General features: G+C 69.2%; 44 protein-coding genes. 25 read left to right on the top strand and 19 right to left on the bottom strand.

The features are described 5' to 3' along the window. From VN779_RS00220 to VN779_RS00210, 3 genes are all read left to right on the top strand, one after another. The coding region (locus tag VN779_RS00220) for a Pls/PosA family non-ribosomal peptide synthetase (protein WP_325718915.1) at window positions 1–2,549 on the top strand (2,549 nt) is incomplete at its 5' end. A 51-nt stretch (window positions 2,550–2,600) separates the two neighbouring features. Further along, window positions 2,601–3,914: a M1 family metallopeptidase gene (locus tag VN779_RS00215; RefSeq protein WP_325718913.1), complete on the top strand. Its 1,314-nt coding sequence runs from the start codon at window positions 2,601–2,603 to the stop codon at window positions 3,912–3,914. A gap of 413 nt (window positions 3,915–4,327) precedes the next feature. Continuing rightward, window positions 4,328–6,148 (top strand): AMP-binding protein, encoded by a 1,821-nt coding sequence (locus VN779_RS00210; protein WP_325718911.1) that lies wholly within the window; start codon window positions 4,328–4,330, stop codon window positions 6,146–6,148. Window positions 6,149–6,227: 79 nt separating this feature from the next. On the opposite strand, the gene VN779_RS00205 is transcribed toward VN779_RS00210, so the two are convergent. From VN779_RS00205 to VN779_RS00180, 6 genes are all read right to left on the bottom strand, one after another. Beyond that, the gene (locus VN779_RS00205; protein WP_325718909.1) at window positions 6,228–7,754 is read right to left on the bottom strand and encodes a serine/threonine-protein kinase; all 1,527 of its coding nucleotides are present in this window, start codon (window positions 7,752–7,754) and stop codon (window positions 6,228–6,230) included. Continuing rightward, on the bottom strand, window positions 7,751–8,527 hold the full coding sequence (locus VN779_RS00200; RefSeq protein WP_414639536.1) for an FHA domain-containing protein: 777 nt from the start codon (window positions 8,525–8,527) through the stop codon (window positions 7,751–7,753). Before VN779_RS00200 ends, VN779_RS00205 begins: the two co-directional genes overlap by 4 nt. Before the next feature lie 178 nt (window positions 8,528–8,705). Next, window positions 8,706–10,952 (bottom strand): hypothetical protein, encoded by a 2,247-nt coding sequence (locus VN779_RS00195; protein WP_325718907.1) that lies wholly within the window; start codon window positions 10,950–10,952, stop codon window positions 8,706–8,708. Between the two features lie 303 nt (window positions 10,953–11,255). Further along, complete coding sequence (locus VN779_RS00190) at window positions 11,256–14,021, bottom strand: alkaline phosphatase family protein (protein WP_349260564.1); 2,766 nt, start codon at window positions 14,019–14,021, stop codon at window positions 11,256–11,258. A 12-nt stretch (window positions 14,022–14,033) separates the two neighbouring features. Next, on the bottom strand, window positions 14,034–15,398 hold the full coding sequence (locus tag VN779_RS00185; RefSeq protein ID WP_325718903.1) for an ABC transporter permease: 1,365 nt from the start codon (window positions 15,396–15,398) through the stop codon (window positions 14,034–14,036). Beyond that, the gene (locus VN779_RS00180; protein WP_325718902.1) at window positions 15,398–16,351 is read right to left on the bottom strand and encodes an ABC transporter ATP-binding protein; all 954 of its coding nucleotides are present in this window, start codon (window positions 16,349–16,351) and stop codon (window positions 15,398–15,400) included. The genes VN779_RS00185 and VN779_RS00180 overlap by 1 nt, the downstream gene beginning before the upstream one ends. Before the next feature lie 352 nt (window positions 16,352–16,703). Here VN779_RS00180 and VN779_RS00175 point away from each other — a divergent pair, with 352 nt between their 5' ends. The 6 genes from VN779_RS00175 to VN779_RS00150 all read left to right on the top strand — a co-directional run bounded on the left by VN779_RS00175 (window position 16,704) and on the right by VN779_RS00150 (window position 21,447). Next, window positions 16,704–17,858, top strand: a complete 1,155-nt coding sequence (locus VN779_RS00175) for an inorganic phosphate transporter (RefSeq protein ID WP_325718901.1) — start codon at window positions 16,704–16,706, stop codon at window positions 17,856–17,858. 52 nt (window positions 17,859–17,910) lie between these two features. Continuing rightward, window positions 17,911–18,165 (top strand): hypothetical protein, encoded by a 255-nt coding sequence (locus VN779_RS00170; RefSeq protein WP_325718899.1) that lies wholly within the window; start codon window positions 17,911–17,913, stop codon window positions 18,163–18,165. A gap of 83 nt (window positions 18,166–18,248) precedes the next feature. Continuing rightward, on the top strand, window positions 18,249–18,566 hold the full coding sequence (locus tag VN779_RS00165; RefSeq protein ID WP_325718898.1) for a DUF3349 domain-containing protein: 318 nt from the start codon (window positions 18,249–18,251) through the stop codon (window positions 18,564–18,566). A gap of 33 nt (window positions 18,567–18,599) precedes the next feature. Beyond that, on the top strand, window positions 18,600–19,598 hold the full coding sequence (locus VN779_RS00160) for an MBL fold metallo-hydrolase (RefSeq protein ID WP_325718897.1): 999 nt from the start codon (window positions 18,600–18,602) through the stop codon (window positions 19,596–19,598). Between the two features lie 113 nt (window positions 19,599–19,711). Next, on the top strand, window positions 19,712–20,329 hold the full coding sequence (gene pnuC, locus VN779_RS00155) for a nicotinamide riboside transporter PnuC (RefSeq protein ID WP_325718895.1): 618 nt from the start codon (window positions 19,712–19,714) through the stop codon (window positions 20,327–20,329). Further along, complete coding sequence (locus VN779_RS00150) at window positions 20,326–21,447, top strand: AAA family ATPase (protein WP_325718894.1); 1,122 nt, start codon at window positions 20,326–20,328, stop codon at window positions 21,445–21,447. Before pnuC ends, VN779_RS00150 begins: the two co-directional genes overlap by 4 nt. 20 nt (window positions 21,448–21,467) lie before the next feature. On the opposite strand, the gene VN779_RS00145 is transcribed toward VN779_RS00150, so the two are convergent. Further along, window positions 21,468–22,619 (bottom strand): MFS transporter, encoded by a 1,152-nt coding sequence (locus VN779_RS00145; protein WP_325718892.1) that lies wholly within the window; start codon window positions 22,617–22,619, stop codon window positions 21,468–21,470. A gap of 297 nt (window positions 22,620–22,916) precedes the next feature. Between VN779_RS00145 and VN779_RS00140 the strand changes: the two genes are divergently transcribed. The 6 genes from VN779_RS00140 to VN779_RS00115 all read left to right on the top strand — a co-directional run bounded on the left by VN779_RS00140 (window position 22,917) and on the right by VN779_RS00115 (window position 30,655). After that, window positions 22,917–23,516, top strand: coding sequence for a TetR/AcrR family transcriptional regulator (locus VN779_RS00140; protein ID WP_325718891.1), 600 nt, complete (start codon window positions 22,917–22,919; stop codon window positions 23,514–23,516). Window positions 23,517–23,544: 28 nt separating this feature from the next. After that, window positions 23,545–24,546 (top strand): hypothetical protein, encoded by a 1,002-nt coding sequence (locus VN779_RS00135; protein ID WP_325718889.1) that lies wholly within the window; start codon window positions 23,545–23,547, stop codon window positions 24,544–24,546. Between the two features lie 52 nt (window positions 24,547–24,598). Further along, on the top strand, window positions 24,599–24,919 hold the full coding sequence (locus VN779_RS00130; RefSeq protein ID WP_325718887.1) for an MTH1187 family thiamine-binding protein: 321 nt from the start codon (window positions 24,599–24,601) through the stop codon (window positions 24,917–24,919). An 86-nt stretch (window positions 24,920–25,005) separates the two neighbouring features. Next, complete coding sequence (locus tag VN779_RS00125; RefSeq protein ID WP_325718885.1) at window positions 25,006–28,401, top strand: DEAD/DEAH box helicase; 3,396 nt, start codon at window positions 25,006–25,008, stop codon at window positions 28,399–28,401. Window positions 28,402–28,421: 20 nt separating this feature from the next. Continuing rightward, window positions 28,422–29,237, top strand: a complete 816-nt coding sequence (locus VN779_RS00120; RefSeq protein ID WP_325718883.1) for an SWIM zinc finger family protein — start codon at window positions 28,422–28,424, stop codon at window positions 29,235–29,237. 176 nt (window positions 29,238–29,413) lie between these two features. After that, window positions 29,414–30,655 (top strand): cytochrome P450, encoded by a 1,242-nt coding sequence (locus VN779_RS00115; RefSeq protein ID WP_325718881.1) that lies wholly within the window; start codon window positions 29,414–29,416, stop codon window positions 30,653–30,655. 178 nt (window positions 30,656–30,833) lie between these two features. Here VN779_RS00115 and VN779_RS00110 read toward each other — a convergent pair whose 3' ends face one another. Then, on the bottom strand, window positions 30,834–31,646 hold the full coding sequence (locus VN779_RS00110; RefSeq protein WP_325718880.1) for a methyltransferase domain-containing protein: 813 nt from the start codon (window positions 31,644–31,646) through the stop codon (window positions 30,834–30,836). A 175-nt stretch (window positions 31,647–31,821) separates the two neighbouring features. Between VN779_RS00110 and VN779_RS00105 the strand changes: the two genes are divergently transcribed. Continuing rightward, entirely contained in the window at window positions 31,822–32,271 is a 450-nt protein-coding gene (locus tag VN779_RS00105) for a nitroreductase family deazaflavin-dependent oxidoreductase (RefSeq protein WP_325718879.1), read from the top strand. Between the two features lie 177 nt (window positions 32,272–32,448). On the opposite strand, the gene VN779_RS00100 is transcribed toward VN779_RS00105, so the two are convergent. From VN779_RS00100 to VN779_RS00085, 4 genes are all read right to left on the bottom strand, one after another. Next, window positions 32,449–33,642 carry an RtcB family protein gene (locus VN779_RS00100; protein WP_325718878.1) on the bottom strand — a complete coding sequence of 398 codons (1,194 nt, stop codon included), beginning with the start codon at window positions 33,640–33,642 and terminating at the stop codon, window positions 32,449–32,451. A gap of 405 nt (window positions 33,643–34,047) precedes the next feature. After that, window positions 34,048–34,800, bottom strand: coding sequence for a class I SAM-dependent methyltransferase (locus VN779_RS00095; RefSeq protein ID WP_325718876.1), 753 nt, complete (start codon window positions 34,798–34,800; stop codon window positions 34,048–34,050). A 38-nt stretch (window positions 34,801–34,838) separates the two neighbouring features. Beyond that, window positions 34,839–35,618 (bottom strand): GNAT family N-acetyltransferase, encoded by a 780-nt coding sequence (locus VN779_RS00090; protein ID WP_325718875.1) that lies wholly within the window; start codon window positions 35,616–35,618, stop codon window positions 34,839–34,841. A 261-nt stretch (window positions 35,619–35,879) separates the two neighbouring features. Continuing rightward, window positions 35,880–36,446, bottom strand: coding sequence for a MarR family transcriptional regulator (locus VN779_RS00085; protein WP_325718873.1), 567 nt, complete (start codon window positions 36,444–36,446; stop codon window positions 35,880–35,882). 148 nt (window positions 36,447–36,594) lie between these two features. On the opposite strand from VN779_RS00085, the gene VN779_RS00080 reads away from it, so the two are divergent. Beyond that, window positions 36,595–37,251, top strand: coding sequence for an FMN-dependent NADH-azoreductase (locus tag VN779_RS00080; protein WP_325718871.1), 657 nt, complete (start codon window positions 36,595–36,597; stop codon window positions 37,249–37,251). Here VN779_RS00080 and VN779_RS00075 read toward each other — a convergent pair. Then, on the bottom strand, window positions 37,171–38,259 hold the full coding sequence (locus VN779_RS00075) for an EamA family transporter (protein WP_325718869.1): 1,089 nt from the start codon (window positions 38,257–38,259) through the stop codon (window positions 37,171–37,173). The genes VN779_RS00080 and VN779_RS00075 overlap by 81 nt on opposite strands. A 252-nt stretch (window positions 38,260–38,511) precedes the next feature. On the opposite strand from VN779_RS00075, the gene VN779_RS00070 reads away from it, so the two are divergent. From VN779_RS00070 to VN779_RS00060, 3 genes are all read left to right on the top strand, one after another. Beyond that, window positions 38,512–39,459 (top strand): LysR family transcriptional regulator, encoded by a 948-nt coding sequence (locus VN779_RS00070; RefSeq protein ID WP_325718867.1) that lies wholly within the window; start codon window positions 38,512–38,514, stop codon window positions 39,457–39,459. A gap of 410 nt (window positions 39,460–39,869) precedes the next feature. Beyond that, the gene (locus VN779_RS00065; protein WP_325718866.1) at window positions 39,870–40,307 is read left to right on the top strand and encodes a DUF1684 domain-containing protein; all 438 of its coding nucleotides are present in this window, start codon (window positions 39,870–39,872) and stop codon (window positions 40,305–40,307) included. A gap of 99 nt (window positions 40,308–40,406) precedes the next feature. Next, entirely contained in the window at window positions 40,407–41,063 is a 657-nt protein-coding gene (locus tag VN779_RS00060) for a DUF1707 SHOCT-like domain-containing protein (RefSeq protein WP_325718864.1), read from the top strand. 25 nt (window positions 41,064–41,088) lie between these two features. Here the strand turns inward: VN779_RS00060 and VN779_RS00055 are convergent, their stop codons facing one another. The 3 genes from VN779_RS00055 to VN779_RS00045 are packed head-to-tail and all read right to left on the bottom strand — an operon-like array spanning window position 41,089 to window position 45,885. After that, window positions 41,089–44,019: an FAD-binding and (Fe-S)-binding domain-containing protein gene (locus VN779_RS00055; protein WP_325718863.1), complete on the bottom strand. Its 2,931-nt coding sequence runs from the start codon at window positions 44,017–44,019 to the stop codon at window positions 41,089–41,091. Then, complete coding sequence (locus VN779_RS00050; protein WP_325718862.1) at window positions 44,016–44,663, bottom strand: response regulator transcription factor; 648 nt, start codon at window positions 44,661–44,663, stop codon at window positions 44,016–44,018. Before VN779_RS00050 ends, VN779_RS00055 begins: the two co-directional genes overlap by 4 nt. Before the next feature lie 46 nt (window positions 44,664–44,709). Further along, window positions 44,710–45,885, bottom strand: coding sequence for a GAF domain-containing sensor histidine kinase (locus VN779_RS00045; protein ID WP_325718861.1), 1,176 nt, complete (start codon window positions 45,883–45,885; stop codon window positions 44,710–44,712). 179 nt (window positions 45,886–46,064) lie between these two features. Here VN779_RS00045 and VN779_RS00040 point away from each other — a divergent pair, with 179 nt between their 5' ends. Continuing rightward, complete coding sequence (locus VN779_RS00040) at window positions 46,065–46,868, top strand: SDR family oxidoreductase (RefSeq protein ID WP_325718860.1); 804 nt, start codon at window positions 46,065–46,067, stop codon at window positions 46,866–46,868. Further along, window positions 46,868–48,142, top strand: coding sequence for an S-adenosylmethionine:tRNA ribosyltransferase-isomerase (locus VN779_RS00035; protein WP_325718859.1), 1,275 nt, complete (start codon window positions 46,868–46,870; stop codon window positions 48,140–48,142). The genes VN779_RS00040 and VN779_RS00035 overlap by 1 nt, the downstream gene beginning before the upstream one ends. Before the next feature lie 65 nt (window positions 48,143–48,207). On the opposite strand, the gene VN779_RS00030 is transcribed toward VN779_RS00035, so the two are convergent. Continuing rightward, the gene (locus VN779_RS00030; protein ID WP_325718857.1) at window positions 48,208–48,795 is read right to left on the bottom strand and encodes a hypothetical protein; all 588 of its coding nucleotides are present in this window, start codon (window positions 48,793–48,795) and stop codon (window positions 48,208–48,210) included. 170 nt (window positions 48,796–48,965) lie between these two features. On the opposite strand from VN779_RS00030, the gene VN779_RS00025 reads away from it, so the two are divergent. Beyond that, the gene (locus VN779_RS00025) at window positions 48,966–50,609 is read left to right on the top strand and encodes a DUF885 domain-containing protein (RefSeq protein WP_325718855.1); all 1,644 of its coding nucleotides are present in this window, start codon (window positions 48,966–48,968) and stop codon (window positions 50,607–50,609) included. Between the two features lie 285 nt (window positions 50,610–50,894). Next, on the top strand, window positions 50,895–51,596 hold the full coding sequence (locus VN779_RS00020; protein ID WP_349260563.1) for a gamma-glutamyl-gamma-aminobutyrate hydrolase family protein: 702 nt from the start codon (window positions 50,895–50,897) through the stop codon (window positions 51,594–51,596). Between the two features lie 39 nt (window positions 51,597–51,635). Here VN779_RS00020 and VN779_RS00015 read toward each other — a convergent pair whose 3' ends face one another. Then, window positions 51,636–51,989, bottom strand: coding sequence for a VOC family protein (locus tag VN779_RS00015; protein ID WP_349260565.1), 354 nt, complete (start codon window positions 51,987–51,989; stop codon window positions 51,636–51,638). Window positions 51,990–52,012: 23 nt separating this feature from the next. Next, window positions 52,013–53,107 carry a hypothetical protein gene (locus VN779_RS00010; RefSeq protein WP_325718847.1) on the bottom strand — a complete coding sequence of 365 codons (1,095 nt, stop codon included), beginning with the start codon at window positions 53,105–53,107 and terminating at the stop codon, window positions 52,013–52,015. 289 nt (window positions 53,108–53,396) lie between these two features. On the opposite strand from VN779_RS00010, the gene VN779_RS00005 reads away from it, so the two are divergent. After that, window positions 53,397–54,182 (top strand): cellulose binding domain-containing protein, encoded by a 786-nt coding sequence (locus tag VN779_RS00005; RefSeq protein WP_325718845.1) that lies wholly within the window; start codon window positions 53,397–53,399, stop codon window positions 54,180–54,182. Window positions 54,183–54,338: the final 156 nt, after the last annotated feature.

The raw sequence follows: 54,338 nt of genomic DNA, 5'->3' as shown, positions 1-54,338 counted from the left end.
CATTCGATCGGGCGGACGCGGTGAACAGGCTGCGCGCGGTGCTGCCCGCCGCGCTGGTGCCGCTGCTCGCGGTCGTACCCGCGCTGCCTGTGCGCACCTCGGGCAAGGTGGACCGGGCGGCGCTGCCCTGGCCGCTGCCGGGCGTCGAAGCGGACGGACCCGGGGGCCCGGCTGCGGACTTCACCGGGACCGAATCCTGGCTGGCGCAGCTATGGGGCGAGATCCTGGGAGCGCCGCCCGCCTCGCCCTCCGACGGCTTCTTCGCGCTCGGCGGCGGCAGCCTGGCCGCCGCGCAACTGGTCGCCCGAATCAGAACCCGTTATCCCGGTGTTTCGGTCGCGGACCTGTATCAGTACTCGACGCTCGGCGCTCTCGCCGTCCTGCTGGACCGGTCGGCTGCCGCGTCTGCGCAGGACGGCCCGCGCGTCGTCGAACCCACGCCGCGCCGCGCCGGGCTTGTGCAGAGCGCGGTACTTGCGCCCATGTACGCGCTGATCGGGGCGCGGTGGTGTGTCGCGCTCGCGGCGTTCAGCAATGTCCTGAGTTGGTACGGGCCGCACGCGTGGGCACCGGCCGTTTCCTGGTGGTGGGTGCTGCTCGGCTGGGTGCTGCTGATCAGCCCCGCTGGGCGCCTTGCGATCGCCGCGACCGGATCACGGATCTTGCTGCGCGGGGTCGGTCCCGGCACGTATCCGCGCGGCGGCGCCGTGCATCTGAGGCTCTGGACCGCGCAGCGCCTGGCCGATTCCAGCGGCGCGACCAGCCTGTCAGGGATCTGGCTGACCTGGTACGCCCGCGCTCTGGGCTGCCAGCTCGGCCCGGACGTCGACCTGCACTCCCTGCCGCCGGTCAGCGGAATGCTCAAGCTGGGCCGCGGGTGTGCGATCGGCACCGAAGTGGACCTGTCAGGGCACTGGCTCGACGGCGATCGGCTGCATCTGGGGCCGATCCGGGTCGGAGCGGGCGCAGTAGTCGGGACCCGCAGTGTCCTGATGCCGGGTGCCCGCGTCGGCAAGCGCGCCGAGATAGCGCCCGGCTCGGTCGTCTCCGCTGCCGCGACGGCCGGCACGGTGAAGACCGGTCAGCATTGGGCCGGAGTGCCCGCCGCGAAGACCGGCCGCGCGACGCGCTATCCCGGTGACCGCCCGGCGCGCAAGCCGCACTGGGCGCTGGCCTACTCGGGGACCGCCTTCGTGCTCAGCCTGCTGCCGCTGCTGGCCGCGCTTCCGGGCGTCCTGCTGATCGGCCTGGCCGTGCGCGGCGCCGCGAACCTGCCTGCGGCGCTCGGCTCCGCGCTTGCCGTTTCCCCGGCCGCCGCGCTCGCCGGTCTGCTGGCTTACGCCTTGCTGGTGCTGATCGCAGTACGGGCACTGAGTCTCGGGCTGCGCGCCGGGCGGCATCCGCTCTACGGCCGCGTCGCCTGGCAGGCCTGGACCACCGAACGGTTGATGGACGGCGCGCGCACCGTGCTCTTCCCGCTCTATGCCAGTTCCCTGACACCGCTTTGGCTACGCGCGCTGGGCATGAAGGTCGGGCGCGGCGTCGAGGCTTCGACGGTACTCGCGCTGCCGAGCATGACCACCGTGGGCGACGGCGCGTTCCTCGCCGACGACACCATGATCGCCTCCTACGAGCTCGGCGGCGGCTGGCTGCGCATCGACGAGGCCCGCATCGGCCCGCGCGCCTTCCTGGGCAACTCGGGCATGACCGCCGCCGGACGCAGGGTGCCGCGCGACGCACTGGTCGGCGTGCTGTCCGCCGCGCCGAAGAAGTCCAAGGCCGGGGATTCCTACCTCGGCATGCCGCCGATGAAGCTGCCGCGCGCCGTGGAAGCCGGCGACCAGAGCCGCACCTTCGAGCCTTCCCGCCGCCTGCTGATCGCGCGGGCGGCCGTGGAGCTGTGCCGGGTCGTGCCGGTGCTGTGCTCCGTCGCGCTCGCCCTGCTCGCGCTCGCCGTCTTCGCCGCAGCCGCGCAGGCGTGGGGCTGGTGGGCGGCCGGGCTGCTCGGCGCCGCGGTGCTGCCCGCGGCCGGAGTGGTCGCCTGCGCGCTCGCGATCGCCGCCAAGTGGCTGCTCGTCGGCCGGTTCACGACGGCGGAGCATCCGCTGTGGAGCGCGTTCATCTGGCGCAACGAACTGGCGGACACTTTCGTCGAGTCGCTCGCCGTGCCGTGGCTGGTGGGGGCCGTCGATGGCACCCCGCTGATGAACCTGTGGCTGCGCGGCCTCGGCGCGCGCATCGGGCGCGGTGTGTGGTGTGAGAGCCACTGGCTGCCGGAGGCAGATCTGGTGAGTCTGGGCGAGGGCGCGAGCGTCAACCGCGGCTGTGTGGTTCAGACGCATCTGTTCCATGATCGGATCATGCGCTTGGACGAGGTGCGGATCGAGGCCGGCGCCACCTTGGGCCCGCACGGCATCGCGCTGCCCGGCGCCACCCTCGGCGCGGGCGTCACGATCGGTCCCGCCTCACTCGTCATGCGCGGCGAGGCGGTCCCGGCGAACACCCGGTGGCTGGGCAACCCCATCGAGGCCTGGCCCGGAGCGGACTGATCCGTGTCGCACCATCAGGCCCCTGCTGGGCGAAGTGAAGGCGGAGCCGAAATGCGTGCCGGCACCGCGGATCCGTATTTCCCGGACCACGGTGACACGCGCTATCGGGTGCTGAGTTACGAGCTGGATTTGCGTTACCGTCCCGCCGGGAACAGGCTGTCCGCCACCGCCAGCCTGACCGCGGTGGCTACGGACGCTGACGTTCCACTGCGCGAGTTCGCTCTCGACCTCGCGGCGTTCCGCCTCGACCGGGTCACAGTCGACGGTGCCCCTGCCAAGTACACGCATCGCGGCGGGAAGCTTCGGGTGCGCCCCGCCGTGCCGCCGCAGCCTGGGGCCCGCTTCGCCGCGGTCATCCGTTACAGCGGCACTCCGCGTCCGGTGAACAGCGAGTGGGGCACCCTGGGCTGGGAGGAACTGAGCGATGGCGCGCTGGTCGCCTCCCAGCCGATCGGCGCGCCGTCCTGGTTTCCGTGCAACGACCGGCCCGCGGATAAGGCCTCTTACCGGATCGCCGTCACCGTTCCGCACGGCTACACGGTCGCAGCCAACGGCACGCTCGTCGCCTACGATGTCGCGGCCGGCACCACGAAGTGGGTGTACGAACAGCCTGCGCCGACCGCGAGCTATCTGGCCGCCGTGCAGATCGGTCGCTACAGCCGGACCCGGCTGACCGAGCACCCGGTGTCGCAGGACGCCGCGTACCCGGCCCGGCTGCGCGCCCGTTTCACGCACGACTTCGCCCGCCAACCGCAGATGATGCAGTTGTTCGAGGAGCTCTTCGGCCCGTACCCCTTCGCCGAATACACGGTCGTCGTGGTGGATGAGGACCTTGACATCCCGGTCGAAGCGCAGGGTTTGTCGACCTTCGGTGCCAATCACGTGGACGGCCGGCGCGGCAGCGAGCGACTGGTCGCGCACGAGCTGGCACATCAGTGGTTCGGCAACAGCCTCACGGTGGCCGACTGGCGGCACATCTGGCTCAACGAGGGCTTCGCCAAATACGCCGAATGGCTGTGGTCCGAACGCTGCGGCGACGGCGTGGCGAGCGCCGCGGACTTGGCCGCCGAATCCCACGCGCATCTAAGCAGGCTGCCACAGACCCTCCGGCTCGGCGATCCGGGCATGCGCAAGATGTTCGACGATCGGTTGTACCGGCGCGGCGGACTCGTCCTGCACGCACTGCGGCGCACACTCGGCGACGGGCCGTTCTTCGTCATGCTCAAACAATGGGCGATCGAGCACCGGCACGGCGTCGTCAGCACGTCCCGATTCATCGAGCACGCCAACCGTTACAGCGTCTACCGACTCGACGACCTGTTCACGCAATGGCTCGACGAGACGGCGCTCCCGCCACTGCCGTAGCGCGCTGGGGATGAGTACACGCACTCAGGCCCCGAGTGTCGTGCGTGCGCTGAAGGTGCCCTGCGCCCGCACACGTTCACCGGATCGGGGGAATGCGATCTCCGACACCACCGGAATCGCCACGGCCGTAAAACCGCCAGCCGAAGCCGGTGGGGCGGCGGTTATGCGCCAGCGGGCCGGACGCGTTTCCTGTCGCAGGCCTCGTAAAAATCGGTCAAACGTTCTCGCCGGATCGAGCATGTGCGCGAAGAAACCGGGCGCGCGCCGCCTGCGAGCTGTGCATTCATTTTTCTGCCTCTTGACGAAATCAAGCCGTGCTGCGCTGGACATAACGGCCCGCCGAGGCGAGGCTATAGCGCGGCTCTGCCGCAACATTGTTCCCACAGTCATTGTCAGGTCACAGGTGGTATTCAGTGTCGGATGTTGCTTTCGCGCGCCCGTGGCATCATTTCTACGCGCGCGGAGTTCCGCACACCGTCGACATACCGGACGTGCCGCTAACCCAACTGCTCGATGACGCGGCGGCCCGGTACGGCCGCCGCACCGCGCTGGTCTACTTCGGCCGGAAGATCACCTACGCACGACTGCTCAAGCTCGTCGACCTGTTCGCCGACGGTCTTGCCGGGCTCGGCGTGCGACGCGGCGACCGGGTCGCGCTGATCCTGCCGAACTGTCCGCAGTTCACCATCGCCTGGTTCGCCGTGCTGCGTCTCGGCGCGGTCGCCGTGCCGTTCAACCCGCTCTACACCGCCGACGAGATGCGCCACCAGCTGCACAACAGCGGGGCGACCGTCGCGATCGCGTTCGACCAGTCGTACGACCGCGTCGAGCGGATCCGTGCGGACACCCAGCTCAACCACGTCGTGCTCACCTCGCTGAGCGAGTATCTGCCGCGCAAGCTGCGCCTCGCGCTGCGACTGCCGCTGCGCCGCGCCCGCGAGGCAAAGGCGCGGCTGACCGCCGAGGTACCGCAAGACGCTGCGGTCCTCGACTGGAACGACATCTTCGAGCAGGCTCTCGGGCCCAGGCCGCAGACCAAGGTCAATCCAGAGCGGGCTATCGCCGCGCTGCTGTACACCGGGGGCACGACCGGCCGGCCGAAGGGCGCGATGCTCACCCATCGCAATCTGGTCGCCAACGCGCATCAGGTGATCGCCTGGGACCCGAACCTGGTCCCCGGCAAGGACGTGGCGATCGGCGTGCTGCCCGGCTTCCACGCCTACGGCCTGATCTTCGCGCTCACCGCGGTGCTCATCGGCGCGACCACGGTGCAGCTGCCGACCTTCGACCTCGAACTGCTGTTCCGGGCGACCAAGAAGCTGCACCCGACGATCTTCCCGGGCGTCCCGCCGATCTACTCGCAGATGCTCGCGGCGGACCGCAATGCGCTGCGGCCCTTCAAGAGCCTGAGGTCATGCATCTCGGGTGCGATGCGGCTGCCCTCTGAGACGGTGGACGCGTTCAAGGCCGCCACCGGCTGCCAACTGGTCGAGGGGTACGGCCTGACCGAGGCCGCGCCGGTGGTCTGCTGCAACCCGATCGGGGTGAACGCCCGCCCCGGCACCGTCGGCATTCCGCTGCCCAACACCGAAGTCATGATCATCGATGAGCATGACGGCGTCCGGGAGTTGCCGCCCGGCGAGGCCGGCGAGCTGATCGTGCGCGGACCGCAGATCTTCGCAGGGTACTGGCACGAGACCGCGGACACCGCGGTCATGCTGCGCAACGGCTGGCTGCGCACTGGGGACATCGCGGTGATGAGCCCGGACGGTTTCCTCACCATCATCGACCGCAAGCGGGATGTGATCATCGCCAGCGGATTCTCGGTGTTCCCGTCCGAGATTGAGGATGTGCTCATGGCGCTGCCGGCGGTCAGGGAGGCCGCGGTGGTCGGTGTGCCGGACTCGTACCGCGGCGAGACGGTCCTCGCCTGTGTGGTCCTCGAGGACGGCGCGCACGTCACCGAGCACGAGATCATCGAGCACTGTCAGGAGCACCTGGCCGCGTACAAGGTGCCGAAGGTCGTCGAGTTCCGCACCCAGCTGCCCTACAACATCATCGGCAAGGTGCTGCGACGCCTGGTGCGCGACGAGTACACCTCGCGAGCGGCCCTGGCAGACCCGCAGGCGAGCGCTGATCCGGGGTCTGATCCGGCGGCGCAGCCTGTGTCCGAGGCTGAATCTGAGTCTGAGTCTGGATCCGTGGCCGGGCCTGAGCCGGGGTCCGATGCTTAGCGCGTGCTGAGCGCCCGGCCGGCGCGGCGCGTCGTAACCGGCCGGCACAGGCTGTGCGGTGGACCGCCACCGGGCTGGATCAGTGCTGGAATTCGTCTGCGTATCTGGTTGCCGAGGCGGCGAAATCCGCGGCGATGCTCGGCACGCCCTTCGCCCGGATGACCGACATGTCGCTTGTGTAATAGCCCGCGGCCAGGAGAGCCGCACGATCGCCGGGCACCTTTTCGTCAGTGAACCGCTTGTCGAGCCAGCACAGGAAGCTGGCGACAGGGGGAACCGCGTCCTTCGGCTTCATGTAGTCGGCCTGCGGCGCCTTCGCCCAGGCGTGAAAGACGTCCGGCGTCCAGCCCGCGATGCCGAACGAGGCCGTCTGCGGATCGGAGAAGTTCGGATCGAAATTGCTCTCGGCCTTGAGGATTCCGGCGATCAGCGCGGGCGACACCTCCGGCGCGGCGCAGAGGTTCGCCGCGCTGTTGATGATGCCGCGATACTCCGCAGGCACCGCCGCGTGGGCACTCAGGCTCCCGGCGGCGGGCGGCGCGCTGGGGGAAACGTCGCTGGACAGCCACCAACCACCACCCGCTGCGGCGACAGCCGTGAGACTGGCAACGGAAATCAGTACACGAACACGGCGGCGCGACGTCCGGCTACCCGCGCCATTGCCGGTGGCCGCATCGGATCCGGGCCCTGAGTAAGCGCCACCGCGCTGGATCGCCTCGGCACCGTCAAGAACGTCGGTGATCGCGATCTGGTTGCGAACCGCCGGATCCGAGGTCAGGCAGTTCAGAATCAGCGACCGCCAGGCGGCCGGGATCCGGTCATCGAGCCTGAGCTGCGCAGTACCGCGCGCGTATGCCTGCACGGCAAAGGCGCGTGCCTGCGCACTCGTACCAGGGAACGGATACAGTCCGCCGGTAAGGACCTGATGCGCGAGCACCCCGAACGCCCACACGTCGGCGCTCGGACGTTGCGGAATGCCGCGCTCGCCGACGCGCTCGGACCACCACTCCGGCGGCAGATAGTCGGAGGAGCCGATGCGCGGAACATACGCATGCGTTCCCTCGACCCGCGCGGTGAGACCGAAGTCCGCCAGGCGTACCGAGCCGTCCGCCATGAGCAGCACGTTGCCGGGCTTCAGATCGCCGTGGATCCACCCGCGCGAATGCATCTCGACCAGAGCCCGGCAGACCTCGACGAGGATCCGCTCCGCCTCCGGCAACGCGGCGCCCGCCTCCGCGTCCACCAGCAGTTCCCTGAGACTGGTCTTGGCGCGGTCCATGACCAGCACGACCGCGCCGTCGAGCCGCGGGTCGCCGGGATCGCGCAGGGTGAGTACGGCGCGGGTATGGATCAGGTTGGCGTGATCGGCCAGCTTGCTGAATTCGGTCTCGCGTTCCACGATCTCGCCCAGCAACGAGCGCTGCGCCGGCGCGAGCTGCGCCGGGGGCAGGAACTTCAGCGCCACCGGATCATCGTGCGGGGCCACCGGTTCACCGCAGTAGACGCTGCCCCAACCGCCGTCGCCGAGCCGCTCACCGACCTGCCAGCGGTCGACCTGGTAACCGGCCGGCACGGTCACCGGCCGCGAGTGCGTCTCGTACGTCACAGCGCACTGCCCGCGGTGCGCCGCGATGGCAGCATGGACAGCTGCTCCTCGCGGACCAGATTGAAGCGCAGCGCCATGGCGACCACGGCCTCCCGTTTCCAGTCGAGGCGGGCCAGTTCCTCGGTGCCGGTGCGCTCCCGCACTCGCAACTTGCTGACGGCCAGATAGTCGATGTGGTAGTTCACGGCGGACGGCGTCAGCTCGGCGCACTCCGGAAGCGGCCGCAGCCGCGCGGCCACCTCGCTCACGTTCGGAATGGCCACGCTGGACGGGTCGCGCAGCCGGGGTTCGCACAGCGCCAGCAGCACCAGGAAATACTTCGCCGTCGGGTCGAGGGCGAACGGCATGACCGTGTACTCGCCCGCGCCGTGAGCCGATCCCGGAGCCAAGTACGTGTGCTGCGGCGCGAAGATCCGCAGCTGTACGAACCCGGATGTCAGCGGCAGCAGGATGCGGGACAGCTCGAACGGGATCGGCGCGCCGAGCCGACCGGGCGCGACCTTTACGTACTCGCCGGCGCCTTCGAGGTTCTCCACGACGTACGTGGTCGAGCGGCTCAGGTTCGAAAGCCGCCAGTGATCGTCGACCGCGGTGATCTCACCCGCGAAGCGCGAGACGCCCTCGCCGAGGATCCGGATGTCCGTCGCGCAGTCCGCCGAGCCGCGCCCGAAGGTGACCACTTCGCCGGGTCCGAGCGAGAGCAGCCGGGGCGCCTCGGGACGGTCGCGCAGGTTAGCTCCCAGGTCAGGAAGCTGCACAACCAACGTATCCACTGTGCCCCCGTGCATAGCTGATCGCGAGTTGGCGTACCGACCCCGTGTCGGTATGTGTCGTTTCGAAAGTCTAACGCAGGCATCCGGGCTTTGCCGAGAGGGCTAGCACGAGGGTGACAGTCCACTAACAAGGCAGGCTGGCCGGCCGGCATCCGGCGGCCGGCCAGCGGGCCCTTGATCAGTTCCGGTAGATGAATTGGTCAGGGTTACCGGATGAGGGCTGCATCGAACCGTCCTCGATGATGACGGCTACCGACTCCTGTTCAGGGCTCTGCAATGCAGATAGCCGTACCGCGCCGATCGCCTCATGCGGGAAGGCGAGGCAGAACACGTCGATGCGGCCGGCCGCGTCGGTCGTCATCGCCGGGACGGATACCGCATCGCGGGCGCACGGGGCGAGCACCGTACCGCTCGGGCTCTGCCAGGTCAGCGTGACGGCGGTTCTGGGCAGGAACCCGGTTCCAGTGACATGGGTGAGCATGCCCTGCGGGATGACCGCCGGATTGGCGATGATCCGGGCGCAGCCGACGACGAGGACCGATGCCGAGGCGCTGATCGGGAGGAAAGCCTGCGGCAGCTTCACGGCCGTGGTCGGCGGCCGCGCCGTCGCAGTGGACTGATGCTGACCGCAGGCGGGCGTGATGCCGCGGATCTGGCCGTGGATCGCGCCCGCCGCGTCGCTGGTCACGGTGGTGCGGTTCTGTCCGTCGAAGCCGAGATCGACGGTCCGGTTCGGCGGGAATCCGACGCCGCTCAGGTTCAGCGCCGCGGCGCCGCCGCCCGACACGACGGGGTTCGGCGTGACCGTTATCGACGGGCAGTACACGGCGATCGAGGCGGTGGCGAGTACCGGGCCGCCCTTGTCGATCGTCACCGAATCCTGACCGCAGACGGCGGCGCCGGCCGGCACCTGCAGATCTGTCGCGGGGAAGGTTCCGGCCCGGCTGACCTGCACCGTGCCAGCTATCACGCCCCGCAGCCGGATGGTGGCCGGGCCGGCCGGCAGCAGCGCGCCGTCGACGAAGAACCGGGTGAACTGGCGCAGCGTCGTCTCGATTGGGATGGCGTGGATCCGCGGCGGCGTGGGGGAGGAGACGCAGCCCAGGACGGTGACGTCGGCCGAGGCGGGGATCGGCGGGTCGCTCGGCACGGTAGCCCGCGCGCCGAGCGTGTGCGCCGCATTGGCGCGGCCGACGAACCCGGGCTCCACCGGCTCCGGCTGGGCAGTGGCCACGACCTGGTGATCGCCGCAAGCCAAGGCGAGTTGGGAGACCGTCTTATGCACCGATCCGGCGGCGTCGCTGGTGACGGTGCCGAATGCCTGCCCGTCGATGGTGAAGTCGATCGCCCGGTTGCCGGGGAATCCGACCCCTGCGATGGCCAGATCCGCCGGAGCGCCGCCGGAGAACACCGGGTTCGGCGTGACGGTGACCGAAGGACAGAACACGGCGATGACGGATTGGGCGACCGCCGGGGTGACGTCGTCGATCGTGACAGGATCCTGACCACAGGCCGCGGCCCCGGCCGGCACCGTGAAGACCGTCGGGGGGAACGTCCCATCGGTACCCACGGTGACCGTACCCGCCGTCACGCCACGCAGTTTGATCGTCGCCGGTCCCGCGGCCAGATCGAAGCCCTCGACCGAGAACTGGGTGAATTGCTCGATGCCTGTCTCGAAGGGATCGGCGAAGATCAGCGGCGGCGGCGCTGATGACGCGCAGCCGAGCACGGTGATCGTGCGCGTCACGGTGGGCAGCGGGTACGTCGTCGCCGCGGCCGCGAGGCGGCGCCGGATTTCTATCACCGGTCCAGCGGGCGGCTGGATCGTCACAGCGAGCTGATGCGCGCCGCAAGCGAGCGTGCTGCCGGTGACGGTCACCGGGGTCATCCGGCCGTTTTCGTCGCTGGCGGAGGCGGGCAGGGCCCGCCCGTCGATGGCCAGGGTGATGGTCCGGTCCGTGGCCATGCCGGTTGCGGTGATCTCGAGGTCTGTCGCCGTCCCGGCCGAGAAGACCGGGTTGGGGGTGATGGTCAGAGTCGGGCAGAGCACCGTGATCGTGGCCTGCGTGGTCACGCCGTCTATCGTCACGGCGTCCGAGCCGCATGCCGCCGCGCCGGTGGGCACCGGAAGGTCCGTGGGACCGAAGCTGCCTGTGGTGTCGCCCGGGTTCGCCGCGGACACGTGCACCGTTCCCGCGACGACGCCACGCAGCCGCACGGTCGCCTGTCCCAGCGGCAGGCTCGAACCGCTGACGGTGAACTGTGTGAACTGACTCAGCGTGGTTTCCCCGGGATCAGCGGTGATGAAGGGGCCGAAGATGGGGTCGGCGGGCGGGAGACTCGCCTGTGACGGCCCGGTCGGCAGCAGCGCCAGCGCGAGCAGCGGGACCGTCGCGATCAGCCGGCGCGTAGCGCGGCGCGGCACGACGTGTCGCCGATGAGGACTACGTGGCTGCACTGCGTCTCACCCATCCCGTGTGCCTGCCGGAGACTTGTCGCGCGCCGGCGCTGGCGGTGCCTTCCCCTACAGCTGAAACAGTAGGCTGATGGATGCTGCGCAGATACGCCCCGAAAGGAAGGCGCAGGGGCGGACTTGGCTGCCCGAAAGGGCAGCCTCAACAGGCAGTGTCCCGCGCGACGCGTCCCCCGGGACAGGCACGAGGTTTGCTCACGCAAAACGCTCGGCTGGATGACCCAGCCGAGCGTCTCGGTGCAGCGGAACCGATTATCAGTTGTCTGAGTCCGCGGACGGGAGGAAGGCGCCGGGGACCTGGTTCGGGGTGTAGATCTTGCTGTCGCCCGGGTACGGCTTGGTCCAGTTGGTGGTCTGGTAGTAGACGTACCGGTTCATCTGCTGCGGGTTGGCGTAGTCCGGAATGGCGCTCGGGCCGACCAGACGCTGGTGTGACGCCCACGCCTTCCACTGCGCCGCCACGGACTGCTCGCCGAGCGGGACGGTCGTGGCCGCCGCGTTGGCCCTGGCGACGGCGGCGCTGTTCTGGCCGGCCGGCACGTTGGCGCCGCAGGACGGCTGCTGCGAGAGGCCGAGCGTCAGCGAGGTCTGATTCGGTACCGCGGTGAACGGCGCGTAGTTCGGCTTCGGGGTGAACGCGTCGGTCATCGGGGTGGCCGCGGAGTCGAGCTGGTTCATCGGGTGGATCCCGAGGATCTGCTCGATGGTGCGGATCATCGTGATCTGCGAGTAGTAGTGGTCGTCCACGACGCCGTGGTTGGCCCAGGGGCTGATGATCTGGACCGGGGCGCGGTGGCCGTCCACGTGGTCGAGGCCGGCTTGCGAGTCGTCCTCGACGACGAAGATCGCCGAGTCCTTCCAGTACTTGCTGTGCGAGATCGTGTCCACGATCTGGCCGACCGCCAGGTCGTTGTCGGCCACCTCGGCGGCCGGGCTGGGCGGTCCGCCGGTGTGGTCGTCGGAGAGCCAGAACATGTTCAGGTTGGCCGGACCGCTCTTCGCGAAGTCCTGCTTCCAGACCTGGGCCTTGTAGATGTCCGGCACCGACAGGTCGAAGAGCGGGAAGCCCTGAACCGACACGGCGTTCAGCGACGGGATCGCCGAACCGACCTGGATCGGGTAAGCGCTCGGGGCGCCCGTCGCGGCCATGGTCTGCGTGTCGCAGTAGTAGTTCTGCCAGGTCGCGCCGGCCGGCTTGTTCTCGATCGACTGGAACTCGCCGAAGTCCTTGACGCTCTTGCCCGCGGCCTGCGCGCCGCTCCAGATGAAGCCCGACTCCTGGTGGCCCAGGACGTCGTTCTCCGTGTCGTAGCTGCGCAGGTACTCGCCCGCGGAGGACTCGGTGTACTGCGGGTCGTCCGACTGCATCAGCCAGTTGTGGCCCTCGGCGGAGTTCGTGCCGACGTCGTAGAAGTTGTCGTACAGGCCGAACTGCTGCGCCAGGGCGTGCTGGTTCGGCGTGACGGCCTCGCCGAACTGGGTCAGCGTCGAGTCGCCGTTGCCCTTCGCCACGTCGCCGAAGAGCTGGTCGTAGGTGCGGTTCTCCTTGACGATCAGGAAGACGTGCTTGATCGTCGACGGGTCGCCGATCCGCACCGGGACCGGCACCGCCTTCTTGTCGCCGCCGCCCTTGGCGTACTGCACCGAGCCGGGCGTCCAGCCGTTGTACTGGAAGACCTTGCCCGTGTAGCTGCGGATCGTCTGGTCGCTCGGCAGCGTGAAGCGAGTCAGGCTGCCGGTGGTGTCGTGGGTGTTGTGGCCGGCCGCGACGGTCGGGCGCAGGGCGTCGACACCGCGGGTGTTCGCGACCACGATCTGGTTGCCGACCGTGGCCACCTCGGCCGGGAAGTAGTCGGTCGGCAGCAGGCCCACATAGCTGGCCGGCTCGTGCGCCGAGGTGAAGCGGTATACCGCGACCGCGTTGGCCCGGCCGAGGGTCACCAGCAGGCGGCCGTCAGAGGTCAGCGAGATCGCGTCGGGCTCGTAGCCGACCGTGGCCTGCGGCCAGGGCTGGGTCGAGATCGTCTGCACCACCTTGTTCTTGGCGGTGTCGATCACTGAGACGCTGTTGCTGTTGGTATTGGCCACGAACACCGTCTTGCCGGCCGCGTAGACCGCGGTCGGGTGCAGGCCGACGCTGATGCTGCCGACGGCCGCCGACGGGTTCGCCGTGTCGATGACGCTGACGGTGCCGGTGGTGGAGGAACCGGTCTGCGGGTTCGCCGGCACGTCGGTGCCGTACGAGTTGATGGTGGTGTCGCCGGCGACTGCGGTGCGGCCGCCCTCGTTGCTCACGTAGAGCTTGCCGCCGACCAGCACGATGCCGCGCGGCGCGATGCCGGTGTTCCAGCTCTGCTTTACGGTGCCGGTGGCCGCGTCGAGGGCCACGACGCGGTTCTGGCCGTTGACCGCCGCGTAGACGGTCGAGCTGTCCGCCGAGAACACGACCTTGGCCGACAGCGCGTGCTCGGCGCCGTTGGCCGCGATCGAGACGTCGACCGGGTTGGCCAGCGTGCCGTCGGCGTTCACGGTGAACTTGGTGTAGCCGTCGGTGCGGCCGAGCCACAGCGACTTGCCGTCGGGCGAGTAGGTCGGCGAGGTCTGGCCGACGTCGTTCCCGCTGATCTTCAGGTTCGCCGTCGTCGAGCTGCCGACGACCTGCTGGACCTGGTAGCTGCGCAGGTCGACGATGACCATCGCGGCCCCGCCGTCGGCGACCGCGGCCGCCACGTGGGTGCCGTCCGGGCTGACCGTCGCGCCCATGATCTTGCCCTGGTTGATCACCAGGCGGGTGCCGATCGGCTTGATGTACTGGTCGCTCGCTATGACCTCGCCCTTGCCGGTCAGCTGACCGACATGCTGACTGCCGAGCTGCTGGGTCGAGGCGGAGCCGATACTGGCACCGGTGAAGACGAGCGCGATCGAAGCCACACCGGCCTTGGTGAAGCTTCGTCGGCCACGCTGGCCGTCGGGCGAAGGCTGAGACTTCCCGACAGGCCGTCTACGGCGCGTTACCTGCATTGAGTCATTCCTTTAGTGAGAAGGAAGCAGATCGACGTTGCCGTCGAACTGCCACAGCGGGTTCGGCGCAGTCCCATCAGGGGTCTGAACCAGGAAGTAGCCGTTCACTTCCTTCGGGCCATCGCCGTCGGCGATGTACCGCCCGTTCGCGGTGACGTCGAGCTGGTAGATGGCCTGACCAGTGATCGCGACGCCGGGGATGTGCCAGGTGACGGTGCAGCGCCAGTCGTTGCCCGGCCCTTCTTGCGCGGTGAGCCCTTCGCTCTTGGCGCACGAGGCCGTGGTCCGCAACTGCGCCTCGGTGACCGCGGGACGGTGCAGCTGCTGCTCTTGCAGCCGGTAGAGATGGCCGAACGCCGTGGCGAGCGACCGCTGCACCTTGTCCTGATCGATCCCGGAACCGGTGGCACCGCTCGAGACGGCAATGATGGCGATCGACGCGGCCAGCACGCCGGCCAGCGGCAGGGCTCCGAGTGTCAGGGCCTTGCGTCCGGCGCCGTCGTTGGTGAGATTCGTGAAGTCCCGCCGCAGGAACAGCAGGTAAGCAAGCGCGGTCGCGACGATCGCCCACGCCAGGCTCACCGCGACGCCGATCAGCAGAGGGCTGAGTTGCTGCGGCTCGGCGAACAGCCCGTTCCAGGCGATGAAGGCGTAGCCGGGCAGCGCTAGGCGCACGGGCACCGGCAGCGGCAGCATCTGCGCCGACTGCATCGTGAGGCCGACGACCACCGGCAGCAGCAGGCCCATCGGCGAGCGGCCGAGCGCGACCGACCCGAGCAGGCCGATGGCGGCGAGCGCGAGCGTCGGGGCGAGCGCGCAAGCCCAGGCGAGCAGGACCTTGCCGGCGGCGTCGCCGGGCGCCAGTGTGTGTCCGTCGATGCCTATCAGTGGCTTGTTGCCGACCGCGATCAGCGCGCCGGCTATCCCGGACGCGACCAGGCCGGCCACCAGCAGGAGAATGACGGTGAGGCTGGCCAGCGCCTTCGCCGCGAAGATGCGCCGGTGTGAGCGGACCGCGACCAGCAGGTGGCGCCAGGTGCCCAGCCGGTCCTCGGCGGCGAACACGTCCCCGGCGACCAGCGAGGTGAGCAGGGGCAGCCCCCAGGTGCCGCAGAAGCCGAGCAGCATCAGCGGGCCGGCCCAGCCGGTGGCGTGCATCCAGCGACCGAACAGCGTGTCAGAGGGCAGATTGCTCTGCTTGCTCACGGCGAGCACGAACAGCGCCGGGCCGATCCAGCAGGCGAGAATCAGCAGTCGAGTACGCCAGGGGGAGAACTGCTTGACCAGTTCGAAGCGGTACGCGCGGGCCACCGGGACCGGGGTGGCAGCCGCCGGCGCGGCGTCGGTGGCCGGTGCTTCGACGAGGGTCGCGGTCATCAGGCGGCCTCCTCCTGCTCGGTGAGGGCGAGGAACGCGGCCTCCAGCGGCGAGACGACCGGCGCGAGTTCGCGCACTGCTATATCGGCGCGCACCAGTCGGGCCACCAGTTCGTCCATCGCGGGCACTTGCGCGCGCACCACCAGCACCTCGGCGTCGTGGCGGTTCACGGCGTCGCAGCTCTCGACGATCCGCACGCCCGGCGATTCGAGCGCCACGGCGCGGGAGGCCTGCGGGTCCGAGGTACGCAGCCGATAGTCGAGGTCTCGGTTCTCGGCGGAAAGCTTGCTCAGCGGGCCGCAGAAGACGACGCGTCCGGCCGCGAGGATGGTGACCTCGGAGCACAGCGCTTCGAGGTCGTCCATCCGATGGCTGGAGAGCACGACCGCGGTGCCGTCCGCGGCGAGGCGGCTGAGCACGCCGCGGATGTGCTTCTTGCCGGCCGGATCCAGACCGTTGGACGGCTCGTCGAGCACCAGCAGCCGGGGCTTGGCGAGCAGCGCGGCGGCCAGGCCGAGTCGCTGGCGCATGCCGAGGGAGAAGCCGCGGACCTTGTCGTCGGCGACGTCGGTGAGCCCCACCTGATCGAGCGCGGAGGCGACGTCGTCGTGCTCTGCTATACGTGCGTCCCGACGGCGCAGCCTGGCCAGCGCGGCGAGGTTCTGCCGAGCGGTGAGCGCGGGGTAGAGCCCGGGTCCGTCGACGAAACCGGCGACGCCCTCAGGCGTGGCCAGCGCCCGTCCGACCGGCGTGCCCAAAATCTCGAGCCGGCCTTCGTCGGCGACGGCCAAACCCAGCAGCAGGCCAAGCAGCGTCGTCTTGCCCGCGCCGTTCGGCCCGACAAGCCCGTGAATCTGACCCGGTGGCACATTCAGGTCGATTCGGTCGAGTGCCACCACATCGCCGAAACACTTGGTGATTCCGTGGCCCCGCACCGCAGCCGTCAACTCCATGAGTCCCTCGAGCCCCTCCCTTAGCCAGCCTTCAGGAACGTAGGCAGAGCACATGACGTAGGGACCTGAGCCGGCTGAATGCTTAGGGAACGGAAGAGAAACCGAGCGCTACCGTTACGCTGACGGGTATCGCAGCCCTCTAAAATGGTTGACGCCCGCCGGTCGGTAACGACGGCTTTACTGCGGGCGGCGGTTTGACCGGGGGCCGGTTGCGAGCGCACTTCGAACGGCCAGCAACTCCCGCCGCGGCTTTCGCGCTGAACGTTAACGCCAAATGAACATTGGGCGCCGTCCAGGTGTTTTCTTACTTCGGTCCCTTCCGCCTCAGCGGCCTCGTGCATACGTTCACGGCGTGAGCAGCAACGATCTGCTGATGACGCTCGTCGTCGTCACCGCGCTGTCCTTTGACTTCACCAACGGCTTCCACGACACCGGCAACGCGATGGCCACCTCTATCGCGACGGGCGCGCTGCCGCCGCGTATCGCGGTCGCCCTCTCCGGCGTGCTGAACCTGGTTGGCGCGTTTCTTTCGTTCAGCGTCGCGGCCACGATCGCCAGCGGCCTCGTGCAGAGCCACCTGGTCACCCCGACCGTCGTGTTCGCCGGGCTGGTCGGCGGCATCCTGTGGAATCTGGCCACCTGGTTCTTCGGCATCCCGTCCAGTTCCTCGCACGCGCTGATCGGCGGAGTGATCGGCTCCACCCTCGCCGCGGCCGGCGGGCACGCGGTGCTCTGGCACGGCGTGGTGTCCAAGGTGATCCTGCCCGCGGTTCTCTCGCCGGTCATCGCCGGAATGATCGCCGCCCTCGGCACATACATGGTCTACCGGCTGACGCAGAGCGTCGCGGATGGCGTGCGCTCGCGAGGCTTCCGCATCGGGCAGATCGGCTCGGCATCGATGGTCTCCCTCGCGCACGGCACCAACGACGCGCAGAAGACCATGGGCGTGATCACCCTCGCGCTGATCGCCAACGGCTCGCTGGCCGCCGGGCACAAGGCGCCGGCCTGGGTGATCGTCTCTTGCGCGCTGGCCATCAGCCTCGGCACGTACGTCGGCGGCTGGCGGGTTATCCGGGCGCTGGGCAAGGGTTTGGTGCAGATCGAATCGCCGCAGGGGATGGCGGCCGAGTCGGCCTCGGCCGCGACGATCCTGCTGTCGAGCAACTTCGGCTACTCCCTGTCCACCACGCACGTGGCCACCGGCTCGATCCTCGGCTCGGGCGTGGGCAAGCGCGGCGCCGAGGTGCGCTGGGGCGTGGCCGGTCGGATGGCCACCGCCTGGGTGCTCACCCTCCCGGCGGCGGGTGTTGGAGGCGCGCTGGCCTACGAGGCGGCGCATGGCATCGGTGGTACCGCGGGCGTCGCAGTGATCTTTGTCGCCCTGGTGGCCTGCGCGCTGGGCTTCTACCTCAACTCGCGCCGTACCCCCGTGACCGCGGGCAACGTCAATGACGAATGGACCGGCTCGGTCGTGCCGACGCCCACGCCAGTCGGCGCCGCGGCATGATCCGCGCGCATGACGGGAACCAAGCGAGCGCAGGGAAGCGAGGCGAGCCGCGATGAACTCCTGGATCAATCTCACCGCGCTTTGGAAGATCGTGGTGGTCGGCCTGCTGGCCGGGGCCGGCTTGCCCGCGCTCTTCGCGATCGGCCTGCGGGCGCTGAGCCCGGCGCGCATCGCTGGGTCCGAGCAGACACAAGGCGGCCAGTCCTCCGGGATTAACCCGGTTGGAGTGACTGCGGCGGCGGTTTGCTTCGCGGTCGTGCTCGCCGCGATCGGCTGGGGTATTTACAGCATCGTCAGCCACAGTTAGCGCGAGCTAGCCCGCGAGCCGGGGCCGCGCGGCTGGCACTGTTCCCTTTCCTGCTTCGCCTCATTTCTCACCCGAGGTCCGCGATGCCTATCCCGCCAGTGCTTCAAGCCGTCATCGACTTCGTCCGCAAGGGATATCCGCAGGGCGTGCCCGAGCACGACTATCTGCCGTTGTTCGCGCTGCTGCGTCGCAGGCTCTCGGAGCAGGAGGTCGCCGAGATCGCCGAGGCGCTGGTCGGGGACGGCGCGGCGCAGAACCCGGCGGCGATCAGCCGGACCATCGCGCTGTTGATCAACGAATCCCCGTCTGAGCAGGACATCGAGCGAGTACGCGCCCGGCTCGACGCGGCCGGGTGGGACAGGCCCGATGCACAGGGCGCGGTGAGTCAGGTCACTGATTAAGTGTGAGAACACCTGCGCCGGTATGTTGTGTCTATGGCAGCGCAGCCGAAGGCCTTGGGTTCAGACGTATACATGATCGATACGGCCATGTCGGGTTACTCCGGCATCACCGCCGCCTATGCGATCTTGGGGTCGCGACCGTGTCTGGTCGAAACGGGGACGGCGACGTCTGCACCCGTCGTACAAGAGGCCCTTGCCGGACTCGGCGTCGGCGCCGATGATCTCGCCACGATTGTCGTAACGCACATCCATCTCGATCACGCAGGCGGCGTAGGAGACCTGTCCGCCGCGTTCCCCCGCGCGCAAGTCGTCGTGCAGGACGCCGGAGCGCGGCATTTGGCCGACCCGTCGCGGCTGATGGCGAGCGCCCGGCGGGTTTTCGGCTCCGCGATGGATTCGCTGTTCGGCGAACTGCTCCCCACTGATGCGGCGCGGATCAAGACGATCGGCGATGTCGGCACGATCGACCTTGGCGGCGGGCGGCGGCTGGAAGGGCACCACACCCCCGGTCACGCCCGGCACCACCTCGGCCTGGTGGACTCGGTGACTGGGGACTTGTACGTCGGCGACGCTGCCGGGCTTTACATCCCGGCGCAGGACGCGTCGTCGACTACCGGCCTTGATTCTTCCGGGGCGATGGGGCAGATGTTGCCGGGCACGCCGCCGCCTGACTTCGATCTCGAACTCGCCCTCGCCTCGCTGCACCGGTTCCACGACCTGCGCGCGACCCGGCTGCTGTTCTCTCACTACGGCCCGATTACTGCAGTCGACGATGCGCTTGACCGCGCGGCGGAGGAGATGCGGCTCTGGGTCTCGATCGTGCGCGATGCCTGGCAGGAGGCCGCAGGCGCGTTCGACCTCGACCACGCGGTCGCGATGGTGCGTGACCGGACCCGTGAACGGTACGCCGACCTGCTCGCACGGCCCGAGGTCGCGGCGAAGTTCGAGGCTCTTTCCTCGGCGGTGGCGAACGTGAGCGGCATCGCGCGCTGGCTGGAGAGCGAGGAGAAGCGGGTGCGCGAGGAGAGCTAGGCCGGCCGCGCGCCCACCGGGACTGACGCGCCGTCAAGTGCTTGTAGGGCGAGCCCGGATCGGTTATCGTCACATTGACGATAACTGGGAGGGCTCGCATGTCGCTGGGGGATTTGGTCGCGCCGCTCAACGTGGTGCTGTTTCACTTCGGTCAGGACGCGGTCAGCTGGGCCGAACTGCTCGGCTTCGTGACCGGCGCGCTCGGGGTCTGGCTGACCGTGCGCGCGGACATCTGGAACTTTCCGGTGGGCCTGGCCAACAACCTGTTCTTTCTCGCGCTGTTCTGGGCCGCCCGCCTCTACGCGGATGCGAGCCTGCAAATCGTTTATCTCGCATTCGGCGTATTCGGCTGGTGGGAATGGCTGCACGGCGGCGCCCGCCGCAACCGCCGGACGATGGGACGGGCCAAACCGTGGGCCACCTGCGCGCTCGCGCTCGCGATCGTGCCGATCACCTGGGTGCTCACGGTCGTGCTCACGCACGCGAATGACATCGCACCCTTCTGGGATGCCCTGACCACCGCGCTGTCGCTAGCGGCCCAGTGGCTGCTGAATCTGAAGCAGTTCGAGAACTGGTACTTCTGGATCGCCGCCGACGTGATCTATATACCGCTGTACTTCGTCAAGGTGCTGTATCTGACCGGTATCGTTTATCTGATCTTCCTGGGGCTGTGCTTCGCCGGCGTGCGGGCGTGGCGGCGCGCGCTGCGGCTCGGGTTCGCGCCGGCATGAGTGCCTTTCAGCACGGCCTGGTGATCGGCAAGTTCTATCCGCCGCATGCCGGGCACCATTTCCTGATCCGCAGCGCCGCCGAATCCTGCGATCGCGTGACCGTGGTGGTGATGGGCGCGGACGTCGAGTCGATCCCGCTGGCGACGCGGGTCGAGTGGGTGCGCCAGGCGCATGGTGGACGAAGCGGCGTCGCTGTCGTCGGTGCGCGCGACAACCTGCTGGTCGACTATGAGAGTGAGCTCGCCTGGAGCGGTCACGTAGCGCTGATGCGTGAGGCCATCGCGCGTGGGCCGCACGGGATAGCGGGTATCGCGGTCGATGCCGTATTCGCCTCGGAAGCGTACGGCGCGGAGTTGGCCCGGCGGTTCGACGCGGCCGATGTACGCCTTGACGCGCTAAGGGCAACGTATGCCGTTTCAGGCACCAAGGTGCGCGCTGATCCGGTCGCCGAATGGGACGCGCTGGAGCCGCCTGTCAGGGCGTGGTTCGCAAAGCGCATCGTAATTGTCGGCGCCGAGTCGACCGGAACGACGACGTTGTCGATGGACCTCGCGCGAGCGTTGCGGACGCGCGGCGGCCCGCATGCGTTGACGCGCTGGGTCGCCGAGTATGGACGCGAACTGACGGTCCAAAAGCTGGCAGTCGCCCGGGCGCTGGCCGGCGTGCGCGGGTTGGCCGAGCCGACCGTGTTCGATCTGGACTGGGACGACGCTGACTTCGAGCGGGTGGCTTTGCGCCAATGCGCTGACGAGGACGCGGCGGCGCAGGCGGGGGGACCGGTGCTGGTCTGCGACACGGACGCGCTGGCGACCACGGTCTGGCAGGAACGCTACCGCGGAAGGTCCACGGAGCCGGTGCGCGCGATCGCACAGGGGATGCCGCCCCGCACGTTGTACGTGCTGACTGATCACCTAGGCGTCCCGTTCTATGACGACGGTCTGCGTGATGGTGAACGGTTACGCCCCTGGATGACCGACCGGTTCCGGGAAGTGCTGGAGAAGTCCGGCGCACGATGGATCGAGGTGCGCGGCGATCGGGCATCACGGCTGGGGCAGGCGATAGCGGCGGTGGATGCGGAGTTGGGCCGAGGCTGGGACCTGGCGGCGCCGCTGGGCTGACGGCGAATCAACGGGCGCTATCACCGGGCGCGGCGGACAGCGAGGGTGTCCCGCGACCAAACGAGCAGCGCCAGCGCGACGAACGCGCCGCCGACAGACGACACGCCCGTCCAGCCGCCGTAACGGTACGCCTCCGTTCCAGCCGCCGAACCGAGCGCGCCGATGACGAAGTACGTGGTCATGTAAACCGAAGCGATCCGGGCCCGCGCGCCATCGGACAGGTTGTAGACCACGCTCAGGTTGAGCGTGTTCACGCCCTGCACGGCGGCGTCCATGAACAACACGCCGGCGAGCAGCCAGGCGAGATTCGTGCCGCCCAGCGCTATCGCGCCGAACGACGCGAGGCCGAGGGCCAGGAGCGAGACGCTCGTCGCACGCTCGCGGCCGTGATCGGCCGCGTGACCGGTCAGCCTCGCGGCCAGCGCGCCCGCGCCGCCGACGAGCGCGAACAGGCCGATCGTCGCCTGGTTGTAGTGATACGGCGCCCCGGCGAGCAGGAACGAGACCGTCGCCCAGAACACGCCGAAAGCCGCGAACATCAGGCCGCCCATCACGGCGCGCCGCCGCAGCACCGGCTCGGTGCGGGCCAGCCGCGCCGTCGCGCGCAACTGCTCGCGATACCCGATCGCGACTTCGGGGCCGCCCGAATGCATGGCCCGCGCGAGGATCGCGGATAGCAGCAGCATCAGCGCTGCGCCAGCGGCGAAGACCGTGCGCCATCCGAAAGCCTGCCCGATAAGCCCCGCGACGGTGCGCGAGAGCAGGATGCCAAGAAGCAGGCCACTGAGAACCGTGCCGGTAACACGGCCGCGCTCGTGGTCTGCGGCGATGGTCGCGGCGTAAGGCAGCAAGATTTGTACAACGCATGCTGCGATACCGACCGCCGCGCTGGCGACGAGCAGGAGTGCGAGGTTCGGGGCCGCTGCGGCAGCGGCGAGAGCAGCGGCCTCGATGACCAATAGGCCGCAGACCAGCCGCCGTCGATTCGTGATGTCCCCGAGCGGCACGATCAGAAGCAACGCGATGCCATATCCAAGCTGATTCGCGGTGACGAGTCCGCCGGTCGCCGACTGCGACGCGGAAAACGACTTGGCGATCTCAGGCAGCAACGGCTGGCAGTAGTACAGGTTCGCCACCGTAAGGGCACATGCGAACGCGAGGAGGAAGACCATCCTGCGCGGCGCAGTGCGCGGGAGGCCAGGGGCTGGCGGGTGAACCGTCGAGCGTTGAGGCGGGGACGGCAGTGGCGGCGCTGGCACCGAGTCCGAAACGGTCGAGCACGGCGGCGTGGGCATGGCGTTCCCCCTCGGAGCGCGTCTTCCAACCAACTTTTTGGTTGGAAAACGAGTCTGGCTGGCCCGGCACGGTCATGTCAACCGAACAGTTGGAAATTTGGTGAGCGCCGCGCGATACTCGGACAGACCGCACGGGACCCGTGCGTGACGCTGGCGAGACTGTGGAGGCAAGAGGTGGGATACGACCCGGAGGGTACCCGTGCCCGCATCCTGCGCGCCGCGGTCGAGGAGTTCTCCGAGCACGGCAGCGCCGGAGCCCGCGTCGACCGGATCGCGGCCAGGGCGGGCGCGAACAAGGAGTCGATCTACCGCTACTTCGGCTCGAAACAGGAGCTGCTGCGCCGAGTACTGGACGAATACCTCAACACCCGAGGTGACGAGATCGGTCCCGATCCCGACGACCCGATCGGCTATCCCGCGAGCCTGATACGCATGCACGGGCCCAATCCCGCCCTCGTGCGCCTGGTCGCCTGGGAGGGCCTGGAGACGCAGGGCCCGGTCGACGATCGCTCGGTGCAGGAGCGGCAGAAGCACTACGATCGCAAGATCGCAGTGATCGAGGACGCGCAGCGCGCCGGGATCATCGATCCGCAGCTCGACGCGAGGCACCTGCTGCTCACCTTCCTGGCCATGGCCGACTGGGTGTTCGTCAGTCCGCAGCACGCGCGGCTGATCTTCGGCCGCGACCCGGACGACGAGCTGCTGGAGCAGCACGCGCAGTTCCTCGAAGAGGTCGCTCGGCGCATCGCCCGCAAGGACGGCGGCGAGGGTTAGCGGACAGAAACGGGGGGCGGGCGGCGGCGTGGCGCGGATGGTCGTCGGCAAGATCATCGGCATCGCCGCCGTGCTGAGCGTGCTGCTCGGCGGTCGCTGGATCTCCTTCTCGGCGCAGGACATCGGAACGGTCAACCCTGCCGCGCACACCACGGGCAACGATGCGCTGTGGCTCGGGCACGCCTGGGTCGACGGGCGCAAGGGACCGCAGGACATCGCAGAACTCGCCGCACAGCTGCGCGGCACCGGAATCAAGGACCTGTTCGTACACGTAGGACCGTTGGATCATCGCGGTTCACTGGATCCGGCGCTGCGACCACAAGCGCGATGGTTCACCGATGCCGCGCACCGCGCACTTCCCGGCGCGCGGGTGCTTGCTTGGATCGGTGACATCGTCAGACCACGCGAGGGCGGCCTCGATCTGGAAGACGCTCCGACCAGGCTGCGCATCCTCGACGCTGATGCCTCTGTTCTCGGCGACGGCTTCGATGGCGTGCACTACGACTTCGAGCCGGTTGGCGACGCCGATCCCGGTTACCTCGCACTGCTCGACGCTACGCACGCCTTGGTGCGTAGTGGCGGGCGGATGCTGTCTATCTCAGCCGAACAGGTAGAACCGGTGCCGGGTGGCCGGTGGGCACTGGACGCGCTAGTCGGACATGACAGCTGGTGGTCGAGCGGGTACCTGCGGCAAGTCGCATCGCGAGTCGATCAGGTCGCGATCATGTCCTACGACTCCGTGCTGTGGACCTCAAGCTCATACAGCGGTTTCGTGCGCGACGAGACGCGCATCGCTCTCGGTGCAGTGCCACGCAGCGTCGCTCTGCTCATGGGCGTGCCTGCCTACGACGGGCACTCCTTCGTACACGATTCGGCGGCTGAGACGACTGCCGCGGGGATACGCGGCGTTCGGCTGGCGCTCCCGCACGGAGCGCCAACGGATCGGGCTGTTGGCGTAGCCCTGTACATCGACTTCGGGGCTACCCGCGCTGACTGGGCGGCCTACCGGTCTGATTGGGTGGACCCGTAAGGCACTGGGGCTTCGCTCGGGCTGCTGCCGAATTCGAGGAAAGGACGCACGCATGCTGGTCGCGTTTTCCGTCACGCCGCTTGGCGTCGGTGAAGAAGTGGGTGCGTATGTCGCCGACGCGGTGCGTATCGTGCGCGAGTCGGGCCTGCCGAACCGCACGGACGCGATGTTCACGACCATCGAGGGTGAATGGGACGAGGTGCTCGCGGTCGTCAAGCGCGCGTATGAGGCGGTACAGCAAAGCGCGCAACAGGATGGTGCGGCCGGCCGAGTCAGCCTCGTGCTGAAGGCGGACATCCGGCCCGGTGTGACCGGCGCGCTGGAGGCGAAAGTCGCGACCGTCGAGCGGTACCTCGCGGAAAGCCAGGCGTAACCCCGTCAACGACTCCGGCTCAAGGTCACTGCGATAAGCTGGGACTTTGCACTCATCCGGCGCCGTCCTAAGGAGCTAGCCGCGTCGTGTACGTCCTGCATGCCCTGTTCACCGAGGCAGGCTGCTGGGAGCTGTGGGCCGAGGACTCCAGCCGGCCGCTGACGCTGGCGGCCGATCCGGCGGAAATCGCCGCCAAGGCCGGGCGCGGTGGCCCAGCGCTGAGGAGCGGTTCGGGGAACCGAGCTGGCGCGAGCATGGCGCAGCGACATCCGTTCGCGGCCGAACCCGTCGTCCTCGCCGAGCTGCTGCGGGCGGCGGGCGACGAGGTGGCCGCGACGGTGCGGCGGGCCGATCCACGCGGAAGCGTGCCGCTCGTGCTGCCGTCGTCCGCGTCCGGACCGCAGCCTTCGATCGGCTTCGCGCGGTTCGTACGCGATGACGCCGAGATCGCCGCGGGTGGCAGTGACGGTGGCAGCGGCAGTGGCAGTGGCGGCGGCAGTGGTGGCGGCGGTGGGCGCGACCGCCGCACCGGTGCGAAGACGCAACTGCGAGCGTGGATCGTCCCGACGCTGGCCCTCGGCCCACGGGACGGGGCCGCGCTGCTCGCGATCCTGGATGGCGAACGCCTCGCGACGTTTGACGTTGACGGCGCCGAGACCGATATCCCGCTCGCCGACACGGTGCGTTACGCCACCGCCGTCGCGCAGTTCGCCGACGCTCTCGTGCGACGCGGGGAGATCCTGCCCGACCTCCAAGTCGACGAGGACAACGGCGACCATCACGCGGTATGGCGCCCGACCTATGCGCTGGACAGCGCCGCGCATCGCAAGGCACTGCTTGACGCGATGCCGCCGGTGTTCCGCGCCCAACTCCTCGACACAGAGTTGACCGGCCGGCCAGCCACTGACGTACTCGATGGCGCCGTTAACGCACTCGTCGATGCGTACGTCATCGCAGCGCTGACAGGCCCGCACGGACTGCACGGCGAATCGCTCGCGCCCGCGCGCCCGCCCAACAGCCTGAGCGTCAAAACCCCGATCGAAGCACTCTGGCTCGACGCGCTGACCTCGGCCTCCAGCAATCTGCTCGACCCGGAACGCCTTGATCTGGCCGCCGCCGAGGAACTGATGGCGGCCCTCGACGAGTGGCGAACGACGCACGGCACGTTAGCCGGGCCGGTGCGAACCTGTTTCCGCCTGCTCGCGCCGGAGGACGTTACGAGCGCAGATCGTGCCGGCACAGATCGCGCCAGCGCAGACCGCGGCGAGTCGTGGACGGTGGAACTGCTGTTGCAGTCCATCGAAAACCCTTCGCTGCTCGCCACCGCTCACGAGGTCTGGCACCGGTCCGGCGCGGCCCGGCTGCTGCGTGCCGCGGGTGCCGATCCGCGCCGGGACCTACTCGCAGGGCTCAGCCGCGCCGCCCGCGTGTTCCCCGCTCTCGCGTACGCGCTCCGAGAAGCATCGCCGACGCAGGTCCGGCTCGATGCTGACAGCGCGCACGGCTTCCTCACCCGCATCGCGCCAGCTTTGGCTGGCAACGGATTCGGCGTGCTGCTGCCCTCGTGGTGGTCCTCGGCCGGACGGGCAGAACTCGGCTTCACGCTCGCGGCGGCCCCTAAAGACGAACCCAAGGCCGGGCGCGCCGGGCAGGCCGAGAAGCCAGAACAGCCCGGCCGGATCGCACGCCGCTCCGGCTTCGGCCTCGGCGACCTCATCGACTACGAATGGCGCGCGTCCCTCGGCGGCCAAACGCTGTCCGAGGCGGAGTTCCAGGCCCTCGCCGACGCCAAGAGCAGCCTCGTGCAGTTCCGCGGCCGGTGGGTCGAGGTGGACCGGGACAAGCTGGCCGCCGGGCTCAAAGCGCTCGGCACGCGCCGCGGCGGCGTGATGCGCGTTCAGGACTTCCTGCGCACGGCCGTCTTCGGCCTCGACGACGACGGCCTGCCGCTCGAAGCGGTCGAGGCGCGCGGCTGGCTCGGCGACCTGCTCTCCGGCGCCGCCGAGCAGCGCTGCACCCCGGCGACCGCGCCGCCCGGCCTGCACGGCACACTGCGGCCCTACCAGGAACGCGGCGTCGGCTGGCTCTCGTTCATGGACCGCTTCGGGCTCGGCGCGGTACTCGCGGACTCGATGGGCCTCGGCAAGACCGTCCAAGTGCTGACGCTGCTCGAACTCGAACGCGACTCGGACGCGGCGCAAGGCCGCCCCACGCTGCTGGTCTGCCCGATGTCGCTCGTCGCGAACTGGCAGCGGGAATCCGAGCGATTCACCCCGGGACTCGAAGTCCACGTGCACCACGGCGCCGAGCGGCTGTCCGGCGAAGAGTTCCGCGCGGCCGTCGCCGACGCGCACCTGGTGATCACGACCTACGGCCTCGCGCTGCGCGACCGCGCGGAACTGGCGGAGGTGGACTGGCATCGAGTCGTCATCGACGAGGCGCAGGCGATCAAGAACGCCGGGACCAAACAGGCCAGGGCGGTGCGCGCCATCGCCGCCCCGCATCGCATCGCCCTGACCGGCACCCCGGTGGAGAACCGGCTCGCCGACCTCTGGTCGATCCTGGAATTCGCCAACCCCGGACTGCTCGGCAGCGCCGAGTCGTTCAAGCAGCGCTTCGCCAGGCCGATCGAGCGCGACGGCGACGCGCGCGCGGCCGAGCGGCTGCGGCGGGCCACCGGGGCGTTCGTGCTGCGCCGGGAGAAGACCGACCCGGCGATCATCAGCGACCTGCCGGAGAAGGTCGAGATGAAGGTGGTCTGCAACCTGACCAAGGAGCAGGCCTCGCTGTATCAGGCCACGGTGGACGAGATGCTGCGCGAGGTGGCCGAGGCCGAGGGCGTGGCCAGGCGTGGCCTGGTGCTCGCGCTGCTGACCAGGCTCAAGCAGATCTGCAACCACCCCGCGCACTTCCTCAAGGACGGCTCGCGGCTGCCGGGCCGCTCCGGAAAGCTGGCCCGCGTCGAAGAGCTCTGCGACGAGGTGCTCGCGGCGGGGGAGAAGGCGTTGCTGTTCACCCAGTACGCCGAATTCGGCGGGATGCTGCGCGCGCACCTGGCCGAGCGATTCGGGCGTGAGGTCGCCTTCCTGCACGGCGGCGTGCCCAGGCGTTCGCGCGACGAGATGGTGTTGCGTTTCGAGCAGCCGGACGGCCCGCCGCTGTTCGTGCTCTCCCTCAAGGCCGGGGGAGTGGGACTGAATCTGACCGCTGCGAACCACGTGATCCATGTGGACCGGTGGTGGAATCCGGCCGTGGAGAACCAGGCCACCGACCGGGCATTCCGCATCGGACAGCGGCGCGACGTGCAGGTAAGGAAGCTGATGTGCGCCGGCACGCTCGAGGAGCGGATCGACCAGGTGATCGAGGAGAAGCAGGACCTGGCCGACCGGATCGTCGGCACCGGTGAGGGCTGGCTGACCGAGTTGTCCGTGGCCGAGTTGCGGGACGTGATCCGGCTGGCCGCGGACGCGGTCGTGGAATGAGGGCGAAGGGAGCGGTGACCGTGGCTGACGAGTACGGTGCGACAACGGGCGCGCGCCGCGCGGCCGGGCTCTCCGCGCGCCCGCAACGCGGCGCGGCCGGCGAGGTGCGGTGGTCGAAGCGGTTCGTCGCGGTAATCGAAGGGTTCGGACACGGCGACCGTCTCACCCGCGGCCGCGCCTATGCCAGCAGCGGCAACGTGCTCGGGTATTCCATCCGCGCCGGCGAGGTCGCCGCCAGCGTGCAGGGCACCTATGAGAAGCCGTACAGCGTGACCCTGCGCATCGAGGTCTACTCGCCGGAACAGTGGGCGCGCGTCGAACGCGAACTCGTGGAAAGCCACGGCTACATCAGGGAACTGCTCGACGGGCGTATGCCCGAGCGGATCGACCGGGTGTTCACCGCCGCCGGACTCACCCTTTTCCCGGTGCGCCGCGAGTTCCGCAGCGATTGCACGTGCCCTGACAAACAGAACCCGTGCAAGCACATCGCCGCCGCCTGCTACGTGCTCGCCAGGCACTTCGACGACGACCCGTTCGCGCTGTTCGCCTGGCGTGGCCGGGACCGCGCCGTGCTGACCCGCCGGCTTGAAGCGCTGCGCGACGACGAGGCCTGGCAGGAGACCGCGGACGAGCCGCAGGACACACCGCTGGCCGAGCTCACCACGGACTACTGGCGTGCCCCGGCCGCACTGCCGGAGCCCCTCGCCCCGCGCCCGGGTACCCCGGCCGGCGCCATCCTCGACCGGCTCGGCCCGCTCGCCCGGCGGCTGCGCGGTGAGGATCTACGAGATCTGCTTCGCCCCGCGTATAGCGCCATGCGTGACGGCAGGGGATGAAGGGAACGCTGCGACAGGAGGGGAAGCAGGGTCGCGATATGCCCAGTGGCCTGCGTAGCAGCCTGGATTGACAGTGATCAGCGGGTACCGGCGCGCGGCGTTCCGGGTTAGCCTCATATGCGAACTCTGCGAAGCCTCGGCTCTCGCGGAAGAACCGCGATGGGAGGTCCCCGCCCATGACCGAACTGCACGCCGCGCCGTCGTCGACCGAGGCCGGCGCACGACAGGACCCGCCGCTCTTCCCCTTCCCCGTCGACCCGCACGTCGGCATCCCGGCGCAATACGCCGAGCGTCGCGCCACCTGTCCGTTCGGCAAGGTGCGGCTGCCGAGCGGCGACGAGGCGGTGCTGCTGGTCACCTATCGCGACTCGGCCGCCGCGCTCGCCGACACCCGGCTCTCGCACGACCTGACCGCCCCGGGCTCGCCGCGGGTCACCGCCGGACCGAGCTTCTTCGACGACCCGGAAAGCCTGCTCAACAAAGAGGGCGAGGAGCACCTGCGCATCCGCAGGATCGTGGCCTCCGCGTTCACCCCGCGCCGAATCGAGCGCTGGAAGCCGACCATCGCCGCCGTGGCCGGCGAGCTGATCGACACGATGGAGCGCACCGGCCCGCCCGCCGACCTCGTCGCGGACTACTGTTTCCAGTTGCCGGTGCGGATCATCTGCAAGCTGCTGGGCGTGCCCGAGCGCGACCTCGGGCTGTTCCGGGACTGGTCCAACGCCTTCGTCTCGGCCGCGCGCATGGAGCAGCAGGAGCGTGGCCGGCTGATCCGCGAGTTCTCCGGATATACGGCGCGGCTGCTCGCGGCGAAGCGGGCCGAGCCCGGCGAGGACCTGATCGACGACCTGATCGCGGCCAGGGACGGCGCGGACCGGCTCACCGAATCAGAACTCGTCTACATGGTGGCCGGGCTGATCGCGGCCGGCAACGAAACGACTTCGAACATGCTCGGCCGTTCGGTGCTCACCCTGCTGCGTGACGGCGGCGGCCTCTGGCAGCGACTCGTGGACGACCCCGGGCTGATCCCGGCAGCAGTCGACGAGCTGCTGCGGTACAACCCACTGGGCAACGGCGGCGCATTGCGGCTCGCTGTCGAAGACGTCGAACTGCCCTCCGGTACGGTGCACGCCGGAGACGCGGTGCTGATCGCGACCTCGTCCGCGCTGCGGGACGAACTGGCGTACCCGGATCCTGACACGGTCGCCTTCGACCGGGAGCCGCCCGCGCAGATCGTCTTCGGCGCCGGGCCGCACTACTGCCTCGGCGCGCACCTGGCGAAGGCCGAGCTGCGGATCGGCCTCGGCCTGCTGACCGAGCGGCTGCCCGGGCTGCGGCTGGCCGCCGACCCGCACACCCTGAGCTATACCGAGGGCGAGGTGCTCAGCTCGCTGGTGTCGCTGCCGGTCTCCTGGTAGCGACGGACAGCATCAGTGAGCTGATCGCGCCGCGCAACGCCGCCGGCCGGGAGAACCGGCGGCGTCCGCTCGGCGGCTTCGGATCGGGTGCGGGCCTCCGAAGCCGCCGAGCGCGGAATTGCCAGTTGCCTGGCGTCGCGTGCTATCCAGAATCACCGGCCACGCAATCGCTGCTCGCTCACGCCCGGCAGACGATCTCGCCGTGCAGGATTGAGATCCAGCCGTCCGGATGCGCTCCCCACTCAAGCCAGGCAGCCGACAAAGCCCCAAGATCGTCCTCAGTGGCCAGGGACTTGGCCAGCGCGTCATGTGCGAACTGCGACTTGACCGCCCGGTCCGCCCACAGCTCGGCCCACCAGGGCCGGGTTGTCTCATCGGCGTAGCACCACGTCGAGGAGGAGGCGGTCACGTCTTCGAACCCTGCGGCGTGCGCCCAAGCGAGCAGATAGCGGCCCGCGTCCGGGGTGCCGCCGTTCGCCCGAGTCAGGTCTAGGTACAGCTGCAGCCAGTCGTCGAGGCCGGGCAGTTCCGGGTACCAGAGGAAGCCGCGATAGTCCGAGTCGCGCGCGGCCACGATGCCGCCGGGCTTGCACACCCGCCGCATCTCGCGCAGCGCCCGCACCGGATCGCCGACATGTTGCAGCACTTGGTGAGCGTGTACGACGTCGAACGTGTCGTCCTCGAATTCGAGTTCGTGCACATCGCCGACCGCGAACTCGATGTGCCCGCCGAGCCCTGCCGCTTCGGCGTGTGCGGCGGCTTGGCTGAGCGCTACCTGCGCGCTGTCGATCGCGACGACGCGTCCGGGAGCGACCAGCCGGACCAGGTCGGTGGTGATGGTGCCGGGGCCGCAGCCGACGTCGAGCAACGTCTGTCCCGGACGCAGATGAGGCAGCAGGTAGGCGGCCGAGTTCTGCGCGGTGCGCCAGGTGTGCGAGCGCAGGACGGATTCATGGTGGCCGTGGGTGTAGGTGGCGTCCTTGCCGGTCATCGTCAGGCTCCTTCGTTTCCGGTGTGCCGACCATAGCAGCGCGTCTCACTCAGCGAGCAAGTTTGTATCGCTATATGAAACGGCCCGCCCAGGGTAGACGCCGGGGGCAGACCGGTGCGCGCCGGAGGGTAGCGCAGATAGTACGATGGGTTTCGAACCAGGGAGAGGAGCCACCATGAGCGCGAATGACAGCTCACAGCAGGTCGTGGACAGCCCGACCGGATGGGTCGCCGACCACATCAAGGAGTACGTCGAGTCCGACGGCGAGAAGGGGCACGAGTGGCGGGACGGAGTGCCGACCCTGCTGCTATCCGTGAAGGGCCGCAAGTCCGGCCTGTGGCGGCGTACCGCGCTGATCTACGGCCGTGACGGCGACAACTACGTAGTCGTCGCTTCGAAGGGCGGCTCCGAAACGCATCCGCTCTGGTACCTCAACCTGAGCGACAACCCCGACGCCGAGATCCAGGTAGGCGCGGACAAGCTCCGTGTCCGTGCCCGCGACGCCGAGGGCGAGGAGCGCGCTCGACTGTGGCAGACCATGTCCGCCATCTGGCCGGATTACAACAACTATCAGACGAAGACGGACCGGCAGATCCCCGTCATCGTCCTCGAGCCGGCGAGCTGATCAGTCGGCACCGTCGATCTGGCTGGGCACTGCATGAGCAGGGTCTGAGTAAGAGCCGTGCACGGCCGGTGCGGTACCGCAGACAACCGCGGTACCGCACCGGCCTTGTCACGAGCGAGTGCACGTTCGCGGACGTTCGGCGCCTCCCCTCCCGGGTCCGAACGTCCGCGTCGTACCTCATCCCTTCACGCACACCACCTGACGCAGCTCGGCCACGATCTCGACCAGATCGGTCTGTGCGGCCATCACCTGCTCGATCGGCTTGTACGCGCCCGGGATCTCGTCTAGCACGCCGAGATCCTTTCGGCACTCGACGCCGGCGGTCTGCTCGGCCAGATCGGCCTCGGTGTACACCTTCTTGGCCTTAGACCGGCTCATCCGCCGCCCTGCACCATGAGAGGCGGAGTTGAACGCCGCTGCGTTACCAAGCCCGCGCACGATGTACGAGCGGGTGCCCATCGAACCCGGGATGATCCCGAACTCGCCGGCCCCGGCCCGGATCGCTCCCTTGCGGGTGACCAGCAGTTCCTCGCCGTCGTATACCTCCTCGGCCACGTAGTTGTGGTGACAGGAGATCACCTCGCCGAAGCTCGGCGCGGCCGCCTTGAACTCCCGGCGCACCACGGCCTGGTAGAGCGCCATCATCACGGCACGGTTGAGCCGCGCGTACTCCTGCGCCCAGAACAGGTCGCAGCGGTAGGCGTCCATCTGCGGCGTGCGCTTGAGGAACACCGCCAGGTCCCGGTCCACCAGACCCTGGTTGTGCGGCAGCGCGCGAGCCACGCCGATGTGATGCTCAGCCAGCTCCTTGCCGATGTTGCGCGAACCGGAGTGCAGCATCAGCCACACCTGGTCCGCGGAGTCGAGGCAGAACTCGATGAAGTGGTTACCCGAGCCGAGCGTCCCCATCTGCCCGAACGCCCGCTCCCTGCGCGCCTTGACCGCCGGAGCGAGTTCGGCGAACCTGGCCCAGAACGCGTTCCACCCGGTCGCCGAGAAGCCGTGCAGCTTCGTACCGTCCACCGGACGCAGGTGAGAGGCGCGCCCGACCGGAATCGCCGCCTCGATGCGCGAACGCAGCCGGCCGAGGTCGTCCGGTAGGTCAGCGGCCGTGAGCGAGGTACGCACCGCGGTCATCCCGCAGCCGATGTCGACACCGACCGCGGCCGGGCAGACCGCGTCACGCATCGCGATGACCGAACCGACGGTCGCGCCGATGCCGACATGCACGTCCGGCATCACGGCGACGCCCGCGATCTGCGGCAGCGTGGTGACGTTGAAGAGCTGCTGGAGTGCCTGGGGCTCTACCGTGCCCGGGTCCGCCCAGAGGCGGATCGGCACGTGATGCCCTGGCAGCTCAGTCATGGGCATGACTAGTCGACCTCCGTGGTCATCATGGACATATTCAACTCCGTGCGCGCCGCGATGTGCAGACGCGCAGCAGTGAGCTCAGTAGTGATGAATGTGGTGATTGCGCGTTATCGATAACTACGGGGAGCGGCGCGGCCGCAGCCGGTTTGGCGGGTCGAACGGACTCGACCTATTCGGCGTTGCGGCGCAGTCGAGAGGACCTGCGACAGCGGAGCGGGTGACGGCGCAACATCGCTGGAGGTCTCCTCTCTCCATACACGGCGGGTGTGAAGGCCGCCGCGCGCGCCCGCCCGCACCATACGAGCTGTCGGCCGCGCCGTCGTCTATGAACCCATATTCAGCCGTCGCGCGGCAACGCAATTATTGATCGCGACGGCACGGGCTGCTCGCCTGCTGCCTGAGCGCTTACGCAGCGGACGGCAGGATGACCGTGACCACGTGCGTACCGAAGCGCTCGGTTACGTTCCCATCCGGGAATTGCTCGCTGAGAATCGCGCGCTCAGTGGCCAGAAACTCGTCCCGGTTCGGCAGCGCGGCGATGTACGACTTCGACACGAGATTGTCGAGGTGCGTGTCCAGCGAGATTGTGCGTTCCCACCTGAACTCGTGCGTTGTGATGGTCAGTTTGTCGTCGTTGCCGAACTCATTGTCGCGTTTTCCGTACGGTCCGCTGACTGCCTGCCAGTTCGGGTCGGCGGCCTCGATCCGCAACTCCTGCTCGTGCTCCCACGTGCTGTCCCGTTGCGTGTAGTTCCACCAAGCCGCGAAGACACCGCCGGGTCGCAGGATGCGCCGGAACTCGGGTACGGCGAGCGCCGGGTCCATCCAATGCCAGGCCTGGGCGCTGGTCACCAGGTCAGCGCAGTTATCGCGCAACGGAATGCAGGTCGCGCTGCCGCGCACCGGCCGCACGTCGGGCGAGGTCGCTGCGAGTTGTTCGATCATCGGACCGGAAAGCTCGAGCGCGACGACCTGCGCGCCGCGCGCGGCCAGCTGCCGGGACGCGATCCCGGTGCCAGCGCCGAGATCGACGACATCCAGTCCGGCGAGTGGCTTACCCAGCACCGTCGCCAAGGTGTCATAGAGCGCCGCCGGATAATCGGGCCGGCCCGCCGCGTAGTTCGTCGCCACCGTGTCGAACTTCGAACGCTCGGCCACCGAGAGCCCCTTCCCTTCGGTAAGTACCGAGAGGGACCTTAGCCGATAACCCGGCAGTGGTACTCGTGGTGGGTGGTGAAGCCGAGTGCCGCGTAAAGCCCGACCGCCGGTTCGTTACCCAGCGCGACTTCAAGGAAGGCGTCGGTCGCGCCCTGCTCGTCGGCCCACTCGAGTAGGGCGTCCATGACGAGCTTGGCGAGGCCTTTGCGGCGCGCTGAGGGCGCCGTCTCTATGGCACTGAGGCCGACCCAACGCGAGCCGCTCTGGTCGTCCGTGCTCGCGGCCGGGATGAGGGCGGCGCGGCCGATCGCTACCGGCGCACCGGTCTCCGAGTCGTAGACGGTAGCGAAGCGAAGGTGGTCGCCGGAGCCGAGCACCTGACGGGCGACGGGTGGCACGGTACCGGACCGGTACAGGGACAGCCAGTCGTCGCTCGGCTCGTCGGCGAAGGTCTCCTTCACGCCGATCGGCGCGACGCTCAGTAGCGTATCGAGCACGTCACCGACGCTCGCGGTCTGCCGCAGGGCTAGCGCGTCGGCGCGGTCGTATCCGAGCTCGATGAGCGCGACGTCGAGCTCTGATCCCACGGCCACCTGAATCAGCGCGGGAAGTCCGCGCTCGGCGTACCACGCCTGCACGGCCGATACCGCGTCAGGCAGCGGGCGGTCGAGCGGGCCGAGCGGCCAGGTCGAGTTGGCGCGGTGGGTGAACCCATCCGCGGCCCGCAGGTGCCAGCCGTCCACCTGCGTGGACTCTGCGTATCCCCAACCTGCGGCGGCTGTCGCGATCAGTGCGTCAGCAGTGGGCGTTTCGGCCATGGCTTCCTTCTCCGGAGTCAATGCTGGGAAACAATGCCGTGCCGGAGAGCAGCGGTCAAACGCGGAGCGTCACGATGCGCACAACTGACTTATGGTTCGCAAGCCGCGATATGACCGTACACATCGCCACAACCCGCAAACGATTGCGTCAGAGTCGAGCCGCTTCGAGCCAAGTCTTAGCCCGCCCGCGGTCCCTGCCCGAGGCCTGATTGCGCTCGTCGACCGCCGAGCTTGCGTCACCGCCGTCCCGGCATGATCGCTTCAGCCAGACGCCTGCTTCATTTCGTCGACTACCGAACACGGGTCCGCCGGCTCGACCGGCACGCGCTGATGCGCGGCGATGCTGCACAGCATTCCGCGCAGGGCCTTCTGCTCGTCATCGCTGAGCGCGGCCAGCAGTTCCGACTCGGCAGCGCTGATCGCCGACTGCGCGTTAGCCAGCCGCTCCCGGCCGACGGCGGTGGCGCGGATCAGCCTGCTGCGACGGTCGTTCGGATCCGGTAGCCGTTCCGCGAGGCCGGCCTTCTCCAGGTCATCGACCAGATAAACCATCACCGTGCGGTCCACACCGAGCTGTTTGGCCAGCTCGGCCTGGTTGTGCGCGCTGCAGTTGGCCGCGCCGTAGAGCGCCTGGAATCCGCGGTGCCCGTGTGGGAGGTCGGCGACAGCACGTTCGACCGCATAGGTGTACGCGCGGAAGCACTGCGCGAGTAGCCACCCGAAATTTTGGTCGAATCCGGCCGGGATCGCGCAGGCGCCGGCCGAGGGCGCGGGTGCGGGTGCAGGCGGATCAGCGACCGCGCTGTGCTCCATGGCGTGTGCGCTCATGCCCGCCCCTTCGCTCTTCACCGTGCTCAAATCCCCGTCTGGTCTGCGATTCCAGGATACAGCGGCCGTGAAGCTTGACAAATAGTCTGCGCAACAGACAATCTAGATCCAAGACCGATTGTCGAACAGACTAGTTCAGGAGCTAGCGATGGCCCGCCTGCTGCACGTTGATTCCTCCGCCCTTTCCGTGGGCTCGGTATCGAAGGAAATCGCCGACACCTTCCGCAAGACCTGGCGGGAGGCGCACCCCGGCGGTGAGATCACGCACCGCGACCTGGGGCGCAACCCGGTGCCGGCGCTCGACGAGGCGGGCATTCACGCGGCCTTCATACCGGCTGAGCAGCACACGGCCGAGCAGTCCGCGGCGTTCGCGCGGCGCACCGAACTGGTGGACGAAGTACTCGCCGCGGACGCGTACCTCTTCACGGTGCCGATGTACAACTGGGGCGTGCCGGCCACCTTCAAGGCTTGGCTCGACCAGATCATCCTGGCCGGCCGCACACTTGTTTTCGACGGCGCACCTCCGCTGGCGGGTCGTCCGGCGACCATCGTGCTCGCCTACGGCGGCGGCTACGACCCCGGAACGCCGCGCGATGGCTGGGACTTCGTGCAGCCGTACCTGGAGACGGTGCTCGGCAAGGCATTGGGGCTCGAGGTCACCGTGATCAAGGCACAGCTGACCCTCGCCGAGCGCAATCCGGCTATGGCGGACCTGATACCGGCGTCAAAGCAGCTGCGTGCCGCGGCGCACGAGGCTGCGGAATCGCGCGCTCGCACCCTCGCCGGCCAGTTCGCCGCCGCGTAGGGCCGGCTCTCGGCCTTCGGACTCAGGCGTCTGAGCGGCATGGATGCGGCCCGCTGCCTCGGGAACCGTCCGTCGAGTTGATCGCTCCGACTCTCCCAACTGCTCGAACCTCCCCGGGCGCCTCAATATCCGTGGCCACAGTCCGGTCCGGGAGACCACGAGGGCGAGGCCGAGGATGACGACAGCGGCGCCGAGCAGCATCGGTGCGGTGACTGACTCGTCGCGCACGATGTGCCCGGTGAGAAAGCCGATGACCGGAATGGCGAGCGCATAGGGCACGACGCGGTCAGCTTGGTGTCGGCCCAGGAGCATCGACCAGCTACCCATCGCCAGGATCGTCGAAAGCACCACCGAATAGGCCAGCGACAGCCACGCGCCCAATCCGGCGTGGCCGAACGCGGTGATGTCGCGGTGGGCACCCTCGTGCAGCAGTGACAGCGTGAGCAGCGGGAGCGGTGGCACGACCGAGGACCAGATCACCAGCCGCAATCCGTTGTCCGGCTTCGCGATCCGGGTGCACACGTTGCCGACCGCCCAGCTGGCCGCGGCGCCGAGCACCAGCAACAGCGACAGCAGGGTGACCGAGCCGCCGCGGGCCAGTCCGACCAGTCCGAGGCCGAGCACGCTGACCGCGATGCCAAAGGCTTGACGTCGCGACGGCCGCTCGTGCAGCGCGAGCGCGGCGAACAGCAGCGTGAACGGTACCTGCGCCTGCATCACCAGGGAGGAAAGGCCGGCGGGCATCCCGGCCGCCATGCCGAGATAGAGCAGGGCGTACTGGCCGGTCCCGGTGAACAGGCCGACCAGGACCAGCCAGCGCCAGGCGATCTGCGGGCGGGGCACGAACAGGCAGCAGACGGCGACGGCCGCGAACCGGAGGGTGGCGAAGAGCAGGGGCGGGAAGTTGGCGAGTCCAGCGTCGATGACGGAGAAGTTGACGCCCCAGACCAGGACGGCGAGCCAGGCTAGCAGGAGGTGGCGGACGGGGAGAGCGGAGCCGCGAGTCATGAATCCAATCAACCAGCGGCAATCATTCAGAACCAGCGAATAGTTCTGCGCGATACCATGCAGAGACGCTGAATCGGGATCCCAGCCTCGGTGCGGTGCGGTGCGGTGCGGTGCGGTGCGGTGCGGCCGGACTTGAGCTGCCCGGGCGCGAATTGGTCGCCCGCCCAACAGCGTCCCGATAGGCCGCGGACTCGTTGGTCTGCGGTGCGGTGCCAGAGCCCGACGCGGCATTCGTCATGGGAGGCGAGCAGCGTGATTGATCCGCGGCATCTACGGACCCTGCGTGCACTCGCGGACCACGGCACGGTGAACGCCGCCGCTGTGGCTCTGCACCTGACTCCCTCCGCAGTCTCGCAGCAGCTGACCGCGCTCGCGAAGTCCACCGGCTGCACACTGGTGCAGCGGCGCGGACGTGGCGTCATCCTCACCGAGCCGGCCCGCATCCTGCTCGATCACGCCGATGCGATTCTCGAGCGTTACGAACGGGCCGACGCCGACCTGCGCGACTTCCGGGACGGAACCGCCGCGCGCTTCCGAATCTGCGCGTTCCCCACTGCCATCGCGGCGTTCGTCGCCAGAGCGGTGGCTGATCTCTGCGAGCAGAACCCGGGCTGGCGGGTCGAGATCGAGGAGGCGGAGTCGGAGGAGTCGCTGGCCCTGCTGCTCGATGGTGATGTGGACGTCGGCGTGGTGATGATCGCACCCAACCGTCCCGCGCTGGCCGATCCGCGGATCGTGCTGGAACCGCTGGTGGTCGATGATTATCGGGCCGTCGTCCCCGCGCGGCATCGACTGGCCAAGAGCGTCGACCCAGTGGATCTCGGCGAACTGGCCGACGAGCCGTGGATCCAATCGCGCCGCTGGACCTCTTGCAACGAGGTGATCGCCGCGGCCTGCGCGTCGGCCGGATTCCAGCCACGGGCCGCGCACTATACGACGGACTTCCTCGCGGCGGTCGGCATGGTCGCGGCAGGACTTGGCGTGACCGTCGTCCCGGAACTCGGCCTGCCGCCGATAGTCCCCGACTCGGTGCGTGTACTGCCGATCGGCCAGGACGCCCCGCACCGCCGTATCGCCGCCGCGATGCGTAAAGGCGCGAACTACTCGCGCGCCGTGGCCGCCCTTCGTGCGGCCTCGGCAAGTGCGAAGGCTGATGCTGCGCGGCTCGCTCAAGCGGTCAGTGCACCGGCGGGGGTCTGATCTCCGACCCGCTTACCGGGTAGTAACAGGTGCAGGTTCGGCGGGCGGACTGTCATAGACGTGTGCTTCGCTGGAATCGGCAGCAACCCCGACGGAGAGGCAAGCGCAGTGCGCGTGGATGCGACGAGTATGCATGATGGGTGCGGACGGCTGGGGGTACTCGGAGGGATGAGCGATGGGCGCCGCGGGCTAGATCTCGCTGACGGCTTGCGGTCCGGCGAACCTCGGTGGCTTGGCGTATGACCGCCGTACCTGAGCTGGAGCTGGCGGGTTGGCGCCGTGAGGTCAGCGTCCTCTACACGGCGGTTCGCGCTGTCCCGAAACCGGAACGCGCGCACGAATTATGGCGGTCGGGGCGAGACGAACTGTTCCGGCGGCACCCGCAAAGCCCGCTGCCACCTGGTGATCCGATGCGCGAGACCGGCGTGCGGTATTGGCCATACGATCCCCGGCTGCGCTTTGAGCTGCCCATTGTCCAGCCCAGCGAGGCAACCGGCTTGAGCGTGCCGACCGATGGCGACGGCAACACCACGATGCGGCTGGTCGGCCGGGTCGAACTGCCGGAACCGATCGGCGCGACGCTCGATGTCTGGTGGCTGCGTCAATACGCCGGCGGACTGTTCGTCCCGCTGCGCGATGGCACCGCTGGAACCGAGAGCTACGGCGGCGGCCGCTATCTGCTGGACACGGCAAAGGGCGCGGATCTCGGCGGTGACGACAACGCCCTCGTCGTCGACCTCAACTTCCTGTACCACCCGTCCTGCCGGTACAACGCGCAATGGCAGTGCCCGCTCGCGCCGCCCGGCAACACCATCAGCGCTCCGATACGCGCCGGTGAACGGTTGTGACGGGTGTACTCGCGCGCCGGGCAATTGTTGCCAATGGTGGCAATGCTGCGCGTCTCCTGGGTCTGATTAGCTGCGAGCCGCTTCGCTAGAATCCCGACCATGGCTGACACAGGGGACCCCAACGCCGCGCTGGAGATGCGCGCCGCCGACTCCGATCGCGAGCGAGTGGCCGAGCAGTTGCGCGACGCCGCAGGGCACGGTCGGCTCACCATGGACGAACTCGAGGACCGGCTGGAGCGCGCCTACGGCGCCAAAACCTACGCCGAACTCGAACCGCTCACCCGGGACCTGCCCGCCGCCGGCACGGCCGCGCCGCTGCCCGCCCCCGCCGGATCGGGAACGTCGCCGCTGGTCGGCGGCACCCCGACCAGTCGCCGCTGGTCGATCGCGATTATGTCGGGTTCTAATCGGCGCGGGCGATGGGTGGTCCCCAGGCGCTACAACGCTTTCTCGTTCTGGGGCGGCGTGGTGCTCGACCTGCGGGAGGCCACCTTCGCCGAGCATGAGACGGTCATCCGCGCGAATGCGATCATGGCGGGGATCGACGTCCTGGTGCCCGAAGGCGTCGACCTGCACGTCGACGGCTTCGGCTTGATGGGCGGATACGACGACGCCACCTCGAGCCAACTGGAACCGCCACCGCCGGGGGCGCCGATCGTGCGGGTCACCGGAATCGCGTTCTGGGCCGGCGTGACCGGCCGCCGTAAGGCCTCGAAGAGTGTGGGGAATAAGAAGCGCGACGAGCTCACGTCCTGACGAAGCCGGCCGGCGCGGCGCTGCGTCAGAGGACTGCGCGCGTGCCGATTTGGGCGAGTAGGAGATCGGCGAGCGTCATCGGGACGGCGGATCCGGCAGGCGCTAGGTGCGCGTATTGAGTCGCGCAGGAGAAGCCGTCGATGATCAGGGCTCTGTCTCGGGTGGCTGGCTGAACCCGCGGTAGCCACTGCTGCTCGCCGATCGCCCTCGACACCGGTTCATGCTTCGCGCTGAAACCGAACGAACCGGCCAGCCCGCAGCATCCGGCATCGAGGACTGACACGTCGTAGCCGAGTGCTTCGAGCAACTGCCGGTCCGCATCGGCGGCATGGATCGCCCGAGCGTGGCAGTGCGGATGAATTGCGACGCGGACAGGGGTCGCGGCGGGCTCGATCGTCTGCCGAAGTGTCGCGACGGCTCCGGTCGCCAGCAGGTGCTCGGCGGGGGAGCGGGACAGGGACGCGAGCTTCGCGGCACGCGGATCGTCGGTGAGCAGCTTCGGTAGTTCGTCGCGGAAGGCGGCCAGGCAGCTCGGCTCGGGGACGACGATCGGCGTGTCTTGTGCGATGTAGACCTCGAGGACGTCGAGCAGGCGTCTCAGTGTCCTGCGAGCGAGGTCGAGCATTCCGGTGTCGTAAAGCGGCCGCGCGCAGCAAGCCCATTCGGTGGGAACGGCGACCGACTCGCCTGCGGCTTCGAGCACTGTCTTCCACGCGATGCCCAGGCCCGGCCGATACGCGTCGGTAAAGGTGTCGGGCCACAGGGCGACGGTGGGGTGAGCGGGAATCGCCGTCCGAGGCTCGGAATGCTGGAGTCGGCGTAGCGAGCTGGACGCGAAGCGGGGGGCCGGACGGTTGGTGGTGACTCCAGCGGCACGGCGCAGCAGAGTACTGATGCCTGGTGCGGAAAGGCCGGCGTTCGCGAGCGCCGGAAACCGCGTCGCGGCGCGCGCAAGCCACGCAACGAACCCGAGGGCGTACATTTCGCGCGGTCGCACGCGTCCCCGATAGTGGTGTGCGAGGAATTCCGCCTTGTACGTCGCCATGTCCACGCGCGTCGGACAGTCGACCGCGCAGCCCTTACAAGACAAGCAGAGATCCAGTGCATCCCGCACGTCCTCGTTGCGCCACGACGCCGGCGTGACCTCGCCCTGGAAGAGCTCGACAAGCAGCTTCGCCCGTCCCCGGGTGGAGTGCCGCTCGTCGCGAGTCGCCCGGTACGACGGGCACATCACGCCCGCGTCGTCCCGCCGGCAACGTCCGACACCGACGCAGCGTTCCGCCGCGTGCTGGAGCGAACCGGCGTCCTCGGCGAATGGGAAGTACGCGGGCGTCAGTGTGCTGGTTCGGTAGCCGGGACCGAAGCGGATGTTCGCGTCGAGCGGATAGGGATCGACAACCTTGCCCGGGTTCATCCTGCCGCGAGGGTCGAATACGGCTTTCACCTGCCGGAAGGCGTCGACGATCTCGGGGCCGTACATCCGCTCCAGCAGTTCGCCACGCGACTGTCCGTCGCCGTGTTCGCCGGAAAGCGACCCGCCCAGCGACGCGACGAGATCGGCTGCGCGCTCGACGTAGCTGCGATATGAGCGAAGCCCGCTCTCCGTGCGCAGGTCGAAGTTGTTGCGCGTGTGTACGCAGCCTTGGCCGAAGTGCCCGTACCACGCGCCTTGGTAGCCGAACTCGTCCCAGAGCTTTGCGATCCCGCGTAGGTAGGTCCCGAGCTTTGCCGGCGGTACGGCGGCGTCCTCCCAGCCTTCGAGATTGTGGCTGCCGTCCTCGCGAATCGCGGTGGCGCCGAGCCCTGATTCGCGAATCGCCCACGCGTCCCGCTGCTCGGCCGCGTCGTCGAGGCGGCGATAGGGGAGTGCGGGAGGAAGAAGGCTGATGAAGCGATCCGTGCGGGCGTCGGCTTCGCCGGAACTTTCCGCGCCGATTTCGGCCAGCAGCCAGCCGCCACGATCGCGCTCAATCGCTTCGTCGATGCCTGGCAGGAGGCTGAGCTGGCCGAGGTTGAGCCGGTGCGCCCTCATCTGCCGCACGAGTGTGACGTCGAAGCCCTCAAGTCCGATAAGTCCGGCGTCGAGTGCAGATAACAGGCCCAACACGGAATCAGCGGCCTCGAAGACGCCGGGGTACGCGAGGATGACCAGGCGGCGATGTGCCGGGCTGGGGATCAGCCGCACGGTCGCCTCGGTGATCAGCGCGCAGGTCGACTCAGTGCCCACCAGTAGCCGGGCCACGTGCAGCGGCCGACCGGGCACGATCTGATCGAGGTTGAACCCTGAGACACGCCGGGGCAGTTCCGGAAAGCGGCTCGCGACGAGGTCGGCGCTGCGGCGGCCGATCTCCCGCAGCGAGCCGACAATCGCCGCCTCCTCGGCCCCCGACTTCACCAGGCCGGCGTACTGTTCATCGTCGTAGGACCCGAATTCGTAGCGCTCGCCGCCATACGTCACAACGCGCAGCCGGTCCACGTTGTCGACCGTCTTTCCCGCGAACAACGCATGCGTCCCGCACGAGTTGTTGCCGATCATTCCGCCGAGCGTGCACCACGCGTGCGTCGCCGGATCGGGGCCGAAAGTCAGCCCATGCGCTTCGGCCGCCGCACGCAGATCGTCGAGCACGACGCCCGGCTGAACTCGCGCGATCCGCGCCACCGGATCGATCTCCAAGATCGCCGTCATATACCGGCTGAAGTCGACGACGACGGCTTCGTTGCAGCCCTGACCGGCGAGAGACGTCCCTCCGCCTCGACCGAGTACCGGTACGTCGAACCGTGCACATACCGTCAGAGTGCTGACGACGTCCGCCTCGTCGCGCGGGAACACGACGCCGATCGGCACCTGCCGGTAGTTCGACGAGTCGGTCGCGTACACGGCCCGCGCGCCGGCGCCGAACTCGACATCCCCGCGGACTCCTGCACGTAGCGCGGATTCAAGCGTTGCAGGGCTCACGCGTGCCGGACCGCCCACAGCGCCGCCTGCGTGCGGTCGGCGACGCCCAACTTCATCAGCACGCTGGAGACGTGCGTCTTCACGGTCTTCTCCGAAACTGTCAGGGCTCTGGCGATCTCGCGATTCGAGCGGCCGCGCGCGATCAGATCCAGCACCTCGCGCTCCCGCGCGGTCAGCTGCGGATCGGCGCCCGCGCCTTCCGTCGTCTGCGAAGCGTTCCCGCTCAGCAACGCGGCGGCCACCTCAGGACCAAGCAGTACATGCCCCGCGGCCACGGCCCGGATCGCCGCGGCCAGCGCGGACGGCTCGACCTCCTTGGAGACGTAACCGCGCGCACCGGCCCGGATCGCGGGCACCACAGTCCGGTGCTCACCGAAGCTGGTGACGATCAGTACCTTGCTTTCCACCGCGGCCTCAGCCATCAGCTCGATGGCGGTCACGCCGTCGGTCCCGGGCATCACCAGGTCCAGCAGCACCACGTCCGGCCGCAATTCTTGGGCCAGCTGCGCCGCCTGCGCGCCGTCCGCAGCCTCGCCGACTACTTCGATGTCCGGTTGCAGCTCCAGGAATACGCGTAAACCCTGCCGCACCATCGGATGATCGTCGGCGATCAGAACACTGATCTTGCCGGTACTCGGCGCCACCGCGCTCACCTGGGCACGCGTGCGCGAGTCTGGGTGCGTTTCTTGCTCATGCAGGACGTCCACCGGGTACCTCCAACCGCACCGTCGTGCCCTGACCCGGGGCCGAGGTCACCTGCACCCTCCCGCCGACCGAATCCGCTCGTTCGCGCATTGATACAAGTCCGAGCCCGCGCTCACCCGTGCTCCTCCCCGTTTCGAAGCCGACGCCGTCATCGACCACTGACAGCACCGCGCCACCACGCGGCAGCGGCGCGAGCGAGATCTCGATCTGCTTCGCCTCCGCGTGTCTCAGGGCATTGTGCAGCGCCTCCTGCGCGACTCGCAGCACTACCTGCTCGTGCGCCGGAGGCAGGGCACTGATCGGCTTGTCCCGGAAGCTAACCCGTGGCCCGCCGCTGCTCTGCTGCGCCCGGTCCAGCACGTCGACCTTCTTGCGCATCGCCACCGCCAGGCCGTCCTCGTCCAGCTCGGCCGGCCGCAGCTCGTCGACCGCCGCGCGCAGTTCCTCGGCCGCCTCCTTCGCCAGCACCGAGATCTGGCCCAGGTGCGCCCGCGCCCGCTGCGGATCGGCCTGCACCAAGCCGCCGGCCGCCTCCGCCGTCAACCGCAGCGCGAACAGCTTCTGCGCGACCGCGTCGTGCAGTTCGCGAGCCAGCCGGGTCCGCTCCTGCGCGATGGCCAGTTCCCGCTCCCGCTCGTACAGCCGCGCGTGGGTGAGCGCGATGGCCGCGTGCGCCGCGAGCACGGTCAGCAGTTCCTCGTCCTGCTCGGTGAAGCCTTGCCCGTCCTCGGGCGGCGTCGTGTTGCCGAGGAAGAGCGCGCCGAGGATCTCGTCGCAGTCCCGGATCGGCACGCCGAGGAACGCGGTCAGTCGCGGGTGCGCCTTCGGCCACCAGCCGAACCGCGGGTCGGCGGTGATGTCGTCGAGTCGCTGCGGCCGTGGGTCGTGCAGCATCACCGAGAGCATCCCGTGCTGGCGCGGCAGCGGTCCGATCGCCGCCCACTGCTCGTCGCTCATGCCCTCGACCAGGAACCGCGCGAAGGACCCAGCGCCGTCGGGAATGCCGAGCGCCGCGTACTGCGCGCCCACCAGTTCGCGCGCCGTGCGCACGATCCGCCGCAGCGCCTCACTGGTGTCCAGGTGCCGGCTGATCGTCAGCACCGCCTGGCTCAGCTCATGCAGCGTGGCCAGAGCTTGCTTCCGGTCTGCTGTGGTGGACACGCCTCCACGGTAGCGCGCCGCCCGGATCGGCAGATCGGCCGCTGCTCCGCCCGTGGTCCTAGGACCGATGGACGAGGGCCGGTCCGGTCGGCGGACCGATCCGCGCGCGGGCAGGCCGGGGAGAGAGTCGAGGCATGACACCGACATCGACACCGAAACCGATGACAGACACCGTCCAGATGACAGACACCGTTCAAACGGACAGCGTGGACGAGGTCCGGATCCGGGCCCGCGCCGCTCGGCGGATCGGGGACGACACGCACCGTCCGGTCGCGCTGATCACCGGCGCTTCACGCGGCCTCGGCCGCGAGCTGGCCCGGGCGCTGGCCAAGGACGGCTGGCGGTTGGTGATCACCGCGCGAGGTTCCGCCGAACTCGACGAGGCCGCCGCCGAGCTGTCCGCGCTCACCGAGGTCGCGGCGCTGGCCGGCAGCATCGTGGCCGACGAGCACCGCGCCGACCTGGCCGAGGCCGCGGCGCAGTTCGGCGGCGTGGACCTGCTGATCAACAACGCCTCGACGCTCACCGGCTACGACCTGAAGGGCGCCGCGCTGCCGACCCTCGCGCAGTTCCCGCTGCCCGGCCTGCTGGAGACCTTCGAGGTGAACATCCTCGGTCCGATCGCGCTGACGCAACTGGTGCTGCCGCAGCTGCGCCAGTCGCGCGGCGCGATCATCAACATCTCCTCGGACGCGGCCGTCGAGCCGTACGCGGGCTGGGGAGGTTACGGCGCGAGCAAGGCGGCGCTTGATCACGCCTCCGCGATCCTCGCGCAGGAGGAACCCGAGCTGCGCGTGTGGGCTGTGGACCCAGGCGACATGCGCACGCGGATGCACCAGGAGGCGTTCCCCGGTGAGGACATCTCGGATCGGCCGCTGCCCGAGACGGTGGTGCCCGCGTTCCGCGCGCTACTGCGCGACTGGCCGGTCTCGGGCCGGTATGCCGCCGCCGAACTGCTGCGCACCACGAAGGAGGAAGTCTGATGATGCTGATTCGCGACATCGCGCAACTGGCGCAGATCGCCGCCGGATCGGGCGCCAGCACCCGGGGAACCGGAGAATCAGGGTTCGAGCAGGATGGGGCTTTCCCGGCGCTCGACGCGTTCGGCGGCGGCTTCGACTTCTCCGTGCCGGACGAGCTGTCCGCTCACGCGCCCGCGGAAGCGCGCGGCCTGCGCCGGGACGCGGTGCGGATGCTGGTCGGGCGGCGCGATGGCCTGGGACTCGCGCACCACACCGCCGCTGACCTGCCGCAGGTGTTGCGTCCCGGCGACCTGCTCGTGGTCAACAACTCGGGGACGCTTCCCGCTGCGCTGAGCGGAACGCTGCCGGACGGCACGCCGGTCGCGGTGCACGTGTCCAGCGCCGAACCTGGTGCGGGAGGGGAGCACTTGGTCGAGCTGCGCAGGCCGCACGCGGGCAGCACGGTGCCTTACGCGGCGGCGAGGCGACACCCGAGCCGGGCGGACAAGGGCGTACTGACCGTGCCGTCTCCTGCCCGGCCCGGCTTGGAGATCACGCTGCCCGCAGGCGCCTCGCTCCGGCTGACCGCGGCGTTCACCAAGCGGCTCTGGTACGCGCGCTTCCGGCTCCCGAGCGGGGGCGGCGAGCCGTCAGTGCGCGAGCGCGACCAGAGCGCGCCGACGAGGACCGCAGTCGATACCGTCGCGGACTACCTCGGCCGTCACGGCAAGCCGATCCGCTACTCGTACGTAGACCGGGACTGGCCGCTGTCCGCTTATCAGACCGTCTTCGCGGCCGAGCCGGGCAGTAGCGAGATGCCGAGTGCCGCGAGGCCGTTCACGCTCGAACTTGTCGCGGCGCTCGTCTCGCGCGGCGTGCTCATCGCGCCGATCACGCTGCACACCGGCGTGGCCTCGCCTGAACTGCACGAGGCTCCATACGCCGAGCGGTACCGCGTCCCGGAGAGCACCGCGAGGCTGGTCAACCACGTGCGGGCGTCCGGCGGGCGGGTCATAGCGGTGGGCACGACGGCCGTGCGCGCGCTCGAATCAGCGGCCGACCCCGACGGGAAGGTCCGCGCTGCCGACGGCTGGACGGATCTGATCATCACGCCGGAGCGTGGCGTGCGCGCGGTCGACGGTCTGCTGACCGGATGGCACGAGCCGCGCGCGTCGCACCTGCTGATGCTGGAAGCCGTCGCCGGCCGCCCGCTGCTCGACCTCTGCTATGCCGAGGCCATTCGCGAGCGGTACCTGTGGCACGAGTTCGGAGACGTGAACCTGCTGCTGCCGTGAACAGCGAGCGTCGCCGATCCGCCGCTGATCCAACGCGAGTGGCAAGCAGCGAGCGCCGAGCGGGCTCAGTTCGATCCGGTGGAGGCCGAGGCGAGGCCGACGATGATGCTGATGAACACGATCCCGTAGCCCACGGCGAGCCAAGTGGAGCGATGGCGGCGTACCGTCACCGCTCCAATCGCCGTACCCGCGGCGATGATCGGGGAGACGAACAGCGGCAGCGCGAACTCGAACCAGGCGCCGTTCGCCGAGCACAGCGCTGAGCCATTCGGGGTGCAGCCGGTGACTGTGGACAGGATCCCGGCCGCGAAGCAAAGGATCGCCCCGGCGACCGCGACCAGCGGAAGCAGCAGCGCGGCGCACCCTATACCGCTGCTGACCGGCCTGCCTTTGCCGGCGGTCTGCTCCGCTTCGAGGTCGGCGTCGAGGTTGGCCGCGCAGTCGGCGTCGCTCTCGGCATCTTCCTCAGGGTCGGGCGCGGCGCCCTCGTCATCCGCCGCCTCGGGACCAGTCTCTAGCGCTTGACCAGCGTCGGGATCGGATCGCAGGCCCGCATCCGGCGCCTGCGCGGCCGTCGCCCCGGCGTCCTGATCCGCCCCGACCGTACTTACCCGGTCGGCCCGCCCTGCGGCCTCACTGTCCTCGGCTTCCACGCCGCCACCCCTCCCTTTGGAGGTGGAATTGTATGCGCTCGCACACCAGTCCAGGGAGGGGTCGCCGCGACCCTTCCGCACCCTGTTCCCTACCCTACATTTGACGAAGAAGCCTGAGTCAGGGGCGCAAGGGGGTTGCGAACCTGGCCCGCTGCGGCGAGGATCACCCCATGAATGCGCCCGCCGCCGTCCCGCAGCTCGTCGATGAGTACCTGACCTGGTATTTCGCCGAGAATCCGGCCCACGCTCAGCTGCTCGGAGCCGAGGGTTTCGACGGACAGCTCGGCGACCATTCGGCCGAAGCCATGCAGCGGCGGGACCGGGAGGCGACCGCCTGGCTGGAGCGCTTCGACGCGCTGCCACCCGCCGCCGACCTCGACGATGAGATCGACCGGCGGCTCGCGGTGGCTCAGCTACGCGGCCAGCAGCTGCTCGCCGAGTGGCCGACCTGGCGGCGCGATCCCGCGGCGTACCTCTCCATCACCTTCTTCAGCCTGCTGATGCCGTATGTGCACCGGCTGCACCCGGAGGAGTACCTGGTCGAGGACACCCTCGGCAAGCTCGCGCAGCTTCCCGACGTGCTGGCCGCGTGCCGCGACAACCTCGATGCCGAACTCGCCGCGCCGCTCATCGTCGGCCGCGGCCTCGGCCAGGCCCGCACCGGACGCGCCTTCGTCACCGCCTCCCTGCCCGGCATGATCGGCGACGAGCGGCTGGCCGCCCGCGTGCGCGAGGCCGCTGAGCCGGCTGCCGCCGCGTTCGACGAGACCTCGGCCTTCCTGCAGGACTTCCAGCACAAGGCCCGCGGCGACTGGCGGATGGGCGACCGGCTCTACTCCGCGCTGCTGACCGAACGCGAACTGCTCGGCTACGGCGCCGCCGAACTGCACGAGCGCGGCGAGCGTGCGTACGCCGCCCTGGACGCCGAACTGGGCGAGCTGACCCGCGCCATTTCCCGCGACTCGGCCACCGGGGAATCAGCGGACTGGCACGCGCTGATCGAGTCGCTCCAGGACGACCATCCGCCGACGCTCGAGGCGATGCGCGCGGAGTACGAGGCCGAGACCGAGCGCGCCCGGCGGTTCGCCCGCGAGCGCGGCATCGTCACCTTCGCGCAGGGTGAGGAGTGCCGCGTCGTGCCTTCGCCCGAGTTCCAGCGCCCGATCCTCTCCGTCGCGTCGTACATGCCTCCGCCACCGCTGACCGCCAACCGCGTCGGCCATTTCTTCGTGCCCTACGCCCCGGCCGACTTCACCGAGGATCAGGTGCGCCAGCGTCTGGAGACCAACTCCCGCGCGCAGATCCCGACCATCTCCGTGCACGAGGCCTACCCGGGCCACCACTGGCATCTGTCCTGGTCCGCGAACTCGACGCGCACCCTGCGCAAGGTGCACCGCACGCCGTACTTCTCCGAGGGCTGGGCGCTTTACGTCGAGACGGTGATGCGTGATGAGGGCTACTTCACCGATACGCGCCACGAACTCGCGCACGTGGAGGCGCGCGCCTTCCGCGCCGCCCGCATCGTCGTCGACACAGCGCTGCACTGCGGGGAGATGACAGTCGAACAGGCCGAGGCGTTCCTGGTGGAGAAGACCGCGCTGTCCGCGGGTACCGCGAAGGGCGAGGTGTCGCGGTACTGCGCCTGGCCGACGCAGGCGCCGTCGTATCTGACCGGATGCCTGGAGATCGAGAGTATCCGGGACGAGTACCTGGCGCGTGGCCTCGGTTCGCGGCGCGAGTTCCACGACACGATCGCCGGGTCCGGCAGCCTCCCGCTCGGTCTGGCCCGTGCCGCCGCGCTCGGGCGTGTTTGAAAAGTATCGCCGGGGCCGCGGCGCCTGCCACGCACGCTCGCTGCGTTGTCGGATCCCCGGTGCCGCCAGGAACCTGTTGGGCGCTGCCGGACGCCCGGTACGAGGACGACCCTCCGCCTTGCGATCGCACGCGCCAGACACCGCGGCCTTATCCGACGCTACATTTCAAACACGCCCGCGGCGGGTTCGACGCGAAGCCGGACGCGATGGCCGAAGACACGCAAACCGCTGGATGACGGAGAAATCACGGGATAACCACGCCGCCACGTGGGCATCACTGCCATGATGAGTGATGTGCGGCCTCTGATTGGCTTGACCGCCTACCGGACTCACGCCGCCTGGGGCGTGTGGCACACCCCAGCGGCGTTGCTTCCGCATGCCTACGCCGACCACGTCACGGCGGCCGGCGGTGTGCCGGTGCTGCTCCCGATCGGCGCGGACGACGCCGCCCAGGCCGTGATCAGCCGGCTGGACGGGCTCATTCTCAGTGGCGGCCCGGACATCGAACCGGTGCGGTATGGAGCGGCTCCGGATCCGTTCGCGGAGCGTTCGCAGGCGGACCGGGACACCTGGGAGACCGCGCTGCTGATGGCCGCGCTCCAGGCCGACCTGCCGGTGCTCGGGATCTGCCGCGGCATGCAGCTGATCAACGTTTGCCTCGGCGGCACGCTGCACCAGCACCTACCGGACCTGGCCGGGGGAGAGCGGCACCGCCCGGCGCCCGGCGTGTACGGCACGGTGCGAATCCGGCTGGACACGGACGCGCTGCCGGGCTCACTGCTCGGCGAGGGCGTCGACGTGCCCTGTCATCACCACCAGGCGATCGACCGGCTCGGCAACGGCATGGTGGCCAGCGCGTGGGCGCAGGACGGCACGATCGAGGCTGCCTGGGTGCCGCACCGCCGGTTCCTGGTGGGCGTGCAATGGCATCCGGAGGTGCGCGACGACCCGGCGCTGTTCACCGCGCTGGTGAAAGCAACTGGTTAGGGTCGCGCCCGGCACGTCACCGGGCTGCCGGAACCGCGGTCAGGCCGGCTGCCACAGCTCGATGCGATTGCCCTCGGGATCGGTGACCCAGCCGAATCGGCCGACCCCTGCCATCTCCTGGGTTTCCTCCTCGACGTTCGCGCCCTTGGCGCGCAACTGCGCGAGCATCGCGTCCAGGTCGCGAACCCGGAAGTTGAGCATGGTCTGCTGGGTGCGGGAGCCGAAGTAGTCGGACTCGGGCTCGAAGGTCGCGAACACGGTCGGCCCGGTGTCCTGGTTCCACAGGCCGTGCTCGTCGGCGTCCAGGCCAAGGCAATCGCGATACCAGGCGTTGAGGGCCGCCGGGTCGGCGGCGCGCAGGAAGTACCCGCCGATGCCGAGCACGTGTTCCATGCCGCTCATCCTGCCAGGGTGGCTCAGTGCACGCGCGTGAGCAGTATCCCGGCCTCGGCTGCCGTGTCCACCAGGTGGATCGAGGTCGCCATCGGGCGCGAATAGGCCAGCGCGCGCAGCAGCGGCCAGGCCGGCAACGTGTTTGTCCAGTGGTTGATGCCGACGAGGATCAGCCGCCGCGGCACCTCGCCGACCGGCGTGTAGTACGCGGGTGTCGCGGCCTGGAAGATCTCCTGGACCGTGCCGGCCGCGCCGGGCAGGAACACCAGTCCGGCCGAGGCGCGGGCCAGCAGCCAGTCCTCCCGCGCCGCGTTGGAGAAGTACTTCGCGATCGCGCCCGCGAAGGCGTTGGGCGGCTCGTGTCCGTAGAACCAGGTCGGCACGGAAAGCGACTCGCCCGCCCGCTCCGCCGGGAACGCCGCCCGCACCCCGAACGCGGCGCGCGCCCAGGCGGTCGGGTCCGGCCGGAAGTCGCGGGCCTCGCCGAGCGCCGCGACCGCCTCGTCCACGGCTCCTTCGCCGAACGGCGCCAAGTACGCGCCCAGATTCGCCGCCTCCATCGCGCCCGGGCCGCCGCCGGTCGCCACGGTGAATCCGGCGCGCGTCAGGGTCCTGCCGAGATGCGCGGCCGCCTCGTAGGCGGAGGAGTCGCGGCTGACGGCGTGTCCGCCGAGCACCGCCACGGTCTTGCGGTCCGTCAGGTAGTCGCCGAGCGCGTCGGTGATCGAGTCGTCGTGCAGGCCGCGCAGCACGATCCCGAGCACGTCCTCGCGGTCGCGTGGCCCTGACTCCCAGGCGTAGGTGAGGGCGTCAGGAGTCTGCTCATATGGTTTCTGCGCGATTCCGTCGTAGAGCTCGTCCGCGGTGTACAACGTGGTGCGGTAGGGATCGAATGGCAGGTTCGGCGCCGGGGAGAAGACCATCGCGCCGCGTTGGCGCAGGTCAGCGGCCACCGACTCGGTCAGCGAGCAGCCGAGGAACACCGAGTCCGCGACATCCGCGGTGCGCAGCTCCCAGCCGCGATCCACGAGATCGACCGCCTGCACCCGGCAGCCCGCGAGGCTGCCCTGGTGCGATCTCAAGTGGTTGTCGAAGGCGGCCAGGGACTCGATCTCCATGGTCGCAAAGCGTAGTCGCCGCTCGGCGCTCGCGGGTACCGGTCGGCACAATCCAGCCGGGCGCAATGGAGCGGTCGGCGGCCGTGACGCTTTCACGACGGGGCCGTGGCGACTGCGCCCGTGGCTCGCCGGATGACGTGCGCAGCGAGCTGGAGACTTGATTCATGCCGGTGAGGGCGGCCTTTGCGGTGGATCGGCGCGGGTGTATTAAGAGCACGGGAACCTGCGAGATCGAAGGCTGATAATCCACTTCTCGCCGGCCGGTCGCGGCCGGGAAGGGAGCAGAGTCATGCGACGCATCCTGCGCCTGGCCGCCCTGCCGATTCTGGCTTTGTCCGCGCTCGTGCTCGCCGGCGCCGGCCCGGCGGCCGCGGCGGTGCACCCCGCCGCATCGTGCGCCGGAACGATCCAGATCGACTCGTTCGCGTTCAGCACGCCGGTGGTGACGGCGGGTCAGGTCGCCTCGGCGAAGCTGACCGCCACCAACTGCACCGCGCAGCCGGTCAACGCGATGGTCCAGGCTTATGGCCGCTTCTTCGGCCCGACCGGCAACGCGCTGCCGCCCGGCTGCCCGGTGGTCGACCCGTTCGCGCTGTACGTGACTTTCGCGCCGAACGGCCAGTACACGAACACCTTCGGCACCTCGACCTTCTCGGGCTGCACCGCCACGTCGTACACGGAGTACGTCAACTTCTCGATCGGCGGCACGACCGTGGCCTCGGCCACCGCGACGGTGGCGATCCAGGGTGGCGCGGCTTCCTCCTGCCATGTCACGTACCTCAAGCAGAGCGAATGGCAGGGCGGCTTCGTGGCGGCGATCTCCATCACGAACACCGGCACCGTGACGATGTCCAGCTGGGTGCTGAGCTTCACCTTCGGCGGCGACCAGCAGATCGGCAACCTGTGGAACGGGCAGTTCACCCAGACCGGCGAAGCGGTGAAGATCTCCGGCACGGCGTCGAACATGACGATCGCGCCGGGGGCGACGCTCAGCGGCATCGGCTTCCTCGGCACGTGGCACACCAGTGACGCCCCGCCGGCTTCCTTCGCGGTGAACGGACTGGCCTGCGTCTGACTCTCCCGGGCCTGACTCCACGTCTCCCGGACCTGGCCCCGACTTTCTGTGCCCCCGGGCGGCGCCACCGCCGCGCACCCTCGTCTGCTCCCGCCACAGCCCAGGATTCAACCGGGCGGGAGCAGGCCTTATCTCGTCACTCGCCGATGGCGCCGC

Source organism: Actinocrinis sp., from assembly GCF_035605935.1.
Taxonomy (GTDB): domain Bacteria; phylum Actinomycetota; class Actinomycetes; order Streptomycetales; family Catenulisporaceae; genus Actinocrinis.
The sequence above is the reverse complement of the archived record's forward strand: the minus strand, read 5'-3'. Positions and strand labels throughout refer to the sequence as shown.

Coding starts and splice junctions, on each gene's coding strand:
- VN779_RS00215 (WP_325718913.1), top strand. CDS start 2,601: ATGCGTGCCGGCACCGCGGATCCGTATTTCCCGGACCACGGTGACACG.
- VN779_RS00110 (WP_325718880.1), bottom strand. CDS start 31,646: ATGACCGGCAAGGACGCCACCTACACCCACGGCCACCATGAATCCGTC.
- VN779_RS00060 (WP_325718864.1), top strand. CDS start 40,407: ATGGCTGACACAGGGGACCCCAACGCCGCGCTGGAGATGCGCGCCGCC.
- VN779_RS00075 (WP_325718869.1), bottom strand. CDS start 38,259: ATGACTCGCGGCTCCGCTCTCCCCGTCCGCCACCTCCTGCTAGCCTGG.
- VN779_RS00035 (WP_325718859.1), top strand. CDS start 46,868: ATGATGCTGATTCGCGACATCGCGCAACTGGCGCAGATCGCCGCCGGA.
- VN779_RS00160 (WP_325718897.1), top strand. CDS start 18,600: ATGGCAGCGCAGCCGAAGGCCTTGGGTTCAGACGTATACATGATCGAT.
- VN779_RS00090 (WP_325718875.1), bottom strand. CDS start 35,618: ATGGCCGAAACGCCCACTGCTGACGCACTGATCGCGACAGCCGCCGCA.
- VN779_RS00025 (WP_325718855.1), top strand. CDS start 48,966: ATGAATGCGCCCGCCGCCGTCCCGCAGCTCGTCGATGAGTACCTGACC.
- VN779_RS00010 (WP_325718847.1), bottom strand. CDS start 53,107: ATGGAGATCGAGTCCCTGGCCGCCTTCGACAACCACTTGAGATCGCAC.
- VN779_RS00130 (WP_325718887.1), top strand. CDS start 24,599: ATGCTGGTCGCGTTTTCCGTCACGCCGCTTGGCGTCGGTGAAGAAGTG.
- VN779_RS00185 (WP_325718903.1), bottom strand. CDS start 15,398: ATGACCGCGACCCTCGTCGAAGCACCGGCCACCGACGCCGCGCCGGCG.
- VN779_RS00005 (WP_325718845.1), top strand. CDS start 53,397: ATGCGACGCATCCTGCGCCTGGCCGCCCTGCCGATTCTGGCTTTGTCC.
- VN779_RS00190 (WP_349260564.1), bottom strand. CDS start 14,021: ATGCAGGTAACGCGCCGTAGACGGCCTGTCGGGAAGTCTCAGCCTTCG.
- VN779_RS00115 (WP_325718881.1), top strand. CDS start 29,414: ATGACCGAACTGCACGCCGCGCCGTCGTCGACCGAGGCCGGCGCACGA.
- VN779_RS00100 (WP_325718878.1), bottom strand. CDS start 33,642: ATGCCCATGACTGAGCTGCCAGGGCATCACGTGCCGATCCGCCTCTGG.
- VN779_RS00165 (WP_325718898.1), top strand. CDS start 18,249: ATGCCTATCCCGCCAGTGCTTCAAGCCGTCATCGACTTCGTCCGCAAG.
- VN779_RS00105 (WP_325718879.1), top strand. CDS start 31,822: ATGAGCGCGAATGACAGCTCACAGCAGGTCGTGGACAGCCCGACCGGA.
- VN779_RS00180 (WP_325718902.1), bottom strand. CDS start 16,351: ATGGAGTTGACGGCTGCGGTGCGGGGCCACGGAATCACCAAGTGTTTC.
- VN779_RS00150 (WP_325718894.1), top strand. CDS start 20,326: ATGAGTGCCTTTCAGCACGGCCTGGTGATCGGCAAGTTCTATCCGCCG.
- VN779_RS00080 (WP_325718871.1), top strand. CDS start 36,595: ATGGCCCGCCTGCTGCACGTTGATTCCTCCGCCCTTTCCGTGGGCTCG.
- VN779_RS00040 (WP_325718860.1), top strand. CDS start 46,065: ATGACAGACACCGTTCAAACGGACAGCGTGGACGAGGTCCGGATCCGG.
- VN779_RS00145 (WP_325718892.1), bottom strand. CDS start 22,619: ATGGTCTTCCTCCTCGCGTTCGCATGTGCCCTTACGGTGGCGAACCTG.
- VN779_RS00065 (WP_325718866.1), top strand. CDS start 39,870: ATGCGCGAGACCGGCGTGCGGTATTGGCCATACGATCCCCGGCTGCGC.
- VN779_RS00170 (WP_325718899.1), top strand. CDS start 17,911: ATGAACTCCTGGATCAATCTCACCGCGCTTTGGAAGATCGTGGTGGTC.
- VN779_RS00015 (WP_349260565.1), bottom strand. CDS start 51,989: ATGGAACACGTGCTCGGCATCGGCGGGTACTTCCTGCGCGCCGCCGAC.
- VN779_RS00085 (WP_325718873.1), bottom strand. CDS start 36,446: ATGAGCGCACACGCCATGGAGCACAGCGCGGTCGCTGATCCGCCTGCA.
- VN779_RS00020 (WP_349260563.1), top strand. CDS start 50,895: ATGAGTGATGTGCGGCCTCTGATTGGCTTGACCGCCTACCGGACTCAC.